The 56,992-nt window shown below is 67.7% G+C and carries 50 protein-coding genes (2 of these 50 cut by a window edge); 15 read left to right on the forward strand and 35 right to left on the reverse strand.

Translation table 11 applies throughout. From position 1 onward, the window contains the following. Positions 1–446: the 3' portion of a class II glutamine amidotransferase gene (locus tag HWW87_RS13085; protein ID WP_175820559.1), read on the forward strand. It extends 469 nt beyond the left edge of the window; 446 of the gene's 915 nt are visible here — the last part of the coding sequence; its start codon lies off the left edge, out of view; the stop codon is at positions 444–446. Positions 447–1,059: 613 nt separating this feature from the next. Beyond that, positions 1,060–6,342: an autotransporter outer membrane beta-barrel domain-containing protein gene (locus HWW87_RS13090; protein WP_175820560.1), complete on the forward strand. Its 5,283-nt coding sequence runs from the start codon at positions 1,060–1,062 to the stop codon at positions 6,340–6,342. Positions 6,343–6,424: 82 nt separating this feature from the next. Here HWW87_RS13090 and HWW87_RS13095 read toward each other — a convergent pair whose 3' ends face one another. The 6 genes from HWW87_RS13095 to HWW87_RS13120 form a co-directional block, all read right to left on the reverse strand. Beyond that, entirely contained in the window at positions 6,425–7,150 is a 726-nt protein-coding gene (locus HWW87_RS13095) for an amino acid ABC transporter ATP-binding protein (protein ID WP_175820561.1), read from the reverse strand. Beyond that, positions 7,147–7,824: a glutamate/aspartate ABC transporter permease GltK gene (gene gltK / locus HWW87_RS13100; RefSeq protein WP_174386072.1), complete on the reverse strand. Its 678-nt coding sequence runs from the start codon at positions 7,822–7,824 to the stop codon at positions 7,147–7,149. The genes HWW87_RS13095 and gltK overlap by 4 nt, the downstream gene beginning before the upstream one ends. After that, positions 7,824–8,564, reverse strand: a complete 741-nt coding sequence (locus tag HWW87_RS13105; RefSeq protein WP_175820562.1) for an amino acid ABC transporter permease — start codon at positions 8,562–8,564, stop codon at positions 7,824–7,826. The genes gltK and HWW87_RS13105 overlap by 1 nt, the downstream gene beginning before the upstream one ends. An 84-nt stretch (positions 8,565–8,648) precedes the next feature. Beyond that, positions 8,649–9,542 carry a glutamate/aspartate ABC transporter substrate-binding protein gene (locus HWW87_RS13110; protein WP_174429914.1) on the reverse strand — a complete coding sequence of 298 codons (894 nt, stop codon included), beginning with the start codon at positions 9,540–9,542 and terminating at the stop codon, positions 8,649–8,651. A gap of 261 nt (positions 9,543–9,803) precedes the next feature. Then, positions 9,804–11,090 carry a Glu/Leu/Phe/Val dehydrogenase gene (locus HWW87_RS13115; protein ID WP_175820563.1) on the reverse strand — a complete coding sequence of 429 codons (1,287 nt, stop codon included), beginning with the start codon at positions 11,088–11,090 and terminating at the stop codon, positions 9,804–9,806. Positions 11,091–11,367: 277 nt separating this feature from the next. Next, the gene (locus HWW87_RS13120; protein WP_175820564.1) at positions 11,368–12,321 is read right to left on the reverse strand and encodes a LysR substrate-binding domain-containing protein; all 954 of its coding nucleotides are present in this window, start codon (positions 12,319–12,321) and stop codon (positions 11,368–11,370) included. Between the two features lie 265 nt (positions 12,322–12,586). On the opposite strand from HWW87_RS13120, the gene purB reads away from it, so the two are divergent. After that, positions 12,587–13,975, forward strand: coding sequence for an adenylosuccinate lyase (gene purB / locus HWW87_RS13125; protein WP_175820565.1), 1,389 nt, complete (start codon positions 12,587–12,589; stop codon positions 13,973–13,975). Positions 13,976–14,047: 72 nt separating this feature from the next. Here purB and HWW87_RS13130 read toward each other — a convergent pair whose 3' ends face one another. Continuing rightward, complete coding sequence (locus tag HWW87_RS13130; protein WP_175820566.1) at positions 14,048–15,469, reverse strand: FAD-dependent oxidoreductase; 1,422 nt, start codon at positions 15,467–15,469, stop codon at positions 14,048–14,050. 275 nt (positions 15,470–15,744) lie between these two features. Between HWW87_RS13130 and HWW87_RS13135 the strand changes: the two genes are divergently transcribed. Then, on the forward strand, positions 15,745–16,392 hold the full coding sequence (locus tag HWW87_RS13135) for a TetR/AcrR family transcriptional regulator C-terminal domain-containing protein (RefSeq protein ID WP_175820567.1): 648 nt from the start codon (positions 15,745–15,747) through the stop codon (positions 16,390–16,392). Between the two features lie 70 nt (positions 16,393–16,462). Here HWW87_RS13135 and HWW87_RS13140 read toward each other — a convergent pair whose 3' ends face one another. The 4 genes from HWW87_RS13140 to edd form a co-directional block, all read right to left on the reverse strand. Then, positions 16,463–16,966 carry a gluconokinase gene (locus HWW87_RS13140; protein WP_175820568.1) on the reverse strand — a complete coding sequence of 168 codons (504 nt, stop codon included), beginning with the start codon at positions 16,964–16,966 and terminating at the stop codon, positions 16,463–16,465. A 13-nt stretch (positions 16,967–16,979) separates the two neighbouring features. After that, positions 16,980–18,341, reverse strand: a complete 1,362-nt coding sequence (locus HWW87_RS13145) for a GntP family permease (RefSeq protein ID WP_174429920.1) — start codon at positions 18,339–18,341, stop codon at positions 16,980–16,982. A gap of 217 nt (positions 18,342–18,558) precedes the next feature. Then, on the reverse strand, positions 18,559–19,185 hold the full coding sequence (gene eda / locus HWW87_RS13150; protein ID WP_011544577.1) for a bifunctional 4-hydroxy-2-oxoglutarate aldolase/2-dehydro-3-deoxy-phosphogluconate aldolase: 627 nt from the start codon (positions 19,183–19,185) through the stop codon (positions 18,559–18,561). Between the two features lie 19 nt (positions 19,186–19,204). Beyond that, positions 19,205–21,061 carry a phosphogluconate dehydratase gene (gene edd, locus HWW87_RS13155; protein WP_174386082.1) on the reverse strand — a complete coding sequence of 619 codons (1,857 nt, stop codon included), beginning with the start codon at positions 21,059–21,061 and terminating at the stop codon, positions 19,205–19,207. Positions 21,062–21,355: 294 nt separating this feature from the next. Between edd and HWW87_RS13160 the strand changes: the two genes are divergently transcribed. Continuing rightward, positions 21,356–22,204 carry a MurR/RpiR family transcriptional regulator gene (locus HWW87_RS13160; RefSeq protein WP_126359737.1) on the forward strand — a complete coding sequence of 283 codons (849 nt, stop codon included), beginning with the start codon at positions 21,356–21,358 and terminating at the stop codon, positions 22,202–22,204. Positions 22,205–22,298: 94 nt separating this feature from the next. Here the strand turns inward: HWW87_RS13160 and HWW87_RS13165 are convergent, their stop codons facing one another. From HWW87_RS13165 to HWW87_RS13205, 9 genes are all read right to left on the reverse strand, one after another. Next, positions 22,299–22,721 (reverse strand): CopD family protein, encoded by a 423-nt coding sequence (locus tag HWW87_RS13165; protein ID WP_128841871.1) that lies wholly within the window; start codon positions 22,719–22,721, stop codon positions 22,299–22,301. Between the two features lie 17 nt (positions 22,722–22,738). Next, positions 22,739–24,010, reverse strand: coding sequence for a glutamate-5-semialdehyde dehydrogenase (locus HWW87_RS13170; protein ID WP_175820569.1), 1,272 nt, complete (start codon positions 24,008–24,010; stop codon positions 22,739–22,741). A 199-nt stretch (positions 24,011–24,209) separates the two neighbouring features. Then, on the reverse strand, positions 24,210–25,304 hold the full coding sequence (gene holA, locus HWW87_RS13175; RefSeq protein ID WP_175820570.1) for a DNA polymerase III subunit delta: 1,095 nt from the start codon (positions 25,302–25,304) through the stop codon (positions 24,210–24,212). Between the two features lie 18 nt (positions 25,305–25,322). After that, the gene (lptE, locus tag HWW87_RS13180) at positions 25,323–25,874 is read right to left on the reverse strand and encodes an LPS assembly lipoprotein LptE (RefSeq protein ID WP_174429924.1); all 552 of its coding nucleotides are present in this window, start codon (positions 25,872–25,874) and stop codon (positions 25,323–25,325) included. Between the two features lie 38 nt (positions 25,875–25,912). Further along, complete coding sequence (leuS, locus tag HWW87_RS13185; RefSeq protein WP_175820571.1) at positions 25,913–28,507, reverse strand: leucine--tRNA ligase; 2,595 nt, start codon at positions 28,505–28,507, stop codon at positions 25,913–25,915. Between the two features lie 293 nt (positions 28,508–28,800). Continuing rightward, positions 28,801–29,256, reverse strand: coding sequence for a biopolymer transporter ExbD (locus tag HWW87_RS13190; RefSeq protein WP_175820572.1), 456 nt, complete (start codon positions 29,254–29,256; stop codon positions 28,801–28,803). Positions 29,257–29,280: 24 nt separating this feature from the next. Beyond that, on the reverse strand, positions 29,281–29,949 hold the full coding sequence (locus tag HWW87_RS13195) for a MotA/TolQ/ExbB proton channel family protein (RefSeq protein WP_069616766.1): 669 nt from the start codon (positions 29,947–29,949) through the stop codon (positions 29,281–29,283). A gap of 18 nt (positions 29,950–29,967) precedes the next feature. Next, complete coding sequence (gene dapB / locus HWW87_RS13200) at positions 29,968–30,765, reverse strand: 4-hydroxy-tetrahydrodipicolinate reductase (RefSeq protein ID WP_175820573.1); 798 nt, start codon at positions 30,763–30,765, stop codon at positions 29,968–29,970. 65 nt (positions 30,766–30,830) lie between these two features. Next, entirely contained in the window at positions 30,831–31,637 is an 807-nt protein-coding gene (locus HWW87_RS13205; RefSeq protein ID WP_175820574.1) for an outer membrane protein assembly factor BamE, read from the reverse strand. A 141-nt stretch (positions 31,638–31,778) separates the two neighbouring features. On the opposite strand from HWW87_RS13205, the gene fur reads away from it, so the two are divergent. Further along, positions 31,779–32,207 (forward strand): ferric iron uptake transcriptional regulator, encoded by a 429-nt coding sequence (fur, locus tag HWW87_RS13210; RefSeq protein WP_034182711.1) that lies wholly within the window; start codon positions 31,779–31,781, stop codon positions 32,205–32,207. A gap of 93 nt (positions 32,208–32,300) precedes the next feature. Here the strand turns inward: fur and HWW87_RS13215 are convergent, their stop codons facing one another. The 3 genes from HWW87_RS13215 to HWW87_RS13225 all read right to left on the reverse strand — a co-directional run bounded on the left by HWW87_RS13215 (position 32,301) and on the right by HWW87_RS13225 (position 35,282). Beyond that, complete coding sequence (locus tag HWW87_RS13215; protein WP_174429928.1) at positions 32,301–32,834, reverse strand: ureidoglycolate lyase; 534 nt, start codon at positions 32,832–32,834, stop codon at positions 32,301–32,303. 14 nt (positions 32,835–32,848) lie between these two features. Further along, complete coding sequence (gene alc / locus HWW87_RS13220) at positions 32,849–33,856, reverse strand: allantoicase (RefSeq protein ID WP_175820575.1); 1,008 nt, start codon at positions 33,854–33,856, stop codon at positions 32,849–32,851. Between the two features lie 106 nt (positions 33,857–33,962). Next, positions 33,963–35,282, reverse strand: coding sequence for a C4-dicarboxylate transporter DctA (locus tag HWW87_RS13225; RefSeq protein ID WP_174386095.1), 1,320 nt, complete (start codon positions 35,280–35,282; stop codon positions 33,963–33,965). A gap of 212 nt (positions 35,283–35,494) precedes the next feature. On the opposite strand from HWW87_RS13225, the gene HWW87_RS13230 reads away from it, so the two are divergent. Continuing rightward, on the forward strand, positions 35,495–36,217 hold the full coding sequence (locus tag HWW87_RS13230; RefSeq protein ID WP_175820576.1) for an FCD domain-containing protein: 723 nt from the start codon (positions 35,495–35,497) through the stop codon (positions 36,215–36,217). Positions 36,218–36,259: 42 nt separating this feature from the next. On the opposite strand, the gene cynR is transcribed toward HWW87_RS13230, so the two are convergent. Beyond that, positions 36,260–37,150 (reverse strand): transcriptional regulator CynR, encoded by an 891-nt coding sequence (gene cynR, locus HWW87_RS13235; protein WP_175820577.1) that lies wholly within the window; start codon positions 37,148–37,150, stop codon positions 36,260–36,262. A 313-nt stretch (positions 37,151–37,463) separates the two neighbouring features. Here cynR and HWW87_RS13240 point away from each other — a divergent pair, with 313 nt between their 5' ends. Then, positions 37,464–38,663, forward strand: a complete 1,200-nt coding sequence (locus tag HWW87_RS13240; RefSeq protein WP_175820578.1) for an MFS transporter — start codon at positions 37,464–37,466, stop codon at positions 38,661–38,663. Positions 38,664–38,773: 110 nt separating this feature from the next. On the opposite strand, the gene HWW87_RS13245 is transcribed toward HWW87_RS13240, so the two are convergent. Next, positions 38,774–39,832 (reverse strand): L-idonate 5-dehydrogenase, encoded by a 1,059-nt coding sequence (locus tag HWW87_RS13245; RefSeq protein WP_174429933.1) that lies wholly within the window; start codon positions 39,830–39,832, stop codon positions 38,774–38,776. Between the two features lie 13 nt (positions 39,833–39,845). Continuing rightward, positions 39,846–40,619, reverse strand: a complete 774-nt coding sequence (locus tag HWW87_RS13250) for an SDR family NAD(P)-dependent oxidoreductase (protein ID WP_175820579.1) — start codon at positions 40,617–40,619, stop codon at positions 39,846–39,848. A gap of 157 nt (positions 40,620–40,776) precedes the next feature. Here HWW87_RS13250 and HWW87_RS13255 point away from each other — a divergent pair, with 157 nt between their 5' ends. Beyond that, on the forward strand, positions 40,777–41,667 hold the full coding sequence (locus tag HWW87_RS13255; RefSeq protein ID WP_175820580.1) for a LysR family transcriptional regulator: 891 nt from the start codon (positions 40,777–40,779) through the stop codon (positions 41,665–41,667). Between the two features lie 77 nt (positions 41,668–41,744). On the opposite strand, the gene gap is transcribed toward HWW87_RS13255, so the two are convergent. Then, the gene (gene gap / locus HWW87_RS13260; protein ID WP_175820581.1) at positions 41,745–42,755 is read right to left on the reverse strand and encodes a type I glyceraldehyde-3-phosphate dehydrogenase; all 1,011 of its coding nucleotides are present in this window, start codon (positions 42,753–42,755) and stop codon (positions 41,745–41,747) included. Between the two features lie 87 nt (positions 42,756–42,842). Further along, positions 42,843–44,915 (reverse strand): transketolase, encoded by a 2,073-nt coding sequence (gene tkt, locus HWW87_RS13265; RefSeq protein WP_175820582.1) that lies wholly within the window; start codon positions 44,913–44,915, stop codon positions 42,843–42,845. 215 nt (positions 44,916–45,130) lie between these two features. On the opposite strand from tkt, the gene speE reads away from it, so the two are divergent. The 3 genes from speE to HWW87_RS13280 all read left to right on the forward strand — a co-directional run bounded on the left by speE (position 45,131) and on the right by HWW87_RS13280 (position 47,277). After that, positions 45,131–45,988 (forward strand): polyamine aminopropyltransferase, encoded by an 858-nt coding sequence (gene speE, locus HWW87_RS13270; protein ID WP_175820583.1) that lies wholly within the window; start codon positions 45,131–45,133, stop codon positions 45,986–45,988. A gap of 87 nt (positions 45,989–46,075) precedes the next feature. After that, the gene (locus HWW87_RS13275) at positions 46,076–46,492 is read left to right on the forward strand and encodes a glyoxalase/bleomycin resistance/extradiol dioxygenase family protein (RefSeq protein WP_175820584.1); all 417 of its coding nucleotides are present in this window, start codon (positions 46,076–46,078) and stop codon (positions 46,490–46,492) included. 17 nt (positions 46,493–46,509) lie between these two features. After that, positions 46,510–47,277, forward strand: coding sequence for a 16S rRNA (uracil(1498)-N(3))-methyltransferase (locus HWW87_RS13280; protein ID WP_175820585.1), 768 nt, complete (start codon positions 46,510–46,512; stop codon positions 47,275–47,277). A 135-nt stretch (positions 47,278–47,412) separates the two neighbouring features. Here the strand turns inward: HWW87_RS13280 and HWW87_RS13285 are convergent, their stop codons facing one another. From HWW87_RS13285 to HWW87_RS13295, 3 genes are all read right to left on the reverse strand, one after another. Next, on the reverse strand, positions 47,413–47,982 hold the full coding sequence (locus HWW87_RS13285; protein ID WP_174386107.1) for a barstar family protein: 570 nt from the start codon (positions 47,980–47,982) through the stop codon (positions 47,413–47,415). A gap of 16 nt (positions 47,983–47,998) precedes the next feature. Then, on the reverse strand, positions 47,999–48,430 hold the full coding sequence (locus HWW87_RS13290) for a ribonuclease (RefSeq protein ID WP_031398890.1): 432 nt from the start codon (positions 48,428–48,430) through the stop codon (positions 47,999–48,001). Positions 48,431–48,806: 376 nt separating this feature from the next. After that, on the reverse strand, positions 48,807–51,107 hold the full coding sequence (locus tag HWW87_RS13295; RefSeq protein WP_175820586.1) for an NADP-dependent malic enzyme: 2,301 nt from the start codon (positions 51,105–51,107) through the stop codon (positions 48,807–48,809). Positions 51,108–51,283: 176 nt separating this feature from the next. On the opposite strand from HWW87_RS13295, the gene thiL reads away from it, so the two are divergent. The 3 genes from thiL to HWW87_RS13310 are packed head-to-tail and all read left to right on the forward strand — an operon-like array spanning position 51,284 to position 53,349. Then, a complete protein-coding gene (thiL, locus tag HWW87_RS13300) occupies positions 51,284–52,282 on the forward strand; it encodes a thiamine-phosphate kinase (protein WP_175820587.1) in 999 nt (332 codons plus the stop codon). Next, entirely contained in the window at positions 52,272–52,817 is a 546-nt protein-coding gene (locus HWW87_RS13305) for a phosphatidylglycerophosphatase A (protein WP_175820588.1), read from the forward strand. The genes thiL and HWW87_RS13305 overlap by 11 nt, the downstream gene beginning before the upstream one ends. A 31-nt stretch (positions 52,818–52,848) precedes the next feature. Continuing rightward, on the forward strand, positions 52,849–53,349 hold the full coding sequence (locus HWW87_RS13310) for a CinA family protein (RefSeq protein WP_034206379.1): 501 nt from the start codon (positions 52,849–52,851) through the stop codon (positions 53,347–53,349). A gap of 36 nt (positions 53,350–53,385) precedes the next feature. On the opposite strand, the gene HWW87_RS13315 is transcribed toward HWW87_RS13310, so the two are convergent. The 4 genes from HWW87_RS13315 to HWW87_RS13330 all read right to left on the reverse strand — a co-directional run. After that, a complete protein-coding gene (locus tag HWW87_RS13315; protein WP_174429943.1) occupies positions 53,386–54,444 on the reverse strand; it encodes a haloacid dehalogenase-like hydrolase in 1,059 nt (352 codons plus the stop codon). Between the two features lie 255 nt (positions 54,445–54,699). Continuing rightward, positions 54,700–55,527 carry an orotidine-5'-phosphate decarboxylase gene (pyrF, locus tag HWW87_RS13320; RefSeq protein ID WP_175820589.1) on the reverse strand — a complete coding sequence of 276 codons (828 nt, stop codon included), beginning with the start codon at positions 55,525–55,527 and terminating at the stop codon, positions 54,700–54,702. 39 nt (positions 55,528–55,566) lie between these two features. Beyond that, on the reverse strand, positions 55,567–56,628 hold the full coding sequence (locus tag HWW87_RS13325) for an aldose 1-epimerase (RefSeq protein WP_175820590.1): 1,062 nt from the start codon (positions 56,626–56,628) through the stop codon (positions 55,567–55,569). Positions 56,629–56,677: 49 nt separating this feature from the next. Next, a protein-coding gene (locus HWW87_RS13330; protein WP_174429946.1) for an SDR family oxidoreductase crosses the window boundary here: on the reverse strand, positions 56,678–56,992 show its 3' portion. Its footprint extends 492 nt past the window's final position; only the last 315 of its 807 coding nucleotides appear in the window; the start codon falls outside the window, past its right edge; its stop codon occupies positions 56,678–56,680.

The following is a 56,992-nucleotide window of genomic DNA, read 5'->3' on the forward strand; positions in this document are numbered from 1 at the left end:
TCGAGCGGGTCGGCGAACTGACGCGCGGCATCACCGATCACGGCGTGTTCAATTTCCTGATGTCGAACGGCCAGGCGCTCTTCGCGCACTGCTCGACGCGGCTGCACTACCTCGTGCGGCGCTGGCCGTTCTCGACCGCGCATCTCGTCGACGAAGACCTGTCGATCGACTTCGCGAAATACACGACGCCCGAGGATCGCGTCGCGGTGATCGCGACGCAGCCGCTCACCGACAACGAAGTCTGGACCGCATTCGAGCCGGGCGAGCTGATCATGTTCCAGTGCGGCGACGTCGCCGCGCGGATGCAGATTCCGGTGCCCGAACGCGTGCTCGAGAAGCTGCGCAACCCGGCGCTCGACGCGTCGGCGTCCGCGCCGCGCACGGAGGTTCGCGAAGCGCTCGCCACCGCGGCCGACGGCGACTCCGACGACGCGATCGATTTCTGAAGCCCCGCGCGGCATCGGCTGCGCCCGCTTCCTGCTCACTGCCTGCCTGCTGCGCGAACTTCATACGACGCGTCCGACGACGCCCGTCATCGGCGCACATCGCCCCGCTCCGGCCAATACGGCTTCATTTTGGCCACCACCCGGCGCAACCGATCGACGTCACGCGAGATTCGCTTGATTTTATTAATTTACGAGCGAAAATAAATAAAAATCGAGACACACGAAACAGCCATCAATTAAAACGAAAATCCCGGAACCGCATTTTAGCGCGCCTCATCCGCCGGAACCGTGCGCTATCCCACCTACTCCGGCAGCCCCTCCGGATTTTCACGAAATCCCCCCAGACCCGCCACCACCATGGCTTTCGGTTCGATTAACCACACAAATCAAAAATACCACGCATTACGGTTCGCATCATTACAGTTTCCCGTTTCTCGATAATCGACGGCCACCCGAATCAGTAAACTCCGCCCATCCTCGGTGTAACGAAACACGATTGGCGCGACACGCAGCCATAGCCGCCGCACGCCCCTTCGGATCATTTCCCCACCGCGGAATGCGAATTCGCCGAATGGCGGCGAATGCCACGTCAAAAGAAGAAAGAGGGGTAGTCGTGAATCACTCATTTCGATCGATATGGAACGAGGCCGCCGGCTGCTGGGTCGCGGTTGCGGAAACGGCTCGGGCGCGCGGCAAACGCTCGGGCAGCGAATCGGGTGCAAGCCGCCGCACCGCGCACAAGGCAGCGCACCGCGCAGCGCGCCGGTCGCCGCTGCGCGTCGCGGCGCTCGGCGCCGCACTGGCGGCACTGTCGGCCGGCTCCGCGCATGCATCGACGTGCGGCAACGGCACGGCCGTCGCGAACGGCGGCACCTGCGCGCCCGGCAGTTTCAGCCCCACCGTCAACGACAACCTGGCCGGCTCCGCCACCGTGTCGGGCGGCGATACCGTCGGCGTGTCGGGCGCATGGGCCGCCAACGGCGGCGACCCGGGCTACACGCTCACGCCGATCGGCAGCACGACCATCGTGTCGGGCAACCCGAACCAGCCGCTGCTGTCACTCGGCGGCAAGACCCACAGCGTCAGCACGCCCGACTCGATCACCCGCACCCACACGTCGGTCGCGACCTACGATTCGTCCGCGTTCTCCGCGTCGACGGCCGGCGCGACCGAAGTGCCCGTCTATCACGACGTGAACGGCGATCAGTATGTGAACACGCGCATCGGCACCGTCGCCGCCACCGGCGGTACGCTCAACGTGTCGATCGGCAATGCGGCGAACGCTCCCGATGCAGCCGGCAACGCGATCGAGATGGCCGCGAAGCAGACCGACCTGACCGTCGCGGACGGCACGGGCGCCGCGAAAAGCACCGTCACCTGGAACTCGCGCAACCAGATCCGGTTCACCACCGGCGACTACCTCGCGGACGGCGGCGCGGTCGGCACCCGCCAGCTCGACGTGCCGACCTACGCGGGTACCTTCACCGCATTCGACGGCAGCACGTGGCAGGTGACCGACGCCGCCTCGCTCGCCGCGTACAACGATTTTCTCGTGCGCTCGGTGCAGAGCGGCGCGCTCGGCTCGCAGGCTGCCTACGACAGCGCATTCAGCCAGGCCGTCACGTTCTCGCAGCAGGCCTTCCAGTATCAGAACACTGTGTCCGCCGGCGACAAGAACACGCTGCCGATCGATCACCTGTCGGTGATGCACGGCACGGGCGCGAACGCGACGCTGCAGATCGGCAAGGATGGCCAGATCGACTTCCGCGGCGTCAACACGATCGTCTCGAGCTCGGCCGTCCTCGCGGAAAACGGCGCGCACTTCATCAACGACGGCCGCCTGTCGGGTGACTTCACGCTGGTGCGCCTGCTGAGCGGTGCGAGCGGCGTCAACAACGGCGTGATCTCGTCCGGGTACGCATCCGGCGACGACTTCGACACGAGCGGCAGCGCGCCGCCGAACAACTTCAACTACAACGCGTACACCGAAGGCAACGGCGTGTTTGCGAACGGTGCGGCCACGTCGTTCGTCAACAACGGCGTGATGAACGTCGGCGCGTGGACGCTGGACGGCAACCGCCCCGACCTGCAGAACTACGCGGTCGCCGTGACAGGCGGCGCACGCGCGTCGAACGCCGGCACGATCAACGTCGGCGTCAACGCGACGACGCTCGACAGCCAGGTGATCGGCGGCCTCGTCGCCGGCGGCAGCTTCACGAACGAAGCCGGCGGCACGATCTATCTCGGCCGCTCGGCGCAGTACGCGCCCGGTCAGACGGCAAACGACGTCGCGCTCACCGCGCACGCGTACGGCATCCTGCTCGGCGCGTCGGGCACCGCGAGCAACCTCGGCACGATCGTGATCGGCGCGCAGACGCAGAACGGCGCCGCGCTGGCGAGCATCGGCTCGACCTCGGGCACGCTGACCAACGCGGGCACGATCGTCGTCAACGGCGCCGCGCCCGGCACGCCGCTCGCCAACGTCGGCATGCTCGCCGCCGACACCGCCGCGACCGTGGCCAACACGGGCACGATCACGCTGAATGGCGTGAACGGCATCGGCATCATGGTCGTCGGGACCGGCACGAACGCGACGGCCGCGACGTCGACCGGCACGATCAACGTGGCCGGCGGCCTCGATCCCGCGTCGGGCACGCGCAACTACGGCGTGTGGGCCGAGGGGCCGCTCGCGAAGGCCACGATCGACGGTGCGCTCAACCTGACGGGCACCGGCGCGATCGGCGTGCATGCGCGTTCGGGCGCGACGATCGACGTCGGTGCGAACGCCGTGCCGGCCTTCATGTCCGGCACGAACCAGATCGGCTTTTATGCATACGGCGCAGGCTCGAAAATCAACGTCGCCGCGCAGCACCTGAGCGTCGACACCGACGATTCGACGCTGTTCCGCGTCGCGGGCGGCGCGGCCTACACGGGCACGTCGACTGCCGGCGCGCTGACGACCGACGTCAACGGCCAGCGGGCGCGCGGCGTGCTCGCGACCGACACCGGCACCACGCTGTCCACCGGCAACGCGATCTACGACGTCAACGGCGCGAACGGCATCGCGATCGCCGTGGAAGGCGGCGCGAAGGGCAAGATCGACGCGGGCGCGACGATCAACCTGAACGCGACCGGCGCGACCGCGGGCATCGTCGACGGGCAGGCGCACGACCTCGCCGGCGCGAATGCCGGCGCACCGGTCGCGACGACGCTGACCAACAACGCCGCCGTCACGTCGTCGACCGCCGGCGTGACCGGTTTCATCGCGCAGAACCTCGGCACGCTCGAGAACCGCAGCACGGTGTTGCTGACCGGCGCGGGCTCGACGGGCGTCGTGGCCGGCACGCTCGGTACGGTGAACAACGCATCGACGATCCGCGTCGCCAACGGCACGGGCGCGCTCGTGCAGGGTGCGTCGGCCACGCTCGCCAATGCGGGTTCGATCGAAGCCGATGACGGCCTGGCGGGCGTACGCCTGACGGGGGCCAGCGCATCGGTCGCGCTGTCGGGCACCGGCACCGTCATCGCGAACGGCAGCGCCGACGGCGTGCTGATCGACTCGACCGTCACGGACGGCGGTATCGCGGCCGGCGCGACGTCGATCGCGGTCGGCGGATCGGGCAGCGGGATCCGCAACCTCGGTGCGAATGCAACGATCGCGCTGTCCGGCACGCAGGTCGCCACGACCGGCAACGGCGCCGCCGGCCTCACGTCGACCGGCGCGGGCGCGCGCATCGCGACCGATGCGGCCACGGTCGTCCGCACGGCGGGCGCCGATGCGCGCGGCCTGTCCGTGTCGGGGGCCGATTCCATGCTCACGGCCAACGGGACGACCGTCGCGACGACCGGCACGAACGCCCATGCGATCGTCATGGACGGTGGCGCGACGGCCCTGCTGTCGGGCGCGAAAATTTCCGCATCGGGTGCCGCGGCCGATGGCATCGTCGCGCAAAACGGCGGCCGCATCGCCGATACGGGTTCGTCACTCGCCAGCGCGGCCGGCAACGGCGCCACCGCGAACAGCGGCGGCGTGCTCGCGTTGACCGGCACGACGCTCACGGGCGCGACGGCCGGCGTGCTGACGTCGGACACGTTCGCGAACGGCGCGACCGGCTCGGTACTCGTCGACGGCGGCAGCGTGACGTCCGCCACCGGGCCGGCCTTCGCCGCACGCGGCGGCACGGCCGACATCGCGGTGCGCAACGGCACGGTCGTGACGGCCGGCAACGGCACGCTGCTGAACCTCGCGAACGGCAGCAACGTGACGTTCAACGCATCGGCGGTGAACCTCGCGGGCGACATCGTTTCCGACGCGTCGAGCACCGGCAACGTGTTCCTCGCGAACGGCACGACGCTGACCGGGAAGATCGACCCGGTCGCGCTGACCGTCGACGGCACGAGCACGTGGCGCATGACGGGCAGTTCGGTCCTGAGCCGCCTGAACAACGCGGGCCTCGTCGCGTTCGCCGCGCCGACCGGCTCGCCGACGCTGACCGGCAGCTACAAGACGCTGACGACCGGCGGCTACGTCGGCAACGGCGGCACGATCGCGCTGAACACGTATCTCGGCGCCGACGCGTCGCCGACCGACCGGCTGATCGTGAACGGCGGCGCGGCGAGCGGCACGACCGGCCTGAAGATCGCCAACACGGCCGGCAGCGGCGCGCAGACGACCGGCGACGGGATTCCCGTGGTCGTCACGGCCAACGGCGGCACGACCGCCGCGTCGGCGTTCCATCTCGCGGGCCCGGTACAGGCCGGCGCGTACGAGTACCGACTCTATCGCGGCGGCCAAAGCGATGCGAACGGCTGGTACCTGCGTTCGCAGCTCGACCAGACCGACCCCGGCGACCCGATCCACCCGTCGGGCAGCGGCGACGGCGGCAACAACGGGAATGGAAATGGCAACGGCGGCGGCGCGCTCGCGTATCGTCCGGGCGTCTCCGGCTACGCGATGACGCCGCTGCTGAACGCCGACTACGGCTTCTCGACGCTCGGCCGGCTGCACGAGCGCGTCGGCGATATCTACAACGTCGAGAAGCAGCAGCCCGGCAATCGCGACGGCGTGTGGGGGCGCATCGGCGGCCAGAGCCTCGATGCGAACGCGGGCCGCTTCTCGGCAGACGAACGCACATTCTTCGCGCAGTTCGGCAAGGACTGGACCCTCGACCAGGCGCCCAACGGCGCCGGCAGCACGCATGCGGGCGTGACGGCCAGCATCGGCGTGTCGAATGCGAGCTTCAGCGACATGGCGCGCGCGGGCTCACCCAACCTGTCGACGTCGACGGGCTCGGTCGAGATGCACGCGCAGAGCGTCGGCGGCTACTGGACGCGCTACCTGTCCGACGGCACCTACCTCGACAGCGTCGGGCAGGTCACGCACTACGGCAACCGCTATCGCGACAGCTACGGCAACGAGGCGTCGCAGAACGGCTTCGGCGTCGCGCTGTCGCAGGAAGTCGGCAAGCCGTTCGCGATCGGCACGTTGCCGGTCGCGGTCGAGCCGCAGGCGCAATTGATGTACCAGTACCTGAAGCTGAACGGGTTCAACGACAACGTGTCGGCCGTATCGGGCACGACGACGAATGCGCTGCGCGGCCGCGTCGGCGTGCGGATCTTCCGGCCGAACCTGCAGTCGGACGCGGGCGGCGGCGCCGCGACGCCGTACTTCACGGCCGACGTGCTGCACGACTTCCTGTCGCCGGGGCAAACCGTCGTCGGCGGCACGCCGTTCGCGACGCATCTCGGGCGCACCTGGTACGAGCTCGGCGTCGGCGTGACTGCCGGCTTCGGCAAGTCGGGCGAGCTGTACGCGAATGCGAAGATCGCGCGCAACATCGGCGGCGATTACCGGCGCGGGATCGTCGGGCAGGTCGGCTACCGGTACAGCTGGTAACGCCCGGCACCGGACGAAAAAAAACCGCCCGGCTGCCTGCCGGGCGGTTTTCGCATGGGTGCGCGCGAAAACGCGCGAGCGCTCAGTGCAGGATCTTCGCAAGGAAGTCCTTCGCGCGATCCGACTTCGGGTTCGCGAAGAACTCTTCCTTGCGGTCGTCCTCGACGATCGCGCCCTGGTCCATGAAGATCACACGATGGGCGACCTTCTTCGCGAAGCCCATTTCGTGCGTGACGACCATCATCGTCATCCCTTCCTGCGCGAGTTCGACCATTACGTCGAGCACTTCGTTGATCATCTCGGGATCGAGCGCGGACGTCGGCTCGTCGAACAGCATCGCGATCGGGTCCATCGACAGCGCGCGCGCGATCGCGACCCGCTGCTGCTGACCGCCCGACAACTGGCCCGGAAACTTGTGCGCATGCGCCTTCAGGCCGACGCGATCGAGCAGCTTCATGCCCTTCTCGTTCGCTTCGTCCTTGCCGCGGCCGAGCACCTTGACCTGCGCGAGCGTCAGGTTCTCGGTGATCGACAGGTGCGGGAACAGCTCGAAGTGCTGGAACACCATCCCGACCTTCGAGCGCAGCTTCGACAGGTTCGTCTTCTTGTCGCCGACCGACTGGCCGTTCACGAGGATCTCGCCCTGCTGGAACGGCTCGAGGCCGTTCACGGTCTTGATCAGCGTCGACTTGCCCGAGCCCGACGGGCCGCACACGACGACCACCTCGCCTTTCTTGACCTCGGTCGTGCAGTCGGTGAGGACCTTGAACTGGCCGTACCACTTCGAAACGTTCTTGATGGAAATCATCTTGTGACCTTTTTCTGGAGACCCTTGACGAGAGCAGACGCCAACGAGCAAATCACGAAATAGCATGCGCCGGCGAACAGGACCATCTCGACGGTCGTGCCGTCGCGATCGCCGACGTTGGCGGCCGTGCGGAAGAAGTCCGCGAGACTGATCACGTACACGAGCGACGTATCCTGGAACAGGACGATCGCCTGCGTGAGCAGCAGCGGCACCATCGCGCGGAACGCCTGCGGCAGGATCACGAGGCGCATCGCCTGCGCGTAATTCATGCCGAGCGCGAACGCGGCATTCGCCTGCCCGCGCGGCACCGCCTGGATGCCGGCACGGATGATCTCGGAATAATACGCGGCTTCGAACAGCGAGAACGCGACCATCGCCGAGGCAAGGCGAATGTCGATCGTCGGCGACAACCCGAGCACGCCCTGCAGCAGTTGCGGCACGATCAGGAAGAACCACAGCAGCACCATCACGAGCGGGATCGAGCGAAACACCGTCACGTACGCTTTCGCGAACCACGCGAGCGGCTTCACGCCGGACAGCCGCAGCAGCGCCAGCAACGTGCCCCAGACGATGCCGACGACGATCGCGATCAGCGTGATCTTGAACGTGACGATCGCACCGGTCCACAGCGTCGGTATCGCGCCGGGAATACTACTCCAGTCGAACTGATGCATCACTTGCCTCCGATGTAGCCGGGCAGCCGCGTACGGCCTTCGATCCAGCGCATGAACCCCATCACGACGAGGTTGATGAGCACGTACGCGAGCGTCACCGCGATGAACGACTCGTAAGTCTGCGCGGTGTAGTCGACGAGCTGGCGCGCCTGCGCGGACAGGTCGAGCAGACCGATCGTCGACGCGACCGCCGAGTTCTTGAAGATGTTCAGGAATTCGGACGTGAGCGGCGGCACGATGATCCGGTACGCGACCGGCAGCAGCACGTAGCGGTACGTCTGCCATTGCGTGAAGCCCATCGCGAGGCCGGCCGCGCGCTGGCCCCTCGGCAGCGCGTTGATCCCCGAGCGCACCTGTTCGCACACGCGCGCGCCCGTGAACAGGCCGAGACAGACGATCGATGCGGTAAAGAACTGCGTGCCGGGCGGCAACTGCTTGATCCAGGTGCCGATTGACGCGGGCAGCAACTCCGGCACGACGAGGTACCAGATGAAGAACTGCACGATCAGCGGAATGTTCCGGAAGATCGACACGTACACGGTGCCGATCGCGGCGAGCCATTTGTTCGGCACGGTGCGCAGCACGCCGAACAGCGACCCGACGATCAGCGCGATGACCCAGGCGACGAGCGACACCTCGATCGTCACCCAGAAGCCGGACATCAGCCATCCGAAATAAGTCGTCGGCTCGCCGGTCGAGACGGGGCTCAGGAAGACGCCCCAGTTCCAGTGGTAAGACATGGGCAAGACTCCAGCAAAAAGAAACGGAAGAAGCGTGGCCTCTTCCGTCTCATTAGCGTCATTTCTGCATCAACGACCGCGTGGTCAGTCGAGCGCCTTGTCGTTCGGGTTCGCGTACAGCTTCTTCATCGACTCGGACAGCGGGAAGTTCAGGTTCAGCCCCTTCGGCGGGATCGGCTTCTCGAACCACGTCGCGTAGATCTTCGCGGCTTCGCCCGACTTCTCGACTTGCGAGATCGCGTCGTCGACGACCTTCTTGAAGTCGGTGTCGCCCTTGCGCATCATGCAGCCGTACGCCTCTTCCGATTGCGGCGTGCCGACGATCACCCACTCGCCCGGCTGCTTCGCCTTCGCGCGCTCGCCCGCGAGCAGCGCGTCATCCATCATGAACGCGACCGCGCGGCCCGATTCCAGCGTGTTGAACGAATCGCCGTGATCCTTCGCGCTGATGATGTTCATGCCCAGCTGCTTGTCGTTGTTCATCTTGCGCAGCAGGCGCTCCGACGTCGTGCCGGCAGTCGTCACGACCGTCTTGCCCTTCAGGTCGGCGAAATCCTTGACGCCGGAATCCTTCTTCGTCATCAGGCGCGTGCCGATCACGAAGATCGTGTCGGAGAATGCAGCCTGCTGCTGACGTTCGGTATTGTTGGTCGTCGAGCCGCACTCGATGTCGACCGTGCCGTTCTGCACGAGCGGGATGCGGTTCTGCGACGTGACCGGGATGTTCTTCACCTGCAGGTTCGGCAGGTTCAGCTTCTTCTTCACCGCGTCCACGACCTTCATCTGGAAGTCGCGCGAATAGCCGACCACCTGCTGGTTCTGGTCATAGTAAGAGAACGGAATCGACGATTCGCGGTGGCCCAGCGCGATCACGCCCGTGTCCTTGATCTTCTTCAGCGTGCCCGTCTCCTGAGCGTGCGCGCCGCTTGCGAACGCGCAAAGCGCCGCGACCATCAGGACTGCCTTGTGGTATTTCATTTTGGTCATCTCCTTGGCTAAAACCCGCGCCAGTGTATCAAAGTAATATTTTTGAAAGTACTGGTTGTTTACCGCACTACGAATCGCCCGGTGCGAAGCCTTCCTCTCGGCTTCGGGCGCGCCGAATGCGCGCGCGGGCGATGCCGGATCCGGCATCGCCCGCGAGGGTTCATATCAGCAATCGGGTGGATTGCGTCATGAATCGTTCATGGTCGACGATCAGGGACGCCCGGTTAGGGACGCCCGGTCAGGGACGCTCGATCAGGGGTAGAGGCCGCGCATTTCGCGCGCCATCAGGATGCGCTTGCACGCGACGATGAACGCCGCCGTACGCACCGTCACCTTGTGCTCTTCCGCGACCGCCCACACGCCGGTGAACGCTTCGCGCATCACGCGCTCGAGACGGTGGTTGATCTCGTCTTCCGTCCAGAAGAAGCTCGAGAAATCCTGCACCCACTCGAAGTACGACACGGTCACGCCACCGGCGTTCGCGATCACGTCGGGGATCACGAGCACGCCGTTCGCGCTCAGGATGTCGTCGGCCGCCGTCGTCGTCGGGCCGTTCGCGCCTTCGACGACGATCTTCGTGCGGATCTTCGCCGCGTTCTTTTCCGTGATCTGGTTTTCCAGCGCCGCCGGGATCAGGATGTCCGTCTCGACCGTCCAGAACTCGTCGTTCGGCATCGGCTCGGCGCCTTCGAAGCCCGCGACGCCGCCCGTGCGTGCGACGTGGTCGAGCAGCTGGTTCGAATCGAGGCCGGCCGGCTGGTAGATCGTGCCCGTGTGATCCTGCACCGCGATCACCTTCGCGCCGGCTTCCTGGAACAGCTTCGCCGCGATGCCGCCGACGTTGCCGAAGCCCTGCACCGCGATGCGTGCGCCTTCGATCTCGAGGCCCTTCTTCTTCGCGGCTTCGCAGCCGACGACGAACACGCCGCGGCCCGTCGCTTCCTTGCGGCCGAGCGAACCGCCGAGCGCGATCGGCTTGCCGGTTACGACGCCGGTCGACGTCTGGCCCTGGTTCATCGAGTAGGTATCCATCATCCACGCCATCACCTGTTCGTTGGTGTTGACGTCCGGCGCCGGGATGTCGGTGTTCGGGCCGATGATGATGCCGATTTCGCTGGTGTAGCGGCGCGTCACGCGCTCGAGCTCACCGCGCGACAGCTTGCGCGGGTCGACGCGGATGCCGCCCTTCGCGCCGCCGTACGGCACGTTCACGGCCGCGTTCTTCACGGACATCCATGCCGACAGCGCCATCACTTCCGACAGCGTCACGTCCTGGTGGTAGCGCACGCCGCCCTTGCCCGGGCCGCGCGACACGTTGTGCTGCACGCGATAGCCCTCGAAGTGCGCGACGGTGCCGTTGTCGAGCTCGATGGGGCAGTCGACGATCAGGATGCGCTTCGGACGCTTCAGCGTTTCGAGCCAGCGCGACAGCGAACCGAGGTACGGCGCGACGCGATCGACCTGCCGAAGGTAGTTGCCCCACGGGCCGAGATCGTCGGCGTGCAGGTAGGACGGGATGGACTGCTGTTGCGAAGACATGGAGGCTCCAACGTTCAACGGATTGCGCACATTGTCGAAAAACCCGTTTTTTTTATCCAATGCCGTTTGTTTATTCGATTATGCGTTTCTTGCATGATCGCGATTTTTCGCAAAATCGCAGTCGATTTGCGCAAGAACGCCCGCGATCGGCCGTGCATCGCGTTCGTGAAAAATCGGATTGGATAGACGCGGGCCGGCCGCCGGACAGCCGGTCGACAGGCGCTGCAAGGCCGCCGTCAGCCGGCCGGGGCCGGTTGGCCGGATTAACCGTCGGCGGTTAACCCGTGGTCTCGCGCAGTTCGTCGCGCACGACGTCCCACAGCCCGCGTACGAGCTTCTGCCGCGGATCGTCGCCCTGCAGCGCGAGCTTGTCGCAGTACAGCCGGATCTCCATCGTCAGCGTGAACGGATGCGCGCCGCCGCGCGCCGACCGGTCGAGCCGGATCAGCCGGCCGCCCGCGACCGCATCGTCGACCGCGCTGTGCGGCAGGAACGCGACGCCGTGGCCCGCGAGCGCCATCGCCTTCAGCCCTTCGGCCATGTCGGTTTCGTACACGCGATCGAGGAACAGCCGCGTCGGCGCGTTCGCGATGATGACTTCGGTCATCCGGCCGAGATACGCGTTCGGCGTATATGACAGATACGGCACGCGCGCGTCGGCCGCGCCGGGCAGCGTATGGCGCGGCCGGCCCGCGCGGCCGGGCGCCGAGAACGGGCTGATCGGCTCGCTGCCGAGGATCAGCATGTCGTAGCGTGCCGGGTCGAGCGCGACCGGGTGGCTCGGGTGGTGGTAGCCCATCACGAGGTCGCAGCCGCCCTCGACGAGCGACAGCACCGCGTCGTGCACGTTCAGCGCGCGCAGCCGCGTGTGGACCTGGCCCATCTTCGCTTCGATCCGCTCGAGCCAGCGCGGGAAATACGTGAGCGACAGCGTGTGCGGCACCGCGAATTCGATCGTCGGCACCGGCGCGCCGACGTGGCCGCGCAGCAGCGTCCTCGCCTCGTGCGCCTGCGACAGCATCGTCAGCGCCTGCTCGTAGAAGATCTGCCCGGCCTGCGTGAGCCGTGTCGGATAGACCGAACGATCGATCAGCTCGGTCGCGAGCCACGCCTCGAGCGCCTGGATGCGCCGCGAAAACGCCGGCTGCGACACGTGCCGCAGCTCGGCGGACCGGCTAAAGCTGCGCGTTTCCGCGAGCGAGACGAAGTCTTCGAGCCATTTCAGTTCCATGCAGGCGGGCGCGGCGGGCGGCGGTCGGGAAGAAGCCTGCATTCTACCGGCGGGCAGGCCCGGCCGGCGGCTCGGCGGACGGCCAGGCGAGCCTGCGCGGGCGCCCATCGGCACGCCATTCGCGCGCTGCCCCGGCGCCGCCCGAGCGTCACCTGCCCGCGGCAACCGCGGCCGGACCGGTTCGGCCGGGATCGGCCCGCGCCAATGGTAAAATGCCAGATTCTCCTTCCCCTCGCTCGACCCGGCCCCAAGGCCCCGCCCGATCATGTCCGACACTCGTCCCGATACGCTTTTCGCCCTCACCGCGCTCTCGCCCATCGACGGCCGCTACGCCAGCAAGACCGAAGCGCTGCGCGACTGGCTCTCCGAAGCCGCCTTCATGCGCCACCGCGTCACCGTCGAGGTGCACTGGCTGATCGCGCTGTCGCGCGCCGGCTTCGCGGAAGTCCCGCGCTTCTCGGAAGCGTCCGAGCAGTTCCTGCTGCAGCTCGCCGAGCGCTTCACCGCGCACGACGCCGCGCGCATCAAGGAAATCGAGCGCGTGACGAATCACGACGTGAAGGCCGTCGAATACTGGCTGAAGGAATCGGTGAAGGGCCAGGCCGAACTCGAGCAGGCGAGCGAATTCATCCACTTCGCATGCACGTCCGAGGACATCAACAACACGTCGCACGGGATGATGCTCGCCGGCGCGCGCGAACACGTGATCCTGCCGGCGCTGCGCACGGTCTACCAGCGTCTCGTCGCGCTGTCGCACGCGCACGCCGAACAGCCGATGCTGTCGCGCACGCACGGCCAGCCGGCCAGCCCGACGACGCTCGGCAAAGAACTCGCGAACGTCGCCGCGCGCCTCGCGCGCGCGATCACGCGCATCGAGAAGGTCGAGATCCTCGGCAAGATGAACGGCGCGGTCGGCAACTTCAACGCGCACCTGTCCGCGTATCCGGAATTCGACTGGGAAGCGTTCTCGCGCGACGTGATCGAAAACCGCCTGAAGCTCACGTTCAACCCGTACACGATCCAGATCGAGCCGCACGACTACATGGCCGAACTGTTCGACGCCGTCGCGCGCGCGAACACAATCCTGCTCGACCTCGACCGCGACGTGTGGGGCTATATCTCGGTCGGCTATTTCAAGCAGAAGACGAAGGCCGGCGAAATCGGCTCGTCGACGATGCCGCACAAGGTCAACCCGATCGACTTCGAGAACTCGGAAGGCAACCTCGGCCTCGCGAACGCGACGCTGCGCCACCTCGCCGACAAGCTGCCGGTGTCGCGCTGGCAGCGCGACCTGACCGACTCGACGGTGCTGCGCAACATGGGCGTCGCGCTCGGCTACTCGCTGCTCGCGTACGATTCGCTGATCCGCGGCCTCGACAAGCTGGAAGTGAACCCGCAGCGCCTGAACGACGATCTCGACAACTGCTGGGAAGTGCTCGCGGAGCCGGTGCAGACGGTGATGCGCCGCTACGGCATCGAGAACCCGTACGAGCAGCTGAAGGAACTGACGCGCGGCAAGGGCATCACGCGCGAGGCGCTGCAGGAATTCGTCGGCACGCTCGCGATCCCGCAGGACGCGAAGGATCGCCTGCTCGCGATGACGCCGGCGTCGTACATCGGCAAGGCCGTCGAACTCGCGAAGCGGATCGCGTAAGCACCACCGTCGCCTGACGAAAAAAAGCCCGATGCGAATTGCTTCGCATCGGGCTTTTTGCTTTTCTGCCGGTCAGAACGAGATCATCCGTCCCGGATTCAGCGCGCTCATCACGCTCATCGCCGCCTTTGCGGCCGGAATTGCGATCGGCGACAACTGCCGGCCGAGCGGAATCGCGCGATGGTCGATGCCCGTGAGCATCGAGAAATCGTCGTTGCGGCCGACGAAATCGTCGCAGATCGCCTTGCCGATCCGCACCGTCTGCGCGACGCCGTGGCCGCTCCAGCCCTGCACCATGTACATCGGCACGCGGCCGTCGGTCTTGCGGCTGTCGGTGGCGCCGTTCAGCGTGAAGTCGCTGACGCCGCTCCAGCAGTAGTCGAGCGCGAAGCTGCCGTCGGCCTGCGGAAACACCGTGTTCAGCCGCGTCAGCAGATACGCGTTGACGTCGGGCTGCGCCCAGCAGCTGCCGGTACCCTGCCCGCCGAACAGCAGGCGGTTGCCGCGCACCGGCCGGTAGTAGTCGATCTGGAACTGCGTGTCGTACACCGGCATGCCGGCCGGCATCAGCGTCGCGACATCGACGTCGAGCGGCGCCGTCACGCTCACGTAGGTAAAGAACGGCACCGTTATCGCGGCACCGTCGTCGAGCAGCCGGAACGTCGTGTTGTGCAGCGCGAGCACGACGCCGCGGCGGGCGGTGATCGTGCCGCCCGGCGTCGTCGCGACGACGCCCGCGGGCGTCTCGTCGAGCTCGAGCACCTCGGTGCCCTCGAACAGCGCGCCGCCGTTCAGCCGGAAGCCGTGCACGAGGCCGCGCACCAGCGCGAGCGGATGGATCTGGCCGCCGGTCGCGTCGATCGCCGCGCCGTGATACAGCCCCGAGCGCACGTATTCGTCGTGCAGCTGATGGCGGCCGACGAGCGTCACGCCCGCATCGCCGAGATAGCGGCGCGCATCCGCGCCGTCGAGCAGCGCGCTCATGTGACCGGGGTGAACCGCCGCCGTGATGTGGCCGCGCTTGCGGTCGAGATCGAGCGCGTAACGCGCGCCGATCTCGTCGATCAGGCCCATCGACTCGGCCGACGCGAAGCGCCACAGCCGCTTCGCATCGTCGTGCGACAGGTTCTCGATCATGTCGGCGGCTTCCCAGCGCGCGAGGCCGGGCGTCAGTTGCCCGCCGTTGCGGCCCGATGCGGCCGAGCCGACGTGATGCTTGTCGACGAGGATCGTGTCGACACCCGCTTCCGCGAGATGCAGCGCGGCCGATGCGCCGAGCAGGCCCGCGCCGATCACGAGCACGTCGCAGACGGCGTCGTGCGCGAGCGGCGCGGTGTTTGCGTGGCGCGACAACGACGCCTCATACCAGTTGGCCGGACGCTCGCCGTCGTAGCGGGCCGGATCGCACCAGTTCCAGTTGTCTTTTTCGATGTTCAGTTGCGTTTGCCCGAAACGCGCTTCGCCCTGGATCAGGGGTGGGTGATTGGAATTCATGATTGCACTTGCATGGTCTTGGCCGCCTGTCGATGAGCCTTCTGGCTTCGCGGGTGGGGCAGCCGGTTCCACATGGGTGTCAACGAGAAAAGGGGCGCGATGGCCCGTGTTGACGGCGAGCACGCTCGTGCCGCCTGGATCCCGGACTGTGCGAAAGCACGTCTTGAAAGGTGCCGGGACACCCAATTTCTACACCGCAGAAATAATTCTACGGTGTAGAATAAGCTTTCGTCAAGTTTACAGCCGGCGCCGTGCCGGCCTGCCAGCCCGCCTCGATGAAAGACAAACCCGCCCAAGGCCCGCGCGGCCTCGACAAGGACGCGATCGTCGCGGCCGCGCTCGCGCTGCTCGAAGACGTCGGCGAAGCCGCGTTCAGCGTGCGCAAGCTCGCGCAATCGGTCGGCTGCGACCCGATGAGCGTGCTGTATCACTTCAAGTCGAAGGATGGCCTGAGCCGCGCGATCGCGAATGCGCTGTCGCGCTCGCTCGTGCCGGTCGACCCGTCGCAGCCGTGGCGCGAACGGCTGCGCGACCTCGCGCGCCAATACCGCGCGCTCGCGCTGCGCTATCCCGCCGCGTTCGCGCTGCTGCAGCGGCACATGAGCACGGGGCCGGCCGATCTCGCGCACATCGAGGCCGTGCATCGCGCACTGACCGACGCCGGCATCCCGCGCGCGGCGCTGCCGTCGGTATGCGTCGGCTGGTACGCGAGCGTGATCGGACTCGCCGCCGCCGAGGCCGGCGGCCTCACGCGGCCCGCGAACGACGTCGAGCTCGCGGAGATGCACGCGCTGTCCGATACCGCGCACCCGCTCGTCAAATCGGCCGCCCCGCTCTACGCGCAGCTCGATCCGGCCGTCGTGCACGACACGATGCTCGACGTGCTGCTCGACGGCATCGCCCAACGCGCCCGCGCGGCCTGACGGCGTACGCATCACCAACGAAAAAGGCGCCCGAAGGCGCCTTTTCCATCACGATGACCGCGAACCGCGCTCAGTGCGGGTGCGCGAGGCCGATCTTCAGCATGACCTGATCGACGATCTGCTCGGGCGTCAGCTCGATGCTGACCTCGATTGCTTCGTCCGGGCCCGGCTCCTCGAGCGTGTCGAGCTGGCTCTTCAGCAGCGACGGATCGAAGAAATGGCCGGTGCGGCTCTTCAGGCGCTCGTGCAATACCTCGAACGTGCCCTTCAGATACACGAACCGCACGTCGGTATCGGTGCCGCGCAGCACGTCGCGGTACGAGCGCTTCAGCGACGAGCACGTGAACACGGCGGTTTTGCCCGCGCGCTGCTTTTCCTCGATGGCCGCGCGAATCGTGCGCAGCCACGGCCAGCGGTCTTCATCGGTCAGCGGAATGCCGTGGTGCATCTTTTCCTTGTTCGCCGCGCTGTGAAACGCGTCGCCATCGGTATAGCTGCACGACAGGCGTTCCGCCAGCATTTCGCCGATCAGCGACTTGCCCGCGCCCGACACGCCCATTGCGATCAGAATCATTGACTACCCCTTGTTACAGAACCAGGCTCAGCAGCAGCGTAAAGCTCAGACCGAGCACCGAGATGATGGTTTCAAGCAGCGACCAGGTCTTGAACGTCTGGCCGACCGTCATCCCGAAATATTCCTTGATCAGCCAGAAACCGCCGTCGTTCACGTGCGAGAAGATCAGCGAGCCCGAGCCCGTCGCGAGCACCAGCAGTTCCGGGCGGGCCGTCGTGCCGGCCGCCGCCGCGATCGGCGCGACGATGCCGCAGGCCGTCGTCATCGCGACCGTCGCCGAACCCGTCGCGAGACGCATCAGCGCCGCGACGAACCAGCCGAGCAGCAGCGGCGACAGATGCGCGTGCTTCGCGGTCTCGACGATCTGCTGCGAGATCCCGCTCTCGCGCAGGACGCCGCCGAAGCCGCCGCCCGCGCCGACGATCAGCGTGATCCCGGCGATCGGTGCCAGGCACTCGCCGCAGAACTTCTGGATCTGGTCGCGGTTGAAGCCCTGCAGCTTGCCGAACGTGAAGAAGCTCACGAGCACGGCGATCAGCAGCGCGACGTCCGAGTTGCCGGCAAAGCGCAGCAGGTTGTTCGGCAGCGACTTCGGCGCGAACACGAGATCGGCCCAGCTGCCGACGAGCATCAGCACGACGGGCAGCAGGATCGTGAACAGCGTGATGCCGAAGCTCGGCAGTTCGCGCTTGCGACCGTCCGTGTGCGTATCGACGAACTGCGATGCGAGCGGGTTGTTTTCCGGCAGCTTCACGAACTTCGAGATCATCAGCGCGAACAGCGGGCCCGCGATGATCGCGGTCGGCACGCCGACGATCAGGCCGAAGGCGATCGTCTTGCCGATATCGGCGCCGTATTGCTGGACGGCCAGCAGCGCGGCCGGGTGCGGCGGGATCAGCCCGTGCACGACCGACAGGCCGGCCACCATCGGCAGGCCGACGACGAGCAGCGACTTGCCGGTGCGCTTCGCGACGTTGAACGCGATCGGGATCAGCAGCACGAAGCCGACTTCGAAGAACACCGGCAGGCCGACGATGATCGCGACGAACATCATCGCCCAGTGGATGTTCTTTTCACCGAACCAGTCGATCAGCGTGGTCGCGATCCGTTCGGCGCCGCCCGATTCGGCCATCATCTTGCCGAGCATCGTGCCGAGGCCGACGACGATCGCAATGTGGCCGAGCGTGCCGCCGGTGCCCGTTTCGAACGACTTGACGATCTTGTCCATCGGCATGCCGACGACGAGACCGAGGCCGAGCGAAACGATGATCAGCACCAGGAACGGGTAGATCTTGTAGCGCGCGATCATCAGGATCAGCGCGGCAATCGCGATCAGCGTGAATACGAGCAGCATGCTGCCTTGGACGGCCCCCATGTGGCACTCCTCCTAGAATTGTTCGAACCGGGCGAGTCGTTGCGAGTATGCCCGGCTATGCAGGTCTCCGAAACACGGGGGTACCCCCCCGTCAGGACGCTGAATTTTACTTATCTTTGCGATCCGCGGATAGAACCGGTTCCATCAGCAAAAACCCTCGGTAAAACAAGCACTAACGCTTGCTTTCCGAGGGCCAAACCGTCATTTCGTACAAGTCTTAACGGGGCAGTTGGCTCGCCGCTTGCGCGAGGCGCGTGACTTCGGCCCAATCCTGCGCGGCGAGCGCGGCCTTCGGCGTGAGCCACGAGCCGCCGACGCACACGACGTTCGGCAGTTTCAGGAAGTTTGGCGCGGTGTCGACCGTGATGCCGCCCGTCGGGCAGAACTTCAGCGCCGGAAACGGACCGTGGAACGCCTGCAGCATCGGCACGCCGCCCGCCTGCTGCGCGGGGAAGAATTTCACGATGTCGTAGCCGAATTCGAGCGCCTGGATGATGTCGCTCGGCGTCATCACGCCCGGCAGCAGCGGCAGGCCCGCGTCGAGCGACGCGAGATGCAGTTCCTTCGTCAGGCCCGGCGACACGCCGAACTTCGCGCCCGCGCGCTTCGCCTGCGCGCAGTGCTCGGGCTTCGTGATCGTGCCGACGCCGACGACGATGTCGTCCGCGAGCTGGCTCGCGCGCTGGATCGCCTCGAGGCCCGCCGGCGTGCGCAGCGTGATCTCGAGCACCTTCACGCCGCCCGCGTGCAATGCCCGCGACACGTTTTCGCCCTGCTCGACCGAGTCGAATGCGAGCACCGGGATGACCGGGCCCAGCTTCACGATTTCAGCAATCGTCTTCATTGAATTGGCTCCTTGAAATTCATGCGGCGACGCTGACGGCCGTTTCGCCGATCAGCGTCCCGAAAACCGATGCGCCCTGCTCGGCCGGCGCCGCGGCCGCGCGGAACACGCCGAACAGTTCGCGCCCGAAACCGACTTCGTTCTCGGCCTGGTGCTGCGGCTGCGCGACCGGGCGCGCGTGCCACTCGGCGTCGTCGACCTCGATGTCGAGCACGCCGGCTTCCGCGTCGATCACGAGCGTATCGCCCGTCTTCACCTTGCCGAGCGGGCCGGCCAGCAGCGCTTCCGGCGACACGTGGATCACGGCCGGCACCTTGCCCGACGCGCCCGACATGCGGCCGTCGGTCACCAGCGCGACATGGAAGCCCTGATCCTGCAGCACGCCGAGCAGCGGCGTCAAACGGTGCAGCTCGGGCATGCCGTTAGCGCGTGCGCCCTGGAAGCGCACCACCGCGACGAAATCGCGCTTCAGCTCGCCGCGATCGAACGCTTCCTGCACGGCTTCCTGCGAGTCGAACACGATCGCGGGCGCCGTCACCTTGCGGTGCTCCGGCGCGACCGCCGAAATCTTGATCACGCCGCGGCCGAGCCGGCCCTGCATCAGGCGCAGGCCGCCGTCCGGCTGGAACGGGTCGCGAATGCCGCGCAGCACCTTCGTGTCGTGGCTCTCGGCCGCGCCATCGACCCACGTCAGCTTGCCGTCGATCAGCTTCGGCTCCTTCGTGTAGTGCGCGAGCCCCTTGCCGGCGACCGTCGTCACGTCCTCGTGCAGCAACCCGCCTTCGAGCAGGTTGCGTACCAGGAACGCGACACCGCCGGCCGCGTGGAAATGGTTCACGTCGGCCTTGCCGTTCGGATAGATCTTCGCGAGCAGCGGCACGACCGCCGACAGCTCGTCGAAGTCGTTCCAGTCGATCAGGATGCCGGCCGCGCGCGCGATCGCGACGAGGTGCAGCGTGTGGTTGGTCGAGCCGCCCGTCGCGAGCAGCGCGACGATCCCGTTGACGATCGCCTTTTCGTCGATCACATGGCCGATCGGCGTGTAGTGGCCGCGCTCGACGGTCAGGTCGAGCACGCGGCGCGCGGCCTCGGCCGTCAGCGCGGTGCGCAGCGGCGTATGCGGGTGAACGAATGCCGAGCCCGGCAGGTGCAGCCCCATCAGCTCCATCAGCATCTGGTTGCTGTTCGCGGTGCCGTAGAACGTGCAGGTGCCGTGGCCGTGATACGCGGCCGATTCGGCTTCGAGCAGCGCGTCGCGGCCGACCTGGCCGGTCGCGAACTGCTGGCGGATCTTCGCCTTGTCGTCGTTCGACAGGCCGCTCGTCATCGGGCCGGCCGGCACGAAGATCGTCGGCAGGTGGCCGAACTGCAGCGCGCCGATCAGCAGGCCCGGCACGATCTTGTCGCAGATGCCGAGGCAGAGCGCCGCGTCGAACATGTTGTGCGTGAGCGCGATCGCGGTACCCATCGCGATCGCTTCGCGCGAGAACAGCGACAGCTCCATCCCCGGGTTGCCCTGCGTGACGCCGTCGCACATCGCCGGCACGCCGCCCGCGAACTGCGCAACGCCGCCGTTCTCGCGCGCGGCCGCCTTGATGATCTCGGGGAAATCCTTGTACGGCGCGTGCGCGGACAGCATCTCGTTGTACGAGGACACGATGCCGATATTCGGCTCGCGGATCGCCTTGATCGCGAACTTGTCGTTGCCCTCGAGGCCCGCGAAGCCGTGCGCGAGGTTCGCGCACGACAGCGCGCCGCGTGCCGGGAACTTGCCTTGCGCGCCGTCGATGCGCTGCAGATAGGCGGAACGGGTCGATTGGCTGCGGGCGATCACGCGTTCGGTGACCTTCGCCAGAGTGGGGTGCAGCGACGTCATGCTGGGCGCTCCTGTATGCCGGCCGACACCGGCGGTTGGAATCGTGGGGACGGTCGAGCTTCGTCGATCGAACGAAGGCAGTCTAGTAGAAAAACTACAAGCATGCAATGCGGATCGACTCGCTCGCAACCCTCATTCCCGCCACCAGCAAGGCTGTAATCAGTGAAAACCCTAATCCACCTTGTTGACCCCACGCCGAAACCCTCGCACTTTCGCTAGCATTTTCATGTAGATTTTCTACAATTCGATTGCGATACACTCCCTCATCCGAACCCGATTTCCACGTGCCGTCCCATGCTGCCTCGCATTGAAGCGATCCGCGCCGAGCTGCGCCCGTCCGAGCGCAAGCTCGCCGACTACATTCTCGCCGCACCGCGCGAGGTGCTCGACCTCGCGATGACCGAGCTGTCGACCCGCGCGGGCGTCAGCCAGCCGACCATCGCGCGCTTCTGCCAGGCGCTCGGCTGCAGCGGCTTTCGCGAATTCAAGATCCGGCTCGCGCAGAGCGTCGCGCCGGGCGTGTCGTCGGTGTACCGCGACGTCGAGCCCGACGAACCGGCGCCCGGCATCATCGGCAAGGTGTTCGACCGCACGATCGGCGCGCTGATCGAGGTGCGCAACAGCCTGTCCGCGGGCAGCGTCGCCGACGCGATCGCGCTGCTGTCGAACGCGTCGCGGATCGAGTTCTACGGCGCCGGCGGCTCGGGCATCGCCGCGCAGGACATCCAGCACAAGTTCTTCCGGCTCGGCGTGCCGAGCGTCGCGTATTCGGATCCGCACACGTTCTCGATGTCGTCGGCGCTGCTCGGGCCACACGACGTCGTCGTCGCGATCTCGAACACCGGCCGCACGCGCGACATCGTCGACGCCGCGCGCTCCGCGCTCGCATGCGGTGCGAAGGTCGTCGCGATCACGCAGAGCCATTCGCCGCTCGCGAAGCTCGCGACGGTCAGCCTCGCGTCGAACGTCGCCGAGGAAACGGACGTGTTCTCGCCGATGACGTCGCGGATGTCGCATCTCGCGATCGGCGACATCCTCGCGGTCGGCGTCGCGCTGTCGCGCGGGCCGGCGCTGATGGAGCGCGTCGGCCGCGCGAAGGAAGCGATCACGCGGCGCCGGATCGACGACCCGACGAAGGAGTAGGCGTCGCGGAACGCCGCGCGTAAACGAACAACGGCGCCCCGAGGGGCGCCGTTGCGCATGATTCGACGGCGGCACGTGCCACCGGCCGCGCCGCTCAGAACGGCTTGATCACCACCAGCGCGACCGCCGCGAGCATGCCGAGCACCGGCAGCTCGTTGAACACGCGATACCACTTGTCGGTGCGGCGGTTCTCGCCGCGCTCGAACACCCGCAGCAGGTGCCCGCAATACGCGTGGTAGATCACGAGCAGCAGCACGACCGTCACCTTCGCATGGATCCAGCCCTGCCCCTGCCCGATGCCGATCACGAGCCACAGCCACAGCCCGCAGGCAAGCGCGGGCACCGCGATCATCGTCATGAAGCGGAACAGCTTGCGCGCCATCAGCAGCAGGCGCCGCACCGCGGCCGGATCGGTCTCCATGGCCAGGTTCACGTAGATGCGCGGCAGGTAGAACAGCCCCGCGAACCACGCGGCGATCAGAACGACATGGAACGTCTTGACCCAGAGCATTGCCATTGGTGGTGCGCCTCGCTTTACTGACGGCCTTCGCCGTGCCCGAGCACCACGTACTTCAGCGACGTGAGCCCTTCCAGGCCGACCGGGCCGCGTGCGTGCAGCTTGTCGTTCGAGATGCCGATTTCCGCGCCGAGGCCGAATTCGAAACCGTCCGCGAAGCGCGTCGACGCGTTGACCATCACGCTCGCCGAATCGACTTCGCGCAGGAACCGCATCGCGCGGTCGTGATCCTCGGTGACGATCGCATCCGTGTGATGCGAGCCGTAATGGTTGATGTGCTCGATCGCGGCGTCGAGGCCGTCGACGACCTTGATCGCGAGCACCGGCGCGAGATACTCGGTGTGCCAGTCTTCCTCGGTCGCGTCGACGAGCGGGCCGACGCCCGCGTCGGCGAGCACCGCGCGTGCGGCCGCGTCGACGCGCAGCTCGACCTGCTTGTCGCGATACAGCTTGCCGAGCGGCGGCAGCAGCTTCGCCGCGATGCCGCTGGATACGAGCAGCGTCTCCATCGTGTTGCAGGTGCCGTAGCGGTGCGTCTTCGCGTTGTCGCAGACGGTCAGCGCCTTGTCGAGATCGGCGCGATCGTCGACGTATACGTGGCAGATGCCGTCGAGGTGCTTGATCATCGGCACGCGCGCCTCGTTGATCAGCCGTTCGATCAGGCTCTTGCCGCCGCGCGGCACGATCACGTCGACGTATTCGGTCATCGTGATCAGCTTGCCGACCGCCGCGCGATCGGCCGTCGCGACGACCTGCACCGCGTCCTGCGGCAGCCCGGCCGCCTCGAGCCCTTCACCGATCAGCTTCGCGAGCGCCGCGTTCGACTCGAGCGCCTCGGAGCCGCCGCGCAGGATCGTCGCGTTGCCCGACTTCAGGCACAGCGCGGCCGCGTCGATCGTCACGTTCGGGCGCGACTCGTAGATGATGCCGATCACACCGAGCGGCACGCGCATCTGGCCGACCTGGATCCCGCTCGGGCGGAACTTCAGGTTGCCGATCTCGCCGATCGGATCGGCCAGCGACGCAACCTGGCGCAGCCCTTCGACCATCGTGTTCAGCGCCTTGTCCGACAGCGTCAGGCGGTCGATGAACGCCGCATCGAGCCCCTTTTCACGGGCGCGGACGACATCGCGTGCATTCGCGTCCTTCAGCGCCTGCGCGTCGCGCTCGATCGCGCGGGCCACGGCATCGAGCGCCGCGTTCTTCGCGGCCGTGCTGGCGCGCGCCATCGCGCGGGAAGCGTGCCGGGCGCGACGGCCCAGGTCGGTCATGTACTGATCGATATCCATCGTGTGACTCGAGAAGCGAGCCGCGCGGAGCGGCATGAATTCGTGGGGAAGCGTGGGGCGGCCATCCGGAACGGCTATCCGGGTGGACGGCCATCCGTGCGGGGCGGCGGCCGCAAGGCCGCGCCGCGTAGGGCGGCGCCCCGGTCATCGAAACATTGTAAGCGGGTTGCGCAGTGCGCGCTGAAGGCCCGAACGGGACTTAGCGTCGCACGCGACCCGCGGTCGGCGGTCGCTCGCCGCGGGCGCCCGCGACCGTCATCGCGAGCTGGAACAGCCCGTCCCACGGGTCGGGCGGCGGTTCGTCCTGCGTGCGGCGGCCCGGCACGACGGCCGTGAGCCCCTTGACCTGCCGGTCGAGCTTCGCGGCGAACGCGAGCGCCTGTTCGAGCACCGCCTCCGACACGCGGTTCAGCGCGGGCGCGATCAACCGCTCGCGCGGACCCCACACGCGGTTCTCGCGCAGCAGCGTCGCGAGCGGCTTGCCGGCCGTCGTGCCGCGCTTGATCCGCAGCAGCGTGCGCAGTTCCTCGACGACGGCCCACATCACGAGCACGATCGCCTCGCCCTCGCCCTTCAGCCCGTCGATCATCCGCGCGAGCCGCGCGGCGTCGCCGGCGAGCATCGCTTCGTTCAGCTTGAATACGTCGTAGCGCGCGACGTTCAGCACCGCGTCGTGCACCTGCTCGAACGACAGCGCGCCCTGCGGATACAGCAGCCCGAGCTTCTGGATTTCCTGGTGCGCGGCGAGCAGGTTGCCCTCGACGCGCTCCGCGATGAACTGCAGCGCGCGGCGCCCGTCGTCGCCAGATGCGACGCGCTGGCCCTGCATCGACAGGCGCTGGCCGATCCAGTTCGGCAGTTGCGCACGGTCGACCGGATCGATCTTCAGCGCGACACCGCCGTTCTGCAGCGCGGTAAACCATGCGGATTTCTGCGTGGCCGCGTCGAGGCGCGGCAACGTGACGAGCATCAGTGCGTCCGGATTGGGCGTGGCCGCGAGCGTCTTCAGCGCATCGGCGCCTTCCTTGCCGGGCTTGCCCGACGGAATGCGCAGCTCGATCAGCTGGCGCTCGCCGAACAGCGACATCGCCTGGGTCGCGCCGAGCAGCACGCTCCAGTCGAAGCCGCGCTCGACCGTATGCACCGAACGCTCGGTGAAGCCGGCCGCGCGCGCGGCCGCACGAATGCGGTCGCACGCTTCCTGCGCGAGCAGCGGCTCGTCGCCGTAGACGGTATAGAGCCCGGCCAACCCCTTCGCGAGGTGCGGCTCCAGCGCATCAAGTCGCAATTGCATCGCTGCGTGCGCCCGCGATCAGAGCGGCGGCGGCGGCAGCGGCGCGCGCGGCGCCACGCCCGGCACCACGTCCTCCGGCGCCGGCGTCAGCGAATGAACGATCGCGAGACGCCGCATCAGCTGGTCGACCGCGTCGTTCTGCATGTCGCCGTACAGGATGTCGGCTTCCTGCGCCTTCGCGTTCGTGTACTGGTCGCTGTACGTCATCGCGCGGTTCAGCGCGATCGCGCTCGGCGGGATCAGCACGGTGCCGTCCTTGCTCGTCAGCGTGTAGTTCAGCGTGTAGAACAGCGCGTATTCCTGCGCGGAGCCGTACTTGTTGAGCGTCAGCGTGTTCTGGCCACGCGACTCCCACATGCGCAGCACGGCGTCGGCGTCGTCCGCCGACTTGACGATCTTCGTGTCGCTGCCGGCCTGGACGAGGCGCGTGAGCCGCGCCTCGACGGGCGCCGGCGCACCGGCCACGAACAGCTGCTTGAACGCGTAGTCCTGCTGGCCGCGCAACTGGAAGCCGCATGCCGACAGCACGACCGCGCTGCCGACGAGCATCAAAAACGATCTGCGGATCACCTTCGCTCCTTCTGGGTACGTCCGACGGCCGGCGGCCGTCAGACGACGATGTTCACGAGGCGGCCCGGCACGACGACGATCTTCTTCGCCGGCTTGCCGTCGCTGAATTTCGCGAATGCCTCGTCGGCCACCGCCGCCGCTTCGATCGCGTCGCGGCTCGCGTCCTTCGCGACCTTCAGCGCGCCGCGCACCTTGCCGTTCACCTGCAGCACGAGTTCGATCTCGGCCTGCTCGAGCGCGGCCTCGTCGACCTTCGGCCACGGCGCATCGAGCAGCGGGCCGAATTCGTCCGCGTAGCCGAGCGCCTTCCACAGCTCGAACGTGGCGTGCGGCACGACCGGGTACAGCACGCGCAGCAGCACGCCGTACGTCTCGCGCAGCACGGCGGGCGTCGCGCCCTTCGCGCCGTCGATCGCGTTCAGCATCTTCATCGCGGCCGACACGACCGTGTTGTACTGCAGGCGCTGGTAGTCGAAATCGGCCTGCTTCAGCACGCTGTAGATCTCGCGGCGCAGCGCCTTGTCGGCGTCGCCGAGCGCGGCGGCATCGAAGCCCGCGCGCACGGCGAGCGCTTCGCGGTTGCCGGCGCCGAAGCTCCACACGCGGCGCAGGAAGCGGCTCGCGCCCTCGACGCCCGCGCCCGACCACTCGAGCTGCTGCTCGGGCGGCGCCGCGAACATCGTGAACAGGCGCGCGGTATCGGCGCCGTACTGGTCGATCAGCAGTTGCGGATCGACGCCGTTGTTCTTCGACTTCGACATCTTCTCGATGCCGCCGAGCACGACCGGCTGGCCGTCCGCATTCAGCGTCGCGCCGACCGGGCGGCCCTTGTCGTCGTGCGTGACCGTCACGTCGAGCGGGTTGTACCAGGTCTTCTTGCCCGCCGCGTCTTCGCGGTAGTACGTCTCGTTCAGCACCATCCCCTGCGTGAGCAGGTTCTTCGCCGGCTCGCCGAACTTCACGAGGCCGAGGTCGCGCATCACCTTGGTCCAGAAGCGCGAATACAGCAGGTGCAGGATCGCGTGCTCGATGCCGCCGATGTACTGATCCATCGGCATCCAGTAGTCGGTGCGCGCGTCGACCATCGTCTCGGCGTCCGGCGCCGTGTAGCGCGAGAAGTACCACGACGAATCGACGAAGGTGTCCATCGTGTCGGTTTCGCGCTTCGCCGCCGCGCCGCATGTCGGGCACGTGCAGTTCAGGAACGCTTCGGACTTCGCGAGCGGGTTGCCCGAGCCGTCCGGCACGAGGTCTTCCGGCAGCACGACGGGCAGGTCCTGCTCCGGCACCGGCACGTCGCCGCACGACGGGCAGTGGATGATCGGGATCGGCGTGCCCCAGTAGCGCTGGCGCGACACGCCCCAGTCGCGCAGGCGCCACGTGACCTGCTTGTCGCCGAAACCGCCGGCCTTCAGGTCGGCGGCGACCGCGTCGACCGCTTCCGCATAGCGCAGGCCGTCGTACTTGCCGCTGTTCACGCAGACCGCGGTGTCCTTGTCGCCGTACCACTCCTGCCATGCGTCGAGCGAGTACGTCTGCCCTTCGCTCGCGATCACCTGCTTGATCGGCAGATCGTATTTCTTCGCGAACGCGAAATCGCGCTCGTCGTGGCCCGGCACGCCCATCACCGCGCCTTCGCCATAGCTCATCAGCACGTAGTTGCCGATCCACACCTCGACCGGCTCGCCGGTCAGCGGGTGCTTGACCGAGAAGCCGGTCGCGACGCCCTTCTTCTCCATCGTCGCGACGTCGGCCTCGGCGACGCCGCCGCGCTTGCATTCTTCGATGAACGCGAGCAGTTCCGGCTTGCCTTGCGCGAGGCGCGTGGCGAGCGGGTGCTCGGCCGCGACCGCGCAGAACGTGACGCCCATGATCGTGTCGGCGCGCGTCGTGAACACGCGCAGCAGCTTCTGCTCGCCGTCGAGTTCGTACGGGAAGCCGAAGTTCACGCCGAAGCTCTTGCCGATCCAGTTCTGCTGCATGATCTTCACGCGCTCGGGCCAGCCGAGGCCGTCGAGGTCGTTCAGCAGCTCATCCGCGTACTGCGTGATGCGCAGGTAGTACATCGGGATCTCGCGCTTCTCGACGAGCGCGCCCGAGCGCCAGCCGCGGCCGTCGATCACCTGCTCGTTCGCGAGCACGGTCTGGTCGACAGGGTCCCAGTTCACGGTGCCCGTCTTCTTGTACGCGATGCCCTTCTCGAGCATCTTCAGGAACAGCCACTGGTTCCACTTGTAGTAGTCGGGCTTGCACGTCGCGATCTCGCGCGACCAGTCGATCGCGAGGCCCATCGACTGCATCTGGCCCTTCATGTAGTCGATGTTGTCGTAGGTCCACTTCGCGGGCGGCACGCCGTTCGCCATCGCGGCGTTCTCGGCCGGCATCCCGAATGCATCCCAGCCCATCGGCATCAGCGTGTTGTAGCCGTTCATCCGCAGATAGCGGTACATCACGTCGTTGATCGTGTAGTTGCGCACGTGACCCATGTGCAGCTTGCCGGACGGGTACGGCAGCATCGATACGCAGTAGAACTTCGGCTTCTGCGAATCTTCCTTCGTCTTGTAGGCATCGGCTGCGCGCCAGTCGCCCTGGGCGGCGGCTTCGACGTCGGCGGGTACGTATCTCTCGTGCATGGTGTGGTTCGGGCTAGGCTTTAAGCGGCGCGACGGCGCGCGCGCAGGATTGGATCGAAATCGTGCGTGCCCGGCGGCGCTGCAGGTTCGCTGTTGCGGGACCTGTTCGGGGTTTCCGGATATTTTCCGGGTTACCTGGAAAATTCCGGGTTACCTGGAAAAAACCTGCCAACCGGGGAAAACGGTGATTATACCGTCAGCGCCGGCCCATCCGGCCGGTCTTGCGGCGCGCGGCCCGATCCCACGGCGGGCGCGAACTTGCCTGATGATCCACGCAGCGGTTCGCCGGCGCATCAGGGTTTCGCGCCGGCAGCGGCCGGCGCGGCGCCACCGGCCGGCGGCACGTCGGTCACGAAGCCGATCCGCGTGAGGCCCGCGGCCTGCGCAGCGCCCATCACCTGCGCGATCACGTCGTAGCGGGTCGCGCGCGACGCGCGCAGCCGCAGCTCGGGCGGCGCGGCGCCCGCGGCGGCCGCCCGGAAACGCGCGGGCAGCGCGTCGAGCGCCACAGGCGCGTCGTCCCAGTAGAGCTTGCCCGCGTCGTCGATCGACAGCGTGACGGATTGCGGCGTGTCGCGCGCGACGCTGGCCGCGACCTTCGGCAGGTCGAGCCGGATCGCGTGCGTCATCAGCGGCGCGGTGATGATGAAGATGACGAGCAGCACGAGCATCACGTCGATCAGCGGCGTCATGTTGATCTCCGCCATCGGCGCGGACGTCTTGTGGTGCTCGAGCCCGCCGAATGCCATGGTCGTTCCTCCGGAGCCGGCGCGTCAGGCGCCCTGCGCGCACACGAATACGTGCAGATCGCGTGCGAAGCCGTCGAGTTCCTCGGCGAGCTGCCGGACGAGCCGGCCGAGGATGTTGTACGCGAGCACCGCGGGAATCGCGACGACCAGCCCGAACGCGGTCATGATCAGCGCCTCGCCGACCGGCCCCGCGACGTTCTCGATCTGCGCCTGCCCGCTCGCGGCAATGCTGCCGAGCGCGTGATAGATGCCCCACACGGTGCCGAGCAGCCCGACGAACGGCGCGGTGCTGCCGATCGATGCGAGCAGCACCTGGCCGAATTCGAGGCGCCGCTGCGAACGCAGCATCGCATGACGCAACGCGCGCAGCACGCGTTCGCCGCGCTCGACGCGCGCGGCCAGCGCGGCGGGGTCGTGGTCGTCGGCCGCGTCGCGCGCGGCTTCGGCGAGCGGCACGAACACGCGCTCGCGATCGGCGCCGGCGAGCGCGGCGATACCCGCGTCGAGCGACGGCGCGCGCCAGAACGCGGCGAGCGCGCGCGGCCCCTGCCGCTTCGCGCGGACCAGCAGCCACGCTTTCATCAAGAGGAAGCACCAGCTGGCGACGGACATCGCCAGCAGCACATAGGAGACGGCATGCGTGATCGCATCGCCGCTTTCGAGGTAGTGGACAACGCCGGTGGGAATCGCCATCGGAGTTTCCTCGTGGGGTCAGCGCAGGCCGAGCACGTCCTGCATGTCGAACAGGCCGGCGCCGCGCGCCGACAGGAAGCGGGCCGCGCGCAACGCGCCCTGCGCGTACGACACGCGGCTCGACGACTTGTGCGTGATCTCGATGCGCTCGCCGATCCCGGCGAACAGCACGGTGTGGTCGCCGACGATGTCGCCGCCGCGCACCGCGGCAAAGCCGATCGACGACGGATCGCGCTCGCCCGTCACGCCGTGGCGGCCGTACACCGCGCAATCGTCGAGCGAGCGGCCGAGCGCACCGGCGACGGCTTCGCCCATCATCAGCGCGGTGCCCGACGGCGCGTCGACCTTGTGGCGGTGATGCGCTTCGATGATCTCGATGTCGTAGCCGTGCGAGAAATGCTGCGCCGCGAATTCGAGCAGCTTCAGCGTGACGTTCACGCCGACGCTCATGTTCGCCGCGAACACGATGCCGATCTTGCCAGCCGCGGCCTGCAGTTCGGCCTTCTGCTCGGCGGTGAAGCCGGTCGTGCCGATCACGAGCTTCACGTCGTGGCGCAGCGCGGCCTCGAGGTGGGCCATCGTGCCTTCCGGACGCGTGAAATCGATCAGGGTGTCGGCCTGCGCGAACACGGCGTCGAGGTCGTCGGTCAGCTTGATCCCGGTGTCCTTGCCGAGGAACGCACCGGCGTCCTGGCCGAGGAACGGCGAACCGGCGCGGTCGAGCGCGCCGACGAGCTGCGCGGCGGCATCGTTGAGAACGGCTTCGATCAGCATCCGGCCCATTCGGCCCGATGCGCCGGCAATCGCAATCTTCATGGCTTTCTACACGACAGGTCTAAAGGCGGGCGGCGCATGCCGCCCCGTTTCCGCACGCCGGCCGCTTACTGCGCCGGTGCGGTGAGCGGCTGGTTCTGCAGGTTGTCCGAGCCTTGCGGGCCGACCGGCGGCGATGCCTCGTTCGACACGTTCGGCTGCGGCGGACGATGGAACTGGAACTGCGGCTGGATCGCCGGCGCGGCGCCCGGCGGCTGCCCGCCCGGCACCGGCGCGCCGCCCGAGGCCTGCGCGGCCGGCGTGAACCGGCGCGAACCCGAACCCTGCCCCGACACCTGGTTGGTCGCGCGGTTCGCCGCGCGTGCCGCCTGGGCGTTCGCATCCTGGTCGACCACCGCGCCGGACGCCGGCTCGGCGGACGGGCTCGCGGCAGCGGCAGCCTGCGCGGCGCTTGCGGCGCTCGCGGCGGCGGCGGCTTCGGAAGCCTTCTTCGCCGCGGCAGCGGCCTTCGCCTTCTTGCCGCCGCGGTCGCCGTCGATGTCGGCCAGCAGATCGAGCTCGGACGGCAGGTTGTCGGCGCCGGTCCAGCTCGCGACGCGATCGCCCGCGAAGGTCACCACGAGGTCACGCTGCTGGACGATCGACGTCGAGCCGCGCTTGAAATAGAAGAGGTAATCCCAGCGATCCGCGTGGAACATGTCCGCCAGCAGCGGCGTGCCGAGCAGCGCGCGGACCTGCTCGCGCGTCATGCCGACCTGCAACTGTGCGGCTTTCTCCTGCGACACGAAGTTGCCTTGCACGACGGTGATCCGATACGGCGTGATGCTCTGCGCGATGCGCTGCGTCACGCTGTCGTACGACGAACAACCCGCCAGCGCGACAACGGCGGCGGCAGCGATGATGGCACTCCGCATGCGACTCCTCTGAAAGTGCGAAAGCGATTCTGGGATCATTTCCTTCACCGTGCTGGCCCACGTGCAGGCCGCGCGTATATCTGGAACGGCGAAAAGCCGGTAACATTGAAGCCCTGCATTGTACTCTAGGGATGCCTAGCCATGACCAATCCGACGGATCTCAAGAATATCGGGCTAAAGGCCACCCTACCGCGCCTCAAGATTCTCGAGATTTTCCAGCAGAGCCCCGTGCGCCACCTGACGGCCGAAGACGTCTACCGCAACCTGCTCAACGAGCAGCTCGACATCGGGCTCGCCACCGTCTACCGCGTGCTCACGCAGTTCGAGCAGGCCGGCCTGCTCTCGCGCAGCAACTTCGAATCCGGCAAGGCGGTGTTCGAGCTGAATGAAGGTTCGCACCACGACCACCTCGTGTGCCTCGATTGCGGCCGCGTCGAGGAATTCTTCGACGCCGAGATCGAGGGCCGTCAGCAGGCGATCGCGAAGGAGCGCGGCTTCCGGCTCCAGGAGCATTCGCTCGCGATGTACGGTTCGTGCACGACCGAGAACTGCCCGCACCGCAAGCACTGAATCGCGCCACCCGCGCACGCAGCACGGCCCGGCCGGCATCTCGCCGCCCGGGCCGTCTGTTTTTTCGGGGCGCGTGCCGCGCGCCCGGAATGCTTACGAAAACCCTTCGGCGCCCGCGCAGGCCGGCTCGAAATCGAGCGCCCACGCGCGTTCCAGCGGAATCTCGTCGCAGTTCGGCTGCGGGCCGCCGCGATCGACGATCACGAAATCGCTGACCGCGTCGAGCGCGAGCAGCGGATGGTGCCAGACGCCCTTCGCATAATTGACGCCCTGCCAGCCTTCGGCCAGGAACGCGCGCATCGCGTCGGGCCGGAATTCGCCGGCCGGCGCGACGACGATCGCGTAGCGCGACACCGCCGCGAGCGGGATGAACGCCTGGCTGCCGTGCGGGTGACGCTCCATCAGCGTGACCGCGACCGGCAGCGCGCGCGGCTGCGCACGAAACACGCTGACGAGCGGCCGGCCGCCGTCCGCGCAGACGTCGATCGTCGCGAGATCGTGAAAGCGCTCGGTCGTGCCGCCGTTGATCGGGAAATGCCGCGCGCCTTCGAGCGCTATCACGTCGCCGAACGGCGCGAACGCTTCGCGGGTCAGGCGCTCGACGCGCAGGATCGGAGTTCCGCTCATGCCGCTGCCCTCCTTCAAGCCGGCTCGCCCCACAGACGCAGGCGCGACACGCCGCCGTCCGGGAAGATGTTGAAGCGCACGTGCGTGACGGGGCCGAGCGCCGCCAGCTGGTCGAACGTATGCACGTGGTCCATCTGCAGCTTCTGCTCGCCGAGCAGTTCGGCCCAGAACATCGCCTGCGTGACGAGCGAATCGTCGGTGCCGCCCGTCACATGCGCGGCCTGCAGCGAACAGCGGTCGGGGAAATTGCCCTTGAAGAACGCCGTATCGACCTCGACGCGCCGGATGATGCCCGGCCGCGCGAGCGCGACGATCGCCCAGTCGTTGCCGGGCTCGCGGCGGCGCCGCGTTTCCCAGCCGTCGCCCATGTTCGCGCCGCGCCCCGGCATCAGCATCTGCGAGGCCGGGCCGAAGTGCTGGTTGTTCGCGGCCACGAGATAACCGCCGTTCTCGATCGCCGCGAGATCGACGAGTTCGCCGGCCGGCACGTGGCGCCAGTCGCGCTGCGGCTGGCCGTACACGCGCAGCCGCGCGAGCCCGCCGTCCGGATACAGGTTCACGCGCAGGTGCGTGACCGGCTGCGCATCGTCGACGCTCACGTAGTGATGCGAATTGCCCTGCAGCGTCGTCGCGGGGACGATCGTGCGCCATGCGGCGTCGTCCGGCGGCGTGTCGCCGTCCACCGCGCAGGCCTCGATCGATGCGGCCGGCGGAAAGTTGCCGGTGAAGTGGCTCGTATCGAGATCGACGCCGAAAATCACGCCCGGCCGCGCGAGCCGGACCACGCAGAAGTCATGGCCGGTCGTGCGCTTGCGGCGGGTTTCCCAGCCGTCCATCCACTTGCCGTGGTCGTCGTACTTGCCGGGAATGAACACGGCAGGCTCCGGATTGAGCATGCGCTCCTTCGGCGCGAAGAATTCATCGCTGGCGAAGAGCGCCTGCGCGCCCAGGCGCGGGTCGGCGAGGTTCATGTAGCGCCGCGTGAAAGCCGGCGCGTTCGGATCGAGGATGGGGGCTGCCATGTCGTCTCCATTATTTTTTGAGAAGCGCCGGGGCGTCAGCGCGCCGGTCGCATGAAGTTCGGTCGCGCGGTGCGGCCGGGGAAGCCGCGCCGCGCGAGCGTCGTGTTCAGAGTGCGTGAGCCTGGTCGCCGGCGACCGGTGCGGCGCTGCCCGGCGCATCGGCCACGTAGCGCAGCTCGCGGTTCAGCACGCGCTTCGCGCGGGCCCGGTCGATGTCGTTCTCCCACACCGCGACCACCACCGTCGCGACGCAGTTGCCGATCAGGTTGGTCAGCGCGCGGGCGATGCCGACGAACCAGTCGACCGGCAGGATCAGCACGAGGCCGAGCACCGGGATCGCGGGAATCGCCGACAGCGTCGCCGCGAGAATCACGATCGCCGAGCCGGGGATGCCGTGCGCGCCCTTCGACGTGACGAGCGACACGAGCAGGACGACGATCAGGTCGTGCGTGGACAGCGGCGTGTTGGTGGCCTGCGCGATGAACAGCACCGCGAGCGTCAGGTAGATCGAGAAGCCGTCGAGGTTGAACGAATAGCCGGTCGGGATCACGAGGCCGACCGTCGAATCCTTGATGCCCATGTATTCGAGCTTGCTCATCACCTGCGGCAGCACCGCGTCCGACGACGCCGTGCCGAGCACGATCGACAGTTCCTCGCGCAGGTAGCGGATCAGCTTGAACACCGAGAAGCCCGCGAGCCGCATCACCACGCCGAGCACGACCGTGACGAACACGAAGCAGCTCAGGTAGAACACCGCGACCAGGTAGCCGAGCTGCTTGAGCGACGAAACGCCGTACTTGCCGGTCGTGAACGCGATCGCGCCGAGCACGCCGAGCGGCGCGAGCTTGATGATGAAGCCGATGATCTTGAAGAACACGTGCGACAGTTCCTCGATCAGCGAGTTGACGCGCTGCGCCTTGTCGCCGAGCAGCGACAGCGCGGAGCCGAACAGCACCGCGAACACGAGGATCTGCAGGATGTCGCCCTTCGCGAACGCGTCGATCGCGGTCTCGGGGATGATCTTCATCAGGTAGCCGGCCGTGTCCTTCAGGCTTTCGGCATTCTTCGCGTACGTCGACAGCGACGCCGCATCGAGCGAGCGCAGGTCGATGTTCATCCCGACGCCCGGGCGCGTGACCCAGGCAAGGACGAGCCCGATGCCGAGCGCGAGCGTCGTCATCACCTCGAAGTAGACGACGGCCTTCAGGCCGACCCGGCCGACCTTCTTCAGGTCACCCGCATTGGCCATCCCGCTGACCACGACGCAGAACACGATCGGGCCGATGACCATCTTGATGAGCTTCAGGAAGCCGTCCCCGAGCGGACGCAGCGACTCGGCGAAATGCGGGAAGAACGCGCCGAGCGCGACCCCCAGTATTAATGCGACGACTACCCGGCCAAACAGCGAATTCAAGAATTTCGACACGGCGCTCTCCCGATCCAACGGTTGCAGTTTCGTCTGTTCATACTGGTAAGACCAGTGATGTTATGGTGGATAGTAGGAAGCCGATATAGTGGCGTCAAGAACCAACAAAATAGGGATTTCCCGCCCCTTCGCCGGCGTTTTCGGTGCATCGGAAAGGGGGCGGATCGTGGCTTTCCCGTAGGCGGTCGTGCAGCGCCTGCGTGCGGATTACAATGCCGGTCAGACCGGCCATCGTTCACACCATGAAAAATGTTCCGCATACCGTGACCGACACCGCCATTGCGACGATCCGCGACCGGATCGAGACAGGCGTGTACCCGGTCGGCAGCCTGCTGCCGGCCCAGCGCCAGCTCTCCGAGGAGCTGGAGATCAGCCGCGCGTCGCTGCGCGAGGCGCTGTCGACGCTCGAGGCGCTCGGGATGCTGCGCATCCGCGCGGGCAAGGGCGTGTACGTCGAAAGCGCGCAGGCATCGGCCGCGCATGCGTGGCAATTCGCCGAGCAGTCGTCGCCGCCCGACACCTACCAGATGCGCTATGCGCTCGAAGGCTTCGCCGCGCGGATGGCCGCGCGCGTGGTCAGCGACGAAGACATCGCGTGGTTCGAGGACAATCTCGCCGACCTGCACGTCGCGCTGACGGAGAACGCGCTCGATGAAGCATCGCGGCTCGACTTCGACTTCCACATGCGGATCATCCATCTGGCCGGCAACGCGGCGATCGAGTCCATCCTGCGCAGCAGCGCGGACATCATGAAGGAAAGCCAGCGCATGCCGTTCTACCGGCGCGAACTGCTGCTGTCGACGTGGCACGAGCACCGCGCGATCGTCGACGCGCTGATCGCGCGCGATGCGGCCGCCGCCGGCACCGCGATCGAAACGCACATCGCGAACGCCGCGCAGCGCGCGGGCGTCTTCTTCCCGACGCCCGGCGCGTAATCCTCCCGCGCCGCCGCCCTCACTTCCGCCCGGCCGTCCCGGTCACCGTTCCGACGGATCGCGATACGCGAGCACGCGCTCGATGAATGCGCGCGCCGCGACGCTGCGGTACGCGCCCTTGCGCGTGAGCAGCGCGGCCGTGCGCGTCGGCAGCGGCGGATCGAGCTCCAGCGCGCACAGGTCGCCGCGCTCGCGCGCGACCGCGTCGGGCAGCACCGTCGCGAGCCGACCGCGCCGCACGAGCTCCAGCACCGCGCTGACCGTATTCGTCTCGATCGCGATCAACGGCCGCGCGCCATGCTCGACGAAATACCGGTCGATGCGCTCGCGCGTCGCGAACGCGCGGCTCAGCAGCACCAGCGGCTCGCCGCCGAGTTCGGCCGGCGTGAGCGCGCGGCGACGGCGCGCGAGGCGGTGCGTGCGGCCCGTCACCAGTGCGAGCGACTCGTCCCACAGCGGCAGCGCGTCGATGTCCGGCGCGCGCGGCGGCATGAACGCGAAGCCGGCGTCGAGCTGGTCGTCGGCGAGCAGTGCCTCGATGCGTGCCTGCGGCATCGCATCGATCGTCAGCGCGACGTTCGGATGGTCGGCATGGAACGCGTCGATCAGCGAGCCGCTCAGGTAGGCCGCTAAGGTCGGCATCATCGCGAGACGCAGCGAGCCGCTGCCGAGATCGGCGACGTCGTGCAGCGCGCGCTGCCCGGTATCCAGCGCGTGCAGTGCGGCGCGCGCATGGCGCGCATAGACCTCGCCGAATTCGGTGAGCCGCACCGTGCGGCCCGAACGGTCGAACAACTGCACGCCGAGCGTTTCCTCGAGCTGGCGGACCTGCTGCGACAGCGTCGGCTGCGATACGTGCAGCGCATCGGCCGCGCGCGTGAAACTGCGCTCGTCGGCGACGGCCAGGAAATAGCGGATGTGGCGGAGAAGCATCGCGGCCAACGTATTGGTTTTGCCAATAGGAACCATAACGATCCAGTCTTGGACGCTATGGGTCGATTTCCGCATCATACGCACATCCGCTTCCGTGCAGCGCCGCTGTCGCCGCACCGGAGCGGCACGCCCGGGCCCGCCCTGCCTCTGCCCGCCGCACGGCGATCCGCCGCCCGCCCGATCCGGGCCCGGCCGCGATCCGCCCGGCGCGCATCGGCTCACCGCCGATCCGTCGACGCCGGCCCCCGATTTCCGTCACCCCGCGCAGCCGACGGCCCCGTGCCGCCGGCCGGCGCCGCCGTTTTTCGCGACCATGGAACCGCATCACGACAACCACCCTCCCCTCACCCGCGGCATGACGCTGCTGTTCGCGTGCGCGTGCGGCATCGTCATCGGCAACATCTATTACGCACAGCCGCTGCTCGCCGCGATCGCGCACAGCTTCGGGCGCGCGCCGACCGAGCTCGGCTATCTCGTCACGCTGACGCAGCTCGGCTATGCGGCCAGCCTGCTGCTGATCGTCCCGCTCGGCGACGCGGTCAATCGCCATACGCTGATCGTGCGGCTGCTGATGCTCAACGTCGTCGCGCTGGCCGCGGTCACGTTCAGCACGAACTTCACGATGTTCGTCGTCGCGAACGTCGCGGTCGGCTTCGTCACCTGTTCGACGCAGCTGCTCGTGCCGTTCGCGGCGTCGCTCGCCGATGCGCGCTCGCGCGGCCGCGCGGTCGGCACCGTGATGAGCGGGCTCCTGCTCGGCATCCTGCTCGCGCGCGTCGCGGCCGGCGCGATCGCCGACGGGTTCGGCTGGCGCGCGGTGTACGGCATCGCCGCGGTGATGGTGCTCGCGCTGACCGCCGTGCTCGCCGTGAAGCTGCCGAAGGATCGCCGCGACGCGCGCGTCGACTATGCGGCGCTGATGAAGTCGCTCGTCGCGCTGGTGCGCGCGCAGCCGCTGATCGCGCTGCGCTCGACCTACGGCGCGCTCGTGTTCGCGTGCTTCAGCCTGCTGTGGACGGGCCTCACGTTCCTGCTGAGCCAGCCGCCGTACAGCTATTCCGAAGGACGGATCGGCCTGTTCGGGATCGTCGGCGCGGTCGGCGCGCTCGCGGCGACGTCGGCCGGCCGGCTGGTCGATCGCGGTCACGGCAATGCAGCCACCGGCCTGTTCGCGGCGGCCGTACTTGGATCGTTTGCGCTGATCGCGACCGGCTCGCATTCGCTCGCGGCGCTGATCGCGGGCATCCTGCTGCTCGACGTCGGCGTGCAGGGCATGCACATCTCGAACCAGAGCGTGATCTATGCGCTCGCCGGCCAAGCGCGCAGCCGCGTGACGACGATCTACCTGACGAGCTACTTCATCGGCGGCGCGCTCGGCTCGTTCGCGGCGAGCGTCGCGTACGGCCTCGACGGCTGGCGCGGCGTGTGCGTCGCCGGTGCCGCGCTGTCGGGCGTGCTGATCGCGCTGTGGCTCGCGTCGCAGCGCATCGGCGCGCGGCAGGTCACGCAGTGATGCGGTAGTTCGTTTTCGCTGCGCGACGAAAAAGGCACGCGCCGCGCATCGCGGGCGTGCCTTTTTTGCCAAGGGCGCCGCTGCCGTCGCGACGCGCTAGCGCCGCCCCGTCACGCGGCCTCGTTCGCGAAATCGATTAGCACCTTCATCGCACGCTGGCGATCGCCCGCCAGTTCGAACGCGAGGTTCGCATCGCGCATCGGGAACACGCGCGTGACGGCCGGCCGCAGGTCGACGCGCCCCGCGTTGATCAGCTGCACCGCCAGCGCGAATTCTGCGTGGAAGCGGAACGAGCCGCAGATCGACAGCTCCTTCGCGACCACGACGTTCTGCGGCAGGCTCACGTCGCCGCCGAGCCCGAGCTGCACGACGACGCCGCGCGGACGCATCACGTCCAGCCCGTCGCGCAGCGCGCGCGCATTGCCCGAACACTCGATCATCACGTCGAACGTGCCCTTGTCGGCGCTGTAGCGCTCGACCCAGCCGGCATCGGCCGCCGCGTTGATCGTGCGGTCCGCGCCGAGCGCGCGCGCGACTTCCAGCGGCGCGTCGACGACGTCGGTCGCGACGATCTCCGCCGCGCCGTGCACGCGCGCCGCCGCGACCGCCAGCACGCCGATCGGCCCGCAACCCGACACGAGTACGCGCTTGCCGATCAGCGGGCCCGCGCGCGACACCGCATGCAGCCCGACCGCGAACGGCTCGGCGAGCGCCGCGAGCGACAGCGGCACGTGCTCGGCGACCTTCACGCACTGCACCGCGTCGCACACGAGCGCATTGCGGAACGCGCCCTGCACGTGCGGCATCCGCATCGCGCTGCCATAGAAGCGCATGTCGAGACACTGGTTCGGCAGTCCTTCGAGACAGTAGCGGCACGCGCCGCACGGCCGGCTCGGATTGACCGCGACGCGATCGCCGACCTTCACCGACGTTACGTCTGGCGCCACTTCCGCGACCGTGCCGGCGACCTCGTGGCCGAGCACCATCGGCTGCTGCAGCCGGATCGCGCCGAAGCCGCCATGCCGGAAGTAATGCAGATCGGAGCCGCAGATGCCGCCCATCGCGACGTCGACGCGCACCTGGCCCGGGCCGATCTCGCCCGCGTCCTGCTCCTCGACCCGCAGGTCGTTCGGCCCGTGGATCACGACACACATGCAACGCATACGCATGACACGCTCCTTGTCAGACGGCACTGGTCAACCCGCCATCCACGAACAGCGTCTGGCCGTTCACGAAATCGGACGCGGCCGATGCGAGGAAGATCGCCGCGCCGCACAGCTCGTCGACCTGCCCCCAGCGGGCGGCCGGCGTGCGCTTGCACAGCCAGTCCGAAAACGCCGCGTCGTCGACCAGCGCGCGATTCAGTTCGGTTTCGAAATAGCCGGGCGCGAGGCCGTTCGCCTGGATGCCGTGGCGCGCCCAGTCGGCGCACATCCCTTTGGTCAGCATCCGCACCGCGCCCTTGGTCGCCGCATACGGCGCGATCGTCGGCCGCGCGAGCTCGCTCTGCACCGAGCAGATGTTGATGATCTTCCCGTGGCCGCGCGCGATCATGTGCCGCGCGACGGCCTGCGCGACGTTGAACACGCCGTCGAGATTCACGCGCATCAGCGCATGCCAGTCGTCCGGGTCGAATTCGTCGAGCGGCGCGCGGCGCTGGATGCCCGCGTTGTTCACGAGGATGTCGATCGCGCCGACGCGCGTCTCGACATCGTCGATCGCCGCGCGTACCTGCGCGTGCTCGGTCACGTCGAACACCGCATGGTCGGCCGCGAAGCCTTCGTCGCGGAAATGGCGCGCGAGCGTCGCGGCCTTCTCCTCATTGCGATCGTTGATGACGATCGCCGCGCCCGCTTCCGCGAGCCCGCGGGCGAGCGTCAGCCCGATCCCGCGGCCGGAACCGGTAATCAGCGCGCGGCGGCCGTCGAGGCGGAACCGGTCAAGCGCGTTAGTCATGGATGTGGATGTCTCCTCGTGCCAGTCGAGCCGGCTGCCCGTCGCGGCCGGTCTCGCGTCGACGGTATCTTCCGCCGCAACCAGGGTGCCGCGCCAATGGTCTTTCTTGATCCGGTTATCATGAAAACTGATTACCGCCCTCTCGTGCCCGCCGCCCATGGAACTCAAGCAATTGCGCGCCTTCGTCACGCTCGCGGAAGAGCTGCATTTCGGGCGCGCCGCGCAGCGCCTGTGCATCGTGCAGCCCGCGCTGAGCATGCAGATCAAGGCGCTCGAGGCGGAACTCGGCGCGCGCCTGTTCGAGCGCGACCGGCACAAGGTCGAACTGAGCGACACCGGGCACGTATTCCTGCCCGAAGCGCGGGCGACGCTGCAGCAGGCCGCACGCGCGGAACAGATGGCGAGGCTGTCGAGCCGCGGCGAAATCGGCACGCTGCGGATCGCGTTCGTGTCGTCGGTATTGCCGGCGCTGCTGCCGGCCGTGCTGCGCACGATGCGCGAGCGCTATCCGCTGATCGCGCTCGAACTGAAGGACCTGCCGACGCCTGACCAGATCGCCGCGCTGCGCGACCGGCGGATCGACTTCGGGATGATCCGGCTGCCGGCCGCGTATGCGGGCATCGACCTACGCGTGGTGCTCGAGGAAGGCTTCGTCGTTGCGCTGCCGCTCGACCATCCGCTCGCCGCACACGATACGATCGCGCCGGCCGCCTTGCGCGGCCACCCGGCGTTCGTGCTCGCGCGCCGCTACGCGCCCGGCTTTCACGACGACATGCTGCTCGCACTGAGCCGCGCGGGCACGACGCTCGAGATCGCGCAGGAGTTCGGCGAATTCACGACGATGCTCGCGCTCGTCGCGGCGGGCATGGGGATCGGGCTGATCCCGGCGGAAGCCGCCGGCGCGCTGCCGCCGAACGTGCTCGCGCGGCCGCTCGACCTGGCCGGTCACCGCAGCGGCATCGGTCTCGCGTGGACCGATCTCGACGGCCCGCTGAAGCGCGCGTTCGTCGCCGCGATCGAACACGTGACAGCGAACGCCGGGCAATAAAAAACCCGGCCGGGAAACCCCGGGCCGGGTTCGTCCGCCACGCCGGCCGCGTTGCGGCGGCCGCGCGACGTGCGGGATTACTTCGCGTTCGCGAATGCGACAGCCGTATCCAGCATGCGGTTCGAGAAACCCCACTCGTTGTCGTACCAGCTCGACACCTTCACGAGGCGGCCCGACACCTTGGTCAGCGTTGCGTCGAACGTCGACGAAGCCGGGTTGTGGTTGAAGTCGATCGACACCAGCGGTGCGTCGTTGTAGCCGAGGATGCCCTTCAGCGAACCTTCCGACGCTTCCTTCATGATCGCGTTGACTTCCTCGACCGTCGTGTCGCGCTTGGCGATGAACGACAGGTCGACGATCGACACGTTGATCGTCGGGACGCGGATCGCGTAACCGTCGAGCTTGCCGTTCAGTTCCGGCAGCACGAGGCCGACGGCCGACGCAGCACCCGTCTTCGTCGGGATCTGGCTGTGCGTGGCCGAACGCGCGCGGCGCAGGTCTTCGTGATAGACGTCCGTCAGCACCTGGTCGTTCGTGTACGCGTGGATCGTCGTCATCAGGCCGGTTTCGAGGCCGATCTTGTCGTTCAGCGGCTTGACGAGCGGCGCGAGGCAGTTCGTCGTGCACGATGCGTTCGAGATGACCGTGTGCTCGGCCTTCAGCACGTCGTGGTTCACGCCGTAGACGATCGTCGCATCGACGTCCTTGCCGCCCGGCGCCGAGATGATCACCTTCTTCGCGCCGCCCTTCAGGTGCGCGCTCGCCTTTTCCTTCGTCGTGAAGAAGCCCGTGCATTCCATCACGACGTCGACGCCCAGCTCGCCCCACGGCAGTTCGGCCGGGTTGCGGTTCGCCAGCACGCGGATCTTGTCGCCGTTCACGACGAGGTAGTCGCCGTCGACCGACACGTCGCCCGGGAACTTGCCGTGCGCGGTGTCGTACTGGGTCAGGTGCGCGTTGGTCTTCGCATCGCCCAGGTCGTTGATCGCGACGATCTCGAGATCGTGCTTCTTGCCGTTTTCATAAAACGCGCGCAGCGTGTTGCGGCCGATACGGCCGTAGCCGTTGATTGCGACGCGAATCGTCATGGTCTATCTCCTGATGGCTGAAAAAATTCGTTTCGTGCAGCTTCACGGTGCGGCGCGCGCAACGGGTGGCGCGCGCCGCGTATGCTTTTAGGCCAGCACGGCCTTCGCGGTCTCGACGACGTGCTCGACGGTGAAGCCGAAGTACTTGAACAGCACGCCGGCCGGCGCCGATTCGCCGAACGTGTCGATCCCGACGACGCCGCCGTCGAGGCCGACGTACTTGTGCCAGAAGCTCGTCACGCCCGCTTCGATCGCGACGCGGCGCACGCCGTGCGGCAGCACGCGTTCGCGGTATTCGGCGTCCTGGCGGTCGAACACGTTGGTCGACGGCATCGACACGACGCGCGCCGCGATGCCCTGCTGCGCGAGCGGCTCGACGGCCTTCATCGCGAGTTCGACTTCCGAGCCCGTCGCGATCAGGATGATCTTGCGCGCGACGATTTCCTCGTCCCAGTCCTTCAGCACGTAACCGCCCTTGTCGATGTTGGCGATCTGCGCATCGGTACGCGGGTTGAACGCGAGGTTCTGGCGGCTGAAGATCAGGCTCGACGGACGGTCGGCAGCGACTGCGTGGGTCCATGCGACGGCCGTCTCGACCGTGTCGGCCGGGCGCCATACGTCGTGGTTCGGGATCAGGCGCAGGCTCGACACGTGCTCGATCGACTGGTGCGTCGGGCCGTCTTCGCCGAGGCCGATCGAATCGTGCGTGAACACGAAGATCGACGGCAGCTTCATCAGCGCGGCCACGCGCAGCGCGTTGCGGCTGTAGTCGGAGAACGTCAGGAACGTGCCGCCGAACGGCTTGTGGCCGCCGTGCAGCGCGAGGCCGTTGATCGCGGCGCTCATGCCGAATTCGCGCACGCCGTAGTTGATGTGGTTGCCGAGCAGCACGCCCGCGCCTTCCGGATTCGCGCGCACCGCCTTCGACGCCTTCCAGTTGGTCAGGTTCGAGCCGGTCAGGTCAGCCGAGCCGCCGAGCAGCTCGGGCAGCGCGGCGGCGAGGCCCTCGATCGCCTGCTGCGACGCCTTGCGGGTTGCCACCGTCTCGGCGCGCTCGTTCGCACCGGCGATGATCGCGGCAGCCTTCTCGGCCCAGTCGGCCGGCAGCTGGTTGGCCATCCGGCGCTCGAATTCGGCGGCTTCTGCCGGGAACTTCGCGCGATAGGCCGCGAACGTCGCGTCCCATTCGGTCTCGGCGCGCTTGCCGGCTTCCTTCGCGTCCCATGCCGCATAGACTTCCTGCGGAATCACGAACGGCTCCCACTTCCAGCCGAGCGCTTCGCGCGTCTTCGCGATTTCTTCCGCGCCGAGCGCCGCGCCGTGCACGTCGTGGCCGCCGGCCTTGGTGGCCGCGCCCTTGCCGATCACCGTCTTGCAGCAGATCAGCGTCGGCTTGTCCGACAGCTTCGCCTTCGCGATCGCCGCGTCGACCGCGTCGACGTCGTGGCCGTTCACGTTCGGGATCACGTTCCAGCCGTACGCCTCGAAGCGCTTCGGCGTGTCGTCGTGGAACCAGTTGACGACGTCGCCGTCGATCGAGATGCCGTTGTCGTCGTACAGCGCGATCAGCTTGTTCAGCTTCAGCGTGCCCGCGAGCGAGCAGGCTTCGTGCGAGATGCCTTCCATCAGGCAGCCGTCGCCGAGGAACACGTACGTGTGGTGATCGACGATCTTCGCGCCGTCACGGTTGAACTCGTCGGCCATCAGCGCTTCGCCGAGCGCCATGCCGACCGCATTCGCCAGACCCTGGCCGAGCGGGCCGGTGGTCGTCTCGACGCCCGGCGTGATCCCGTATTCCGGGTGGCCCGGCGTCTTCGAGTGCAACTGGCGGAAGTTCTTCAGCTCTTCGATCGGCAGGTCGTAGCCGGTCAGGTGCAGCAGCGAGTACAGCAGCATCGAGCCATGGCCGTTCGACAGCACGAAACGGTCGCGGTCGGCCCAGTGCGGGTTCGTCGGGTTGTGCTTCAGATGGCGCGACCAGAGCGCGACGCCGATTTCGGCCATGCCCATCGGCATGCCGGGGTGGCCGGAGTTCGCTTGCTGGACGGCGTCCATCGCGAGCGCACGGATCGCGTTGGCCATCAGGGTGGTGGAGGCGGGAGACGAAGTCGTCATGTCGAGTCCGGAGAACGAGTCGAGGAAACGGGGGCACGGCGGCATCCGGAAGCTCGAGCGTCAATCGTTCCCGGCGCGCGGTGCGGCGCCTGACGGACGCGAAGCGGACGGAGCCTACGGACGGGGCTGCAAAGCTCGTCATTTTAGCAGATGGCCCGACATTTCCCTTGTCGGTGCGCAGTGTTCCGGCACGGTTTTCCGCGAAACCGCCTGCCTCCTATAATTCAGGCGTCGGAACTGCCTGCCCCAGCGGCCCGCCCGTGAGCACCACCCTTCTCTTTCACCCGACGCCCGACGCTACCTACGGCTTCCCGAATGCGCGGCGGCTCGCGCACGTCGCGTCCCCGCACCAGCAGATCGAGGTCTGGGAAACCCCGCAGCTCGGCCGGCTGTTCACGCTGGACGGCCGGCCGATGACGTCGGTCGGCGACGAGTTCGTCTATCACGAGTGCATGACGCACCCGGCCGCGCTCGCGCATCCGTCGCCGCGCAAGGCGCTCGTGCTCGGCGGCGGCGACGGCGGTGCGGCGCGCCAGTTGCTCAAGCACGCGTGCCTCGAGCGGATCGTGATCGCCGAACTCGACGACGAGGTGGTCAGGATGGCGCGCCGCTATCTCGACGACGTGCACCAGGGCGCGCTCGACGACCCGCGCGTCGAGGTCGTGATCGGCGACGCCGCGCATTTCGTCGATTCGACGGTCGAGCATTTCGATCTCGTCGTGTTCGATCTCACGCCGCCCGACTCGCCGGCGGCCGGCCTCTACACGCGTGCGTTCTACGCACGGCTCAAGCGGATCCTGACGCCGCGCGGCGCGATCTCGATGCATCTCGGCTCGCCGGTGTTCCATGCCGCGCGCATCGCCGCGCTGCTCGACGACCTGCGCGCGAGCTTCGCGGTCGTCGATCCGCTGTCCGCGCACGTGCCGCTGTACGGCTCGCAGTGGCTGATGGCGATCGCGAGCGACACGCTCGATGCGGCCGCGCTGTTCGCGCACGACGTCGACGAACGGCTCGCGGCCCGCCGCGTCGACGGCTTGCGCTACTACGATGCGCGGCTGCATGCGTCCCTCTTTGCCCTGCCGCGCGCGCTGCGCGATACACTGGGCGTTCGCCGCTGAACATCCGGACGGTCGCAACGTTCCGCTGTTCCAGCATGAGACCGGCGCAGGCGCCGAAGCGCCGACACTGTGCAACAGGAGATTTTCATGACCGATCCACGTCCGGCCAACGTGCCTTGGTTGACGCCCTACCTGGCCGTACGCAACGCGCGCGCGGCCATCGATTTCTTCCAGGCCGCATTCGGCTTCACGATGCGCGACATGCACGACGAGGACGGCGTGATCATGCACGTCGAGATGGCCTATCGCGGCCAGCTGATCGTGATGTTCGCGCCCGAAGGCGCGTTCGGCTCGCCCGCGCTCACGCCGAAGCGCGCGAACGCCACCGCGCCGCAATCGTTCTATCTGTATGTCGACGACGTCGACGCCACCTGGCAGCGCGCGCTCGATGCGGGCGCGAAATCGCTGAGCGCGCCGCAGGATCAGTTCTGGGGCGACCGGTTCGCGCAGATCGAGGATCTCGACGGCTACCGCTGGGCGCTCGGGTGCCGTCTCGACGCATGACCGAAACCGCCACACGCATGAACGAAGCCACCACCACCGCGGCCGTGCCGCGCTTTTTCGTCGACGCAGCGCTGCGCGCCGACGCCACGCTCGCGTTGCCGGCCGACGTCGCGCGCCACGTGCAGGTGCTGCGCCTGCAGCCCGGCGACGTGCTCGCGCTGTTCGACGGCACGGGCGGCCAGTACCGCGCACGGCTCGTCGAAGTCGACAAGCGTAGCGCGCTCGCGCAGGTCGAGACATTCGAACCCGCCGAGGCCGAGCCGCCCTATCGCGTGACGCTCGCGCAGGGGATCGCCGGCGGCGACAAGATGGACTGGGTGATCGAGAAGGCCGTCGAGCTCGGCGTCGCGGCGGTCGTGCCGCTGTCGACCGCGCGCGGCGTCGTGAAGCTGTCCGGCGAACGGGCGGACAAGCGCGTCGCGCACTGGCGCGGCGTGGTGCGCGCGTCGTGCGAGCAATGCGGGCGCAACCGCGTGCCCGACGTCGCGCCGGTCGCCGGCTTCCACGCATGGCTCGACGCGTTGCCGGCCACGCCGGCCGACGGCGAGCTGCGGGTGCTGCTGTCGCCGCGCGCGAGCATCCCGTTCGCGTCGCTGCCCGACGCGCCGCCCGCGGCCACCGTCACGCTGCTGATCGGGCCCGAAGGCGGGCTGTCGCCCGACGAGGAACACGCGGCGCGCGCACGCGGGTTCACCGCGCTGTCGCTCGGGCCGCGCGTGCTGCGTACGGAGACGGCCGGCGCGGCCGTGCTCGCGGCGTTGGCGGCGCGATGGGGCGGGTGGTGAAGCGCTGATCGCGCCGGGCCGCGACACGACCCGGGCACGTCCCGAGCCTGACGCGGCACGCGTCGCGCGGACGCAAAAAAGCCCGCTCGAAGCGGGCTTTTTTGCAATTCGGCCGCAGCCGACGGGATTCGCGCGTTACGCGAACGAGTAGAACACCCGGAACGCGACCTTGCGCTCGGCCCAGAATTCGGCCGCCTCGCGGAACACGTCGAGCAGCGTCTCGCGGCCTTCCTTGTCGAATTTCTGCGCGATCGGCAGCCCTTCGAGGACGATCACGAAACCGGGCTGCGCGCCGGCCTTCGCGACGAGGTCGGTCAGGCAGTCGTACAGCGCGTCATAGTTCTTCCCGAAATGCTTCGGAAACAGGAACGAGGTCGCGATCGTTTCCATTACTTCCTGCTTCGACTGCGCGGCGCCGCAATACGCATACAGGAAATGCTGGCCGAGCCGACCGGCTTCGTCGGCGAGATCCTGCACGCGGAACGCGCGGATCGACTGCACGAGATTGGGTCGCACGGTCGTGAAAAGGCTCATAGGCTCCTCGTTCGATGAAAGCCCGGGCTCGGCTTCCTGTTGCTCCGGCGTGCCGCCGGCCTGCGCCGCCGCGTGCAGCTGGATCACACGCTGAAACAGATTGCCGTCGCCGGCCGCGAACAGTTCCGTCGTCGCCGCCGCCGTATCGTGCGCGTAGATGGAGTCGCTCATGCCATTCGTCCCGAAGTCATTCAACAATACGTTTAAAACTGTTGTAGTGGTCGCCCGTGTAATAACAGTTGTCGATCCGGCGCAACGGCCCGCCACAGACGATCCGGCGCGCGCCGCGATTGCGCGCACGCGGCGTCGGCACCGTGTACTCATGGTAGTAGCCGCGCTTCGCCTTCGGCAGGATCCGCTCGCGATTGCCGAATACGACACCGTCTTTCTCGTACGGATAGGGGCCGCCGGCGCCGATCAGGCCCAGCGTGGTCACGGCCTCGCGCGGAAGACGGGCGGTCGGGATCGTATCGAGCCCGCTCGCGGCCACGTCGGCCGGAACGGCCTCCCGTGCGTAAGCGGCGGAAACCAGACTGCCCGTCGGCGTGCCGACGATACCCATCGCGAACATCGCGAAGACGGACGCGAGCGCGCCGTTGCGGAGCCACTTGCGTGCCATGAACCAGGGTTCCCGCTGTTAAATCAAGTAGTTGACGACCAACAAAGGCGTTAGCGTAGCGTTATTGGCCGCGCGAATCAATGTCCGTTTGGGAATCGAAAGCCTTGCGCCGCCCCTAATTCCGTATTTCTTACCGAAATTACACTACATTTATCTTACATAAGATAAAATGCGTGCGGCGTCTCTCGTATGGCAAGACTCTGCCTCCTTGCCACACTCGCTACCCGGAGTGGAGGGATGCTGCTGTTGCTTATGGGAAGCGCGGTTGCGCCCTGCCCGCGGCGTGCCCATTGCGGGCACGCCTCTTTTTGCTTTTGTTTACAATTTCGCCCGACGCGCGGCCCCGGTTCGACCGGCGCCGCGCGTTCGTTTCGGCTCAGCGCGCGGCGTTGACGTCGGCGACCAGCAGCGCCGCCATGTTCACGATGCGACGAACGGTCGCCGATTCGGTCAGCACGTGCACCGGCTGCGCGGCGCCCAACAGGATCGGACCGATCGCGATGTTGTTGCCGGCGGCCGTCTTCAGCAGGTTGTACGCGATGTTCGCGGCGTCGATGTTCGGCAGGATCAGCAGGTTCGCATCGCCTTCCAGCGTCGATTCCGGCAGGATTTCCTTGCGCAGCGCCGCGTCGAGCGCGACGTCGCCGTGCATTTCGCCGTCGACCTTCAGCTCCGGCGCGGTTTCCTGCAGGATCGCGAGCGTATCGCGCATCTTCTTCGCCGAAGGTGCGTTGCTCGTGCCGAAATTCGAGTGCGACAGCAGCGCGACCTTCGGCTCGATGCCGAAGCGGCGCACTTCTTCCGCGGCCATGATCGTGATCTCGGCCAGTTCCTCCGGGGTCGGATCGACGTTCACGTGCGTATCCACGAGGAAAATCTGGCGGCCCGGCAGCACGAGGCCGTTCATCGCCGCGTACACGCTGCAGCCCGGGCGCTTGCCGATCACCTGGTCGATGAAGTGCAGGTGGCGGTGCGTGGTGCTGATCGTGCCGCAGATCATCCCGTCCGCTTCGCCCTTCTTCACCAGCATCGAGCCGATCAGCGTCGTGCGGCGGCGCATTTCGACGCGCGCGAGCTGCTCGCTGATGCCCTTGCGCGCCATCATCTTGTGGTACGTCTGCCAGAAGTCGCGGTAGCGCTCGTCGTGCTCGGTGTTGACGACCGTGAAATCGGTGCCGGGCGTGAGACGCAGGCCGTAGCGCTGAATACGATGCTCGATCACCGACGGGCGGCCGATCAGGATCGGCTTCGCGAGTTTTTCGTCGACGATGATCTGAACGGCGCGCAACACGCGCTCTTCCTCGCCTTCCGCGAACACGACGCGCTTCTTCTCTTCCGGCGCGGCGCGCGCGATCTGGAAGATCGGCTTCATCGTCGTGCCGCTGTGATACACGAACTGCTGCAGGTGAACGCGATACGCGTCCATGTCCTCGATCGGGCGCGTCGCGACGCCGCCGTCCATCGCGGCCTGCGCGACGGCCGGCGCGATATTCACGATCAGGCGCGGATCGAACGGCTTCGGAATCAGGTATTCGGGCCCGAACGACAGATCCTGGATGCCGTACGCGGTCGCGACGATGTCGCTCTGCTCGTGCTGCGCGAGTTCGGCGATCGCATTGACGGCCGCGATCTCCATTTCACGCGTGATCGTCGTCGCGCCGACGTCGAGCGCGCCGCGGAAGATGAACGGGAAGCACAGGACGTTATTGACCTGGTTCGGGTAATCGGTGCGGCCGGTGGCCAGCACGGCGTCCGGACGCACTTCGAGTGCGAGTTCCGGCAGGATTTCCGGCGTCGGGTTCGCGAGCGCGAGGATCAGCGGGCGCTCGGCCATGCCCTTCACCATCTCCTGCTTCAGCACGCCCGCGGCCGACAGGCCGAGGAAGATGTCCGCGCCGTCGATCACTTCGGCCAGCGTGCGGGCGTCGGTTTCGCGCGCGAAACGCTCCTTGTCCGGATCCATCAGCTCGGCGCGGCCCTTGTAGACCACGCCGGCCAGGTCGGTCACCGTGATGTTCTCGAGCGGCAGGCCGATGTCGACCAGCAGGTCGAGACACGCGAGCGCGGCCGCGCCCGCGCCGGACGCGACGAGCTTGACCTTCTTGATGTCCTTGTTGACCACCTTCAGGCCGTTCGTGACGGCCGCGGCCACGACGATCGCGGTGCCGTGCTGGTCGTCGTGGAACACCGGGATCTTCATCCGCTTGCGCGCTTCGCGCTCGACGATGAAGCAGTCCGGCGCCTTGATGTCTTCGAGGTTGATCCCGCCGAAGGTCGGCTCCAGCGCGGCGATCACGTCGACGAGCTTGTGCGGGTCCGATTCGTTCAGCTCGATGTCGAACACGTCGATGCCCGCGAACTTCTTGAACAGCACCGCCTTGCCTTCCATCACCGGCTTCGACGCGAGCGGGCCGATGTTGCCGAGACCGAGCACCGCCGTGCCGTTCGTCACGACGCCGACCAGGTTGCTGCGCGCGGTGAAGCGCGCCGCGTTCAGCGGGTTCTCGACGATCTCCTCGCACGCGTACGCCACACCCGGCGAATACGCGAGCGCGAGGTCGCGCTGGTTGATCATCTGCTTGGTCGGGGCGATCGCGATTTTGCCGGGGGTCGGAAATTCGTGATAGTCGAGCGCGGCTTCGCGGAGCTTGGCTTTGGAGGAGGCTTGGGTGGACATGTGTCTCGTGACGGGCGGATTAGAATAACTGTTCGACGGCATTGTAGCGCCAATCATCGGCCGCCAGACCGGCGATTCGGGTGCGACAGCCGCGACCAAAATGTACTGGATGGTGCAGGAGCGCCGCCGCTCGCCTCGTACAATGCCGTTCCTTCAACCGTTTCGGATCGCCCGCCGTGCCAGCCGCCCTCTCCGAGTTCTCGCTGATCGAACGCTTCTTCACGCGCCGCGCCGCGCAGGGCGCCCGTGCGTCGACGCTCGGCATCGGTGACGATTGCGCACTGATTGCGCCCCGATCCGGGAAATTGCTGGCCATTTCGACGGACATGCTGGTGGAAGGCCGCCACTTCTTCCCCGAGGTCGCGCCCGACGCGCTCGGCCACAAGACGCTCGCGGTCAACCTGTCGGACCTCGCGGCGATGGGCGCCGAGCCGCGCGCGTTCACGCTCGCGTGTGCGCTGCCGCGTGCCGACGCGGCGTGGCTCGAGGCGTTCAGCGACGGCCTCTTCGCGCTGGCCGAGCGATACGGCTGCGAACTGATCGGCGGCGACACGACGAGCGGGCCGCTGAACCTGTGCGTGACCGTGTTCGGCGAAGTCGCGCCCGACGCGGCGCTGCGGCGCGATGCCGCGCGCGACGGCGACGACGTGTGGGTGTCCGGCACGCTCGGCGATGCGCGCGCCGGCCTCGGCGTCGCCCGCCGCGAATGGACGGCAGGCGCGGATGAAGCCGCCGCGTTCCGGCAGGCGCTCGAGCGTCCGGAGCCGCGCGTGGCGCTGGGGCTCGCGCTCGCGGGCGTCGCGCACGCGGCGCTCGACCTGTCGGACGGCCTCGCCGGCGACCTCCAGCACATCCTGACGCGCTCGAACGTGCGCGCCGAGATCGACGCCGACGCGGTACCGCGCTCGGCCGCGCTCGCGACGCTGCCGGCCGACGTGCAGCGCCGCTGCACACTGGCCGGCGGCGACGACTACGAACTGTGCTTCACGGCCCCCGTTACGGCCCGCGCGGCGGTCGAAGCGGCGGGCGTCACGGCCGGCGTGCCGGTCACGCGAATCGGTACAATACGCGCGTTGTCCGCGCCGTCGGCGCAACCCGCCATCGCGTGGCGCGACGCCGCCGGCGCGCCCCTCGCTCTCACGTTGCACGGTTTCGACCACTTCCATGCAGACTGATCCGACGCCCGCGCACGCCGCGGCCGAGCCCGGCACCGCGCAACCCGCGCCGACACGCGTGACGGCCCGCTTCATGCTGTCGCACCCGGCGCATATCGTGTCGCTCGGCTTCGGCAGCGGGCTCGCGCCGATCATGCCCGGCACGTTCGGCTCGCTGTTCGGCTGGCTCACGTTCGTCTTGCTCAACCGCTACCTGACGGTGCTCGAATGGTGGGCACTGATCGCCGTCGCCTTCGTGGCCGGCACGTGGGTCACCGGTTTCACCGCGAAGAAGGCGGGGATGGCCGATCCGGGCGCCGTCGTCTGGGACGAGATCGTCGCGATCTGGCTCGTGATGCTGTTCGTCACGCCCGCGACCTTCGTCGGCCAGCTGTGGGCGTTCGTCGCGTTCCGCTTCTTCGACATGCTCAAGCCGCCGCCGATCCGCTATTTCGAGCGCCGCCTGAAAGGCGGGCTCGGCATCATGGTCGACGACCTGGTGGCCGCGTTCATGACGCTGCTCGTGATCGCCCTGTGGCGCTCCGTCGCCGGCTGACCGATTTCCCGACTCCCGTTTCCCGACGCGCATGCCAACCGATTCCGTCGTCCACCAGCTTGCGATCCGCGCAGGCAACAAGCTGCGTGACGAGCACCTGACGCTCGCCACCGCCGAATCCTGCACCGGCGGCATGATCGCCACGGCGATCACCGACATCTCCGGCAGCAGCCAGTGGTTCGAGCGCGGCTTCGTCACGTACTCGAACCAGGCCAAGATCGAGATGATCGGCGTGCCGGCCGACCTGATCGACAAGCACGGCGCGGTCAGCGAACCGGTCGCGCGCGCGATGGCCGAAGGCGCGCTGCGCAACAGCCGCGCGCAGGTCGCTCTATCCGTCACCGGCATCGCGGGCCCGGCCGGCGGCAGCGAGAAGAAGCCGGTCGGCACGGTGTCGTTCGGCTGGAGCAACCGGCTGCATACCGACGTCGAAACGCTCGTGTTCAAGGGTGACCGCGAACAGATCCGCACGCAGGCGGCCGCGCATGCGCTGCGCGGGCTGCTGAAGCTGCTCGACGAACGCGAACGCTGATCGGGCCGGGCGCGCGTGCCGCGCCCCGCCGCGCGCTTATTGAATCGCGTCGGGCTTCACGACGATCCAGTTCTTGTCCGCCGTCACCGGCAGGCCGAGCGACTTCTGCTTCGCGGCCGATTCGTCCGACCACGCGCGGATCTGCGCCATCTGCTTGTCCTTCTTGTTGACCCACACGCGCACGCCGCCGCGCGCGACGTCGGTCGCGTTCAGCAGCATGTAGCCGTCGGACGTCGGCGTGTCGCCCGCGACGAGCACCGGCTTCTTCCACTGGTCGATCCAGCCGACGATCGAACCGAGCTTGCCTTCGTACCACGTCATCGGGTTCATCAGGAACGGCGTGATCACGAGGTTGCGGTTCGCGGCCTCGTCGTACTTGCCGGCCTTGATCTGCAGCCGCGACGTCGTCAGCGCGCCGGTCGCCGGGTTGCGCAGCAGCGTCGTCACGCCGATCACGTTCTGCGGCTTCACGTTGTAGCCGTACTTCGGGTCGGACAGCACGAGCCGCGCGAGCTCCTCGTGCGCGGCCGTCATCACGTAGACGTCGATGCCGTTCTCGCGCAGTGCGTTGTACAGCTCCTGCATCCCGCGGAAGAAGCGCGGCGGGTTCACCGTGCCGTCGACGACCTTGTCGCCCTGCCAGTAGCGGATCGGGATCGGCTTGCCGTCGGCGAGCATCGCGTCGACGTGGCGCTTCAGGTCGGCGAGCGACTGCCCGGCGAATGCCTGCGCGATCCACGGATAGCAGACCAGATCGTCGATCTCGCACAGCCGGTAGTAGTAGCTCGTCAGCGATTCCTTGTAGTCGGCGGAATCCTTGAACGGGATCAGCTTCAGCGACGGGTCGAGCGAATCGCGCGTCAGCACGCCGCGGTTCTCGAGATACGGCAGCAGCGATTCCTCGAGGTCGTAGCGGTAGGTCGTGTTGTCGGCGTCGAACACCGCGTAGTCGCCGCGGTTCGCGTGCGCGGCGATCATCGCGTTCAGCGCCTTCGCGCTGTCGGCCGGCCAGTGCGACAGATCCGCCGCATGGGCGAACGTCATGCACAGCGACGCGGCGAACGCGCTCAGAAGACGGCGGGACAGCTTGGGCATGGCGTCGCTCCCTTTTCTTGACATTTTCGTGACGGATCGGTGACAAGGGGCAGCATCGCGCGAATAAATTGCGCATATGCGGTGCGGAAGCGACGGGAAGTTGTCGGCGCGCGCCAGGGAGGATCGAGGAAAGCGAAGGGGGAACGGGAGGATGCAGCGCCGGCCCGCGGGCGCGGGGCCGGTGCCAACCGCCCAGCAGGCCGGCTGGGCGGTGTGATGCGAGACGGTATGGTGATACGGCGTCGCGCGATTCGATCAGCGATGCGCGTTGATCGTGTCGCGCGTCTTCTGCGCGGCGAGCGCCGCGGCTTCGGCGAAATCCTCGCCGTTGCTCGCGTACAGGATCGCGCGCGACGAGTTGATCATCATCCCGGTGCCGTCGGCCGTGCGGCCTGCGTTGACGGTCGCCTGCACGTCGCCGCCCTGCGCGCCGATGCCGGGGATCAGGAGCGGCATGTCGCCGACGATCCCGCGCACGATCTCGATTTCCTTCGGGAACGTCGCGCCGACCACGAGGCCGAGCTGGCCGTTCTTCGCGTTCCACTTGTTCGCCGCGAGGTCGGCGACGACCTGGTACAGCGGCCGGCCGTTCGTATCGAGGAACTGCAGGTCCGAGCCGCCTGGGTTCGACGTGCGGCACAGCACGATCACACCCTTGCCTTCATGCTCGAAGTACGGCTCGACCGAGTCGTAGCCCATGTACGGGTTCACCGTGACGGCGTCCGCGCGATAGCGCTCGAACGCTTCGCGCGCGTACTGCTCGGCGGTGCTGCCGATGTCGCCGCGCTTCGCGTCGAGGATCACGGGCAGGCCCGGATGCTGGAGATGGATGTGCGCGATCAGCCGCTCGAGCTGGTCTTCCGCGCGATGCGCGGCGAAGTACGCGATCTGCGGCTTGAACGCGCTCGCGTACTCCGCGGTCGCGTCGACGATCTGCCGGCAGAATTCGAAGATCGCGTCGGGCTGGCCGTCGAACTGCACGGGAAAGCGCGACGGCTCGGGATCGAGGCCGACGCACAGCAGCGAATTCGTGCGCTGCCACGCGGCGCGCAGCGATTCAATGAAAGTAAGCGGGGAAGACATGGCGGGTACTCGCGGCAAACCGTTGGTAGACCGCGTATTTTACCCGCGTCGCGGGCGGCCCTCGCGTGCCGCGGCATTGCCGCGCGCATCGGCGCGCTCGACGGTGAACGCGAAACGCCGCGTGAGCCGCTCGCCGGGCGCGAGCAGCGTCATCCCGTGCGCGGTCGCGCCGCCCGGCAGGTTCACCGCATTGATCGGATGATCGACCGGCTCGAAGCAGAAGAAATCCTCGCCCGGCGGCGTATAGAGCACGTACGCGTCGGCGTCGGCCGCGACGGTCAGCGACAGCCGGCGGCGCGGCCAGCTCACCGTCGCGTGGCCGCCCCAGCCGGTGAACGCGTGATTGACGAGCGTGGCCGGCAGCGGATATGAGACGCCGAACTGCCAGGCCGGCGGCACGCTGACGTGCCGCACCGGCAGGAAATCGGCGCCCGACAGCCACAGCCCGCCCGCCGCCGCGGCCAGCTCGGTCACCGCATCGCGCACGAGGAACGGATGCACGCCGAGCCCGAACGGCAGCCGCGCGCGCCCCGCGTTCTCGATCGCCAGCGCGATCGACAGCGTCGCGTCGTCGAGTTCGAACGACTGGATCGCGCGGAACGCGTACGGCGCGCCGGCGGCCCGGTCGAGCGACAGTTGCAGCGACGTGTCGGTCGCATCGTCCACCTGCCACGGCGCGAGCCAGCCGTCGCCGTGGATCGGCAGCGGCTCGTCGCGGCGGTTACGCGGCACCGCGACCTTGTGCCCATCGCATTCGAAGCGCCCGTCGCCGATCCGGTTCGAGTACGGCAGCAGCGGATAGCACGCGAGCTCGTTCGGGTCCGTCGCCGTCTCCGGGTGCTCGCAACGGCGGAACACCGGCATCAGCGCGCCGTTGTCGCCGCGCCAGTCGAAGCGCGCGATACCGCCGCCGAGGTGCGGCAGCACGTCGAGCCGCAGCGACGCGTTCGACAGCGTGACGGCCGCCGCATGCGCGGCGCCGACACCCTGCGCGAACGCGGCCGTCTGCGGGCCGGGGCTGACCGGCTGGGCGGCGGCGGCCAGGCGCGCGCGGCGCGACTGGCTGGTGGACGACGATGCGCGCGAGGACGTGGCGGTCATGGTGAGCTCCTTTCCTTCGTCGAAGAAACGATGCAGGTCGTGCGAACGGTCAGGCCCAGCCGCCGTCGACGATCACGTCCTGCGCGGTGATCATCCGGCTGTCGTCGGCCGCGAGAAACAGCGCCATCCGGGCAAGATCGGCCGGCAGCAGTTCGGCATCGAGGCACTGGCCGGCCTTGATCGCCGCGCGGCCCGCGTCGTCGAGCCACAGCCGGCGCTGCTTGTCGGTCAGCACCCAGCCGGGCACCAGCGAATTCACGCGGATGCCGAACGGGCCGAGATCGCGCGCGAGGCCGCGCGTCAGGCCCTGCACGGCCGCCTTCGCCATCACGTAGACGGGATAGCCGCCGTTCTTCAGCATCCA

This window comes from Burkholderia sp. BCC0419, assembly GCF_902830285.1.
In the GTDB taxonomy this organism is placed as follows: domain Bacteria; phylum Pseudomonadota; class Gammaproteobacteria; order Burkholderiales; family Burkholderiaceae; genus Burkholderia.

Excerpts from the sequence above, each read along its gene's own strand:
- HWW87_RS13095 (WP_175820561.1), bottom strand. The coding sequence starts at position 7,150 with ATGATTTCCATCAAGAACGTTTCGAAGTGGTACGGCCAGTTCAAGGTC.
- gltK (WP_174386072.1), bottom strand. The coding sequence starts at position 7,824 with ATGCATCAGTTCGACTGGAGTAGTATTCCCGGCGCGATACCGACGCTG.
- HWW87_RS13105 (WP_175820562.1), bottom strand. The coding sequence starts at position 8,564 with ATGTCTTACCACTGGAACTGGGGCGTCTTCCTGAGCCCCGTCTCGACC.
- HWW87_RS13110 (WP_174429914.1), bottom strand. The coding sequence starts at position 9,542 with ATGAAATACCACAAGGCAGTCCTGATGGTCGCGGCGCTTTGCGCGTTC.
- HWW87_RS13115 (WP_175820563.1), bottom strand. The coding sequence starts at position 11,090 with ATGTCTTCGCAACAGCAGTCCATCCCGTCCTACCTGCACGCCGACGAT.
- HWW87_RS13120 (WP_175820564.1), bottom strand. The coding sequence starts at position 12,321 with ATGGAACTGAAATGGCTCGAAGACTTCGTCTCGCTCGCGGAAACGCGC.
- purB (WP_175820565.1), top strand. The coding sequence starts at position 12,587 with ATGTCCGACACTCGTCCCGATACGCTTTTCGCCCTCACCGCGCTCTCG.
- HWW87_RS13130 (WP_175820566.1), bottom strand. The coding sequence starts at position 15,469 with ATGAATTCCAATCACCCACCCCTGATCCAGGGCGAAGCGCGTTTCGGG.
- HWW87_RS13135 (WP_175820567.1), top strand. The coding sequence starts at position 15,745 with ATGAAAGACAAACCCGCCCAAGGCCCGCGCGGCCTCGACAAGGACGCG.
- HWW87_RS13140 (WP_175820568.1), bottom strand. The coding sequence starts at position 16,966 with ATGATTCTGATCGCAATGGGCGTGTCGGGCGCGGGCAAGTCGCTGATC.
- HWW87_RS13145 (WP_174429920.1), bottom strand. The coding sequence starts at position 18,341 with ATGGGGGCCGTCCAAGGCAGCATGCTGCTCGTATTCACGCTGATCGCG.
- eda (WP_011544577.1), bottom strand. The coding sequence starts at position 19,185 with ATGAAGACGATTGCTGAAATCGTGAAGCTGGGCCCGGTCATCCCGGTG.
- edd (WP_174386082.1), bottom strand. The coding sequence starts at position 21,061 with ATGACGTCGCTGCACCCCACTCTGGCGAAGGTCACCGAACGCGTGATC.
- HWW87_RS13160 (WP_126359737.1), top strand. The coding sequence starts at position 21,356 with ATGCTGCCTCGCATTGAAGCGATCCGCGCCGAGCTGCGCCCGTCCGAG.
- HWW87_RS13165 (WP_128841871.1), bottom strand. The coding sequence starts at position 22,721 with ATGGCAATGCTCTGGGTCAAGACGTTCCATGTCGTTCTGATCGCCGCG.
- HWW87_RS13170 (WP_175820569.1), bottom strand. The coding sequence starts at position 24,010 with ATGGATATCGATCAGTACATGACCGACCTGGGCCGTCGCGCCCGGCAC.
- holA (WP_175820570.1), bottom strand. The coding sequence starts at position 25,304 with ATGCAATTGCGACTTGATGCGCTGGAGCCGCACCTCGCGAAGGGGTTG.
- leuS (WP_175820571.1), bottom strand. The coding sequence starts at position 28,507 with ATGCACGAGAGATACGTACCCGCCGACGTCGAAGCCGCCGCCCAGGGC.
- HWW87_RS13190 (WP_175820572.1), bottom strand. The coding sequence starts at position 29,256 with ATGGCATTCGGCGGGCTCGAGCACCACAAGACGTCCGCGCCGATGGCG.
- HWW87_RS13195 (WP_069616766.1), bottom strand. The coding sequence starts at position 29,949 with ATGGCGATTCCCACCGGCGTTGTCCACTACCTCGAAAGCGGCGATGCG.
- dapB (WP_175820573.1), bottom strand. The coding sequence starts at position 30,765 with ATGAAGATTGCGATTGCCGGCGCATCGGGCCGAATGGGCCGGATGCTG.
- HWW87_RS13205 (WP_175820574.1), bottom strand. The coding sequence starts at position 31,637 with ATGCGGAGTGCCATCATCGCTGCCGCCGCCGTTGTCGCGCTGGCGGGT.
- fur (WP_034182711.1), top strand. The coding sequence starts at position 31,779 with ATGACCAATCCGACGGATCTCAAGAATATCGGGCTAAAGGCCACCCTA.
- HWW87_RS13215 (WP_174429928.1), bottom strand. The coding sequence starts at position 32,834 with ATGAGCGGAACTCCGATCCTGCGCGTCGAGCGCCTGACCCGCGAAGCG.
- alc (WP_175820575.1), bottom strand. The coding sequence starts at position 33,856 with ATGGCAGCCCCCATCCTCGATCCGAACGCGCCGGCTTTCACGCGGCGC.
- HWW87_RS13230 (WP_175820576.1), top strand. The coding sequence starts at position 35,495 with ATGCCGGTCAGACCGGCCATCGTTCACACCATGAAAAATGTTCCGCAT.
- cynR (WP_175820577.1), bottom strand. The coding sequence starts at position 37,150 with ATGCTTCTCCGCCACATCCGCTATTTCCTGGCCGTCGCCGACGAGCGC.
- HWW87_RS13240 (WP_175820578.1), top strand. The coding sequence starts at position 37,464 with ATGGAACCGCATCACGACAACCACCCTCCCCTCACCCGCGGCATGACG.
- HWW87_RS13245 (WP_174429933.1), bottom strand. The coding sequence starts at position 39,832 with ATGCGTATGCGTTGCATGTGTGTCGTGATCCACGGGCCGAACGACCTG.
- HWW87_RS13250 (WP_175820579.1), bottom strand. The coding sequence starts at position 40,619 with ATGACTAACGCGCTTGACCGGTTCCGCCTCGACGGCCGCCGCGCGCTG.
- HWW87_RS13255 (WP_175820580.1), top strand. The coding sequence starts at position 40,777 with ATGGAACTCAAGCAATTGCGCGCCTTCGTCACGCTCGCGGAAGAGCTG.
- gap (WP_175820581.1), bottom strand. The coding sequence starts at position 42,755 with ATGACGATTCGCGTCGCAATCAACGGCTACGGCCGTATCGGCCGCAAC.
- tkt (WP_175820582.1), bottom strand. The coding sequence starts at position 44,915 with ATGCCGCCGTGCCCCCGTTTCCTCGACTCGTTCTCCGGACTCGACATG.
- HWW87_RS13275 (WP_175820584.1), top strand. The coding sequence starts at position 46,076 with ATGACCGATCCACGTCCGGCCAACGTGCCTTGGTTGACGCCCTACCTG.
- HWW87_RS13280 (WP_175820585.1), top strand. The coding sequence starts at position 46,510 with ATGAACGAAGCCACCACCACCGCGGCCGTGCCGCGCTTTTTCGTCGAC.
- HWW87_RS13285 (WP_174386107.1), bottom strand. The coding sequence starts at position 47,982 with ATGAGCGACTCCATCTACGCGCACGATACGGCGGCGGCGACGACGGAA.
- HWW87_RS13290 (WP_031398890.1), bottom strand. The coding sequence starts at position 48,430 with ATGGCACGCAAGTGGCTCCGCAACGGCGCGCTCGCGTCCGTCTTCGCG.
- HWW87_RS13295 (WP_175820586.1), bottom strand. The coding sequence starts at position 51,107 with ATGTCCACCCAAGCCTCCTCCAAAGCCAAGCTCCGCGAAGCCGCGCTC.
- HWW87_RS13305 (WP_175820588.1), top strand. The coding sequence starts at position 52,272 with ATGCAGACTGATCCGACGCCCGCGCACGCCGCGGCCGAGCCCGGCACC.
- HWW87_RS13310 (WP_034206379.1), top strand. The coding sequence starts at position 52,849 with ATGCCAACCGATTCCGTCGTCCACCAGCTTGCGATCCGCGCAGGCAAC.
- HWW87_RS13315 (WP_174429943.1), bottom strand. The coding sequence starts at position 54,444 with ATGCCCAAGCTGTCCCGCCGTCTTCTGAGCGCGTTCGCCGCGTCGCTG.
- pyrF (WP_175820589.1), bottom strand. The coding sequence starts at position 55,527 with ATGTCTTCCCCGCTTACTTTCATTGAATCGCTGCGCGCCGCGTGGCAG.
- HWW87_RS13325 (WP_175820590.1), bottom strand. The coding sequence starts at position 56,628 with ATGACCGCCACGTCCTCGCGCGCATCGTCGTCCACCAGCCAGTCGCGC.